Source organism: Afipia sp. GW821-FHT14H12 (genome assembly GCF_058803465.1).
The window spans coordinates 112,583-168,047 of record NZ_JBXAOZ010000004.1; the positions used below are offsets into that span (position 1 = coordinate 112,583).

Here is a 55,465-nt window from a genome sequence, read left to right on the forward strand (position 1 = left end):
GCGGTCGGCGAACTGCGCCGCGACCAGCGTCTCGCCGCGCCGCGCTTCGGTATATGCGGCGTAGACGCGTTGCAGCGCGTGGGTGACGCCGGGGCAAAGCTCGGCGAGGTCGCGCAGTTCCTGTTTCGGCAGGTCGATCTGGCGGAACAGGGGATCGGAAAAGATTTCGTTCAGTTCGGCGAAGAAGCGGTCCTCGTCGGAGGTCGCGAGGTCGCGCAGGTCGAGGTCGTAGGTTTCGGCGAGGCGCAGCAGCATCTGCGCGGTCACCGGGCGCTGGTTGCGCTCGATCAGGTTGATGTAGCTCGGGGAGAGGCCAAGGCCTTCTGCGATCTGGGTTTGCGACAGGTTGAGCTGTTTGCGCAGGCGGCGGAAGCGCGGCCCGACGAAAAGTTTCCTGCCCGTTTCGGTCGGGGTGCGCATGTCCGGCTCCTCTGCACTCGTCCCAATTGTTACAAGATTTACAAGTTAACCGGTAAGAACTTGTAAAACTCGCACAACCCATCACGAACGAGTTTCTGTATATCTAGACGATATTCGATCTATCGCGTTGGATGCAAGGGCTCTCTTTGGCAATGCGATGTAACAATTGTAGGTAATCAAATGAACTATCAGACGCGCAATATCACCGATTACGCAATCCCGGGCCCGTCGTCTTATCAAAGCGAGATCAAGGCGGCTGAGGCCTTGCTGAAGGACAAGCCCACCTGGAACGGCGTCACGGCGGAAGCCATTGCCCGCATGCGTCTGCAGAACCGGTTCAAGACGGGTCTCGATGTCGCGCGCTACACGGCGGCCCTGATGCGCGCGGACATGGCCGCGTACGACGCGGACCCCACCAAATACACCCAGTCGCTCGGCTGCTGGCATGGCTTCGTCGCGCAGCAGAAGCTGATCTCGATCAAGAAGCATTTCGGCGGGAGGACCGACCGTCGCTATCTGTACCTGTCGGGCTGGATGATCGCGGCATTGCGTTCGGAATTCGGCCCGCTGCCGGATCAGTCGATGCACGAGAAGACCTCGGTGCCCGCGCTGATCGAAGAGCTCTACACCTTCCTGCGTCAGGCCGACTCGCGCGAACTCAATGACATCTTCCGTGAACTCGATGCCGCGCGTAAGGCCGGCGACAAGAGTCGGGAGACGGCGGCGATCGCGAAGATCGACGACTTCCAGACCCATGTCGTGCCGGTTATTGCCGACATCGACGCCGGCTTCGGCAACGCGGAGGCGACCTACCTGCTCGCCAAGAAGATGATCGAGGCAGGCGCCTGCGCATTGCAGATCGAGAATCAGGTCTCGGACGAGAAGCAGTGCGGCCATCAGGACGGCAAGGTGACGGTGCCGCACGAGGTGTTCCTCGCCAAGATCCGTGCCTGCCGCCACGCGTTCCTCGAACTCGGCGTGGAGGACGGCATCATCGTCACCCGCACCGACTCGCTTGGCGCCGGTCTCACCCAGCAGATCGCGGTCAGCCACAAGCCGGGCGATCTCGGTGATCAGTACAACAGCTTCCTCGATTGCGAGGAAGTCGATGCCACCAAGATCGGTAATGGCGACGTCATCATCAGCCGCAACGGCAAGCTGATGCGCCCGAAGCGGCTGGCGAGCAACCTGTATCAGTTCCGTCCGGGCACGGGCGCGGACCGCTGCGTGCTGGATTGCATCACCTCGCTGCAGAACGGCGCCGATCTTTTGTGGATCGAAACCGAGAGGCCGAATATCGCGCAGGTCGCGAGCATGGTGGATCGTATCCGCGAGGTGATCCCGAACGCGAAGCTCGCCTACAATAACTCGCCGTCGTTCAACTGGACGCTGAACTTCCGCTGGCAGGTGTTCGACGAGTGGAAGGAAGCGGGCAAGGACGTCAGCAAGTACAACCGCGCCGAGTTGATGAAGGCGGAATACGACGATACGCCGCTGGCGATCGAAGCCGATCAGTTGATCCGCACCTTCCAGATGGATTCGGCGAAGCGGGCCGGTGTCTTCCACCACCTCATCACGCTGCCGACCTATCACACGGAGGCTCTGATGATGAACAATCTCGCCAAGGATTATTTCGGCGATCAGGGCATGCTCGGCTACGTGAAAAACGTTCAGCGCGCGGAAATCCGCCAGGGCGTCGCATGCGTCAAGCACCAGAACATGGCCGGCTCCGATATCGGCGACGACCACAAGGGATACTTCGCCGGTGAAGCGGCCCTCAAGGCGGGCGGCGTTCACAACACCATGAACCAGTTCTCATGATTGAATCGACTTCAAGCTAACCAACGGAGGCTCAGATGAGTGGCAGCAATTTTTGGGTGATCGGCGGCGAGTTCGGTTCGATGAACTTCCACAAGCTCGTCCAGGGCTCGGCTCAGGTGCAGGGCCCGTTCAAGACCCGCAAGGAAGCCGAAGATGCCTGGCGCGTGGTTTCGGAAGAAAATCGGCATCGCGGCAGCGTGCGCTTTTCCATCGTCGAGGAGCCGCTGCGCGAGAGCGCGTAACCTTCTTTCCCAGGGTGAGGCGCAATTCTGCGTCGAACTCGTACTGGCCCCGCCCCTTAAAAGGCGGGGTTTTTTTCTTGGGAGTGGGGGGACGGAAGCCCGGAGAGCCTTTCATCCCAGGACGGCTTTCCAAGGCTGTAGCGGGCGGTTTTGGTTACTGCTAGGTTAATCCCTCGGGTATAAGAGGGTGACCGCATGGCGGATCAGGGTCTCGACGGAGCGGCAAGGAATCCCGGGGTCGGGAGCCTGCGCGCTGCGCTGCACAAGGCACGAATCGAGGCGGCGGACCGCACCGGCGTCGTGGTCGATCTGCGCGATGCCGAGGCCGCAAGGCTCGAAATCCTCAACGAGGCGCTCGATCAGCTCTTTACTGAGATCCCGCCAGGCGTCGATCTGTTCGATCGCGGCATCAGCCAGGGCGACACCCCGCGCCTATGGATCGATTCCATCGCCCATGTCGCGATGGGGCGTGACAAGCGGATTTACCGTTTCGTGCAGGACACCCGATTCGGCCGCACCGTGCTCGCCGAATCGCATGACGTGCCGGTGATGGTCGATGCCATCACCGATTACATCGCGCGCCGGATCATCGAACGCGACCGCGCGCTGGTGTCGGCCCTGCCCGCAGAGATCGTGGCACCGGTCCGAAGCACGGTTGTCGTGGCGAAACCTGCCAGCAGGTTCTGGCCGTTCGTGCTCGGCGTCGTCATCGGCATGGCGGGGCTGTTCGGCATCGCGCTGATCGCGGCGCTGCGGAGCATGTGAGTCAGGCGAGCCGTTCGTTTTTCAATTCCACAACGCCATCGGTCGTGCCGCCGAAGCCCCGCACGCGGCGGCTGATATTCCATGTGCCGTCGTCTTTGCGCGTAATCGAAATCAACTGATAGGCTGCCGGCTGATGGTGCCCGCCGAATGAAGCCGACGCGGACGGCACGCCGATCGAGGCGAAGCGGCCGCGCTGGCCTTGAAGCCAGACGGTAGCATGGCGATGGTCGTGGCCGTGCAGCACAAGATCAACGCCGTGGCGTGTGAGGATATCGATCAGCGCGGGCGCGTCGGTGAGGCGCGCGCTCCATCGTCCGCGCGCTGAACGCAGCGGGTGATGGACGAGAACGACGCGGCACAGCGGCTCGTTTTTCAGTTTTATCAGCAATGAATCCAGCGCCGCGAGCTGCGCGCGGCCGATCCGTCCCGTCGCCATGAACGGCGCGCTCGGCACCGCCGTGGTCAGGCCGATCAGCGCGAGCGGACCGCGGCGGCGCAGATACGGAAAGCCAACTTCCGTCGCATCGTCGCCGCGCATGTAGTCCGCCCATGACAGGGCAAACTGGCCGCGTGCCACACGCGCATAGGCATCGTGATTGCCCGGTACCAGCGAGACATCATGCACCGAGCCGATACTCTCCAGCCATGCGCGTGCCTGCGTGAATTCGGCAGGCAGCGCGACATTGACGAGATCGCCCGTCACCGCGATGTGGTCAGGATTCTGCGCGTGAAGATCGGCCACGAGCTGCGCCAGCACATCGCGTCGATGAATCATGTGGCGGCGGCGCTTCCAGTTCGCGTAACCGATCGCGCGCTTGCCGAGCAGCTCGGTGAGCCGCGCCGGTGGCATCGGCCCGAGATGCGGATCAGAGAGATGGGCGAGGGTGAAACTGTTCACGTCAGGCGCTTCCGATCAGGATGCCGGCGAGGAACACAAGTGTGCCGCCGACTGCGATCTGGAATGTAGCCTGTAGCCATGGCGTGTCCATGAAGCGATGGCGGACCCACGAAATCAGCGCCAGCTCGATCACCACGACGATCACCGCAAGCGTGGTCGCAATGGTGAAGTCGGGAATGAGGTAGGGCAGCGTGTGGCCGAGGCCGCCGAGCGTGGTCATCAGGCCGCAGACCGTGCCGCGAATCCACGGCGAGCCGCGCCCGGTCAATGCTCCGTCGTCCGACAGCGCCTCGGCGAAGCCCATCGAGATGCCGGCACCGACCGAGGCTGCGAGGCCGACCAGAAACGTCGCGAACGGCTGGTGGGTGGCGAAGGCGGCGGCGAACAGAGGCGCCAGCGTCGAGACCGAACCGTCCATTAGTCCGACCAGACCCGGCTGGACATATTGCAGCAGGAAGGCGCGTCGTTGGGTCTCCGCCTCGGTGGCAATCGCTTCGGGGGTGAGATGCTGCTCGGCCAGTTCCTCGGCGCGTGCCTCGTGGCGGTCTTCCTCCTGGGCGAGACTAAGCAGCAGCGCGCGGATGGATTCATCGCGCGCGACGGCGGCTGCCTTGCGGTAGAATTCCGCCGCTTCGGTCTCCATCTGGGCGGCATAGTTGCGCACCACGCCGAGGCCGAGCGGGCGCATCAGCCACAATGGCTTGCGCCTGATGAAGCCGGAGACGTCCTCCCGCCGCACCAGCGGCAGATGCTCCCCGAACTTCTCCCGATAGAGTTGAAACAGGCGATCCCGGTGGCCGGTTTCTTCCTTGGCCATGTCCGAAAAGATCGCCGCGGAGGCGGGAAACTGTTCGGCGAGGGCGTCGGCGAATCCGTGGTAGATACGGCTATCGTCCTCTTCATTGGAGATGGCGAGCGCCAGCATCTCGCGCTCCGTCAGATCCGCAAATTTCTTCATCGCAAGGGCATCCCTGAGCCGGACAATGGGAACCGTTGTGACAAGCAGGCTGCCGGGGCGCAAGCCGCAAGACGTAAAGGTTGCCAGATGATCTCCAGTCTCGGGGCCGCCCGATGAACCTCCAGTCGCTGCGGCTGACATGCGAGCCGGTCATCCGCCGCGTGTTTCATGTCTATGCGCGGTTCGCGCGCGGCATGACTCTCGGCACCCGCGCTGTGGTGCTCGATGGCAAGGGGCACGTCTTTCTGGTCAAGCACAGCTATGTCGCCGGGTGGCATCTGCCGGGTGGCGGTGTCGAGACGGGGGAGACAATTCCCGACTCGCTGCGGCGCGAACTTCACGAGGAGGGCGGCATTGAGCTGACCGGCGAGCCGCGCCTGCATGGCATTTTTTTCAACCGTCATGTCTCGCGCCGCGATCATGTCGCAGTCTATGTCGTGCGCGATTTCCGCCAGGAGCGGATGCCGGCGCCGAACCATGAGATCGTCGCCTGCGGTTTCTTCGATCCGGCCGATCTGCCGCCCGATACGACCCGGGGCACGCGGTCAAGGATTGCCGAGGTGCTCGAACAACGGCCGATTCCAGCGGATTGGAGTTAACCGGAGAAGGTCAAGCTGCCTCCGATAGAAAACTGTCCGATGGACCGGCGGCGCGGCAAATGCTATTCGCGCGGGCGATGACCGATCTCTCCCTGACCATCCTGTCCGAGACACCGAACGACGCCCAGGCGATCGAGCGGCTGCACCAGCGCACCTTCGGCCCCGGCCGCTTCGTCCTCAGCGCCTATCGGCTGCGTGAGCATGTTGACCATCTGCTCGATCTGTCGTTCACCGCGCGCATTGGCACGCTGCTGGTCGGCTCGGTGCGGCAATTACCGATCTGCGTCGGCGAGACGCCCGCGCTGCTGCTCGGGCCTTTGACCGTGGAGCCGCCATTCCGGGGGCGCGGCATCGGGCGCGCGCTGATGGATCATGCGCTGAACCAGGCGAAGGCGAAGGGCCATCGTCTCGTGGTGCTGGTCGGGGATGAACCCTATTACGGCCGCATGGGCTTCAAGCGGATTCCGAACGGCGTCACCGCCATGCCCGGGCCGGTAGACCCGGCGCGGCTTCTCGTGCGCGAGCTGGCGGACGGCGCTTTTGACGGCGTATCCGGCGCGATCCGCCCGGATTGGAATTACGTCCGGGCCTGATCTTCGCGATGATTATTTTTTCCCTCTCCCCGCAAGCGGGGAGAGGGAAGGACAGATCAATATTTGATGTTCGCGAACAACCGCACGCCAAGGCCGGGCAGTAGCACCTCATCCTTGGTGTAGGACACCGCGTTGCGGATGTCCTCGTTCAGCAGATTGTCGCCGACGATGCCGACGCGAATTTCCTGCGCGCCCCACCAGTCCGTCTTGGCGAGCTTGGTGGTGTAGCTCAGTTCCGCCTTCAGGCGGTTGTAACCCGGCGTCGATGTCTCGATGCCGCCGATGTCGTTCTGCGCGAAGGCGTGGAGGAGATTGACGCGCGCGAGCCAGTTGGCATCACGATAATAAACGCCACCGCCGAGCCGTTGCGGCGGAATGCGCGGCACGTTGCTGCCGTCGTCGAAGGTCGCGCGGACAATGTCGTATTGTCCCTCGACGCCGAACTGGCCGAACCACAGCGGCATCACGTCGTACTGGAACTGGAATTCCGCGCCTCGGAAGTGGGCGTCGCGCTGCGAGTAGATCGCCTGATTGAGTTCGAGGCTGTTGTTGGCAACGCACGCAGTGCCGTCGCAAGTGTTGCCGGTGAGGTTGCGGTAGATGAAGCCGTCGAAGTGCGTGTCGTAGCCGGTCAGTTCAAAACGGAACGGGCCGGTGTTCTTGCGCAGGCCGATCTCGACCGATTTCGCGGTTTCGATCTTCAAATTTGGATTGCCGATGTCGAACGTCACGGTGGCATCATGTCCGCCGCGCGAGAACAGTTCGGCGGGCTTCGGCGCGCGCTCGGTGTATTGCCCGGTGAGGCTGGCGACGAGGCCATAAGGCAGGTTTTGAATCAACCCGACGCTGCCGCTCGCGGGGTTGAAGTTGAGATTGCGCGAAACCGCGGGGCCGATCGCCGACGTGTCGTTGAACAATTCAGGTATGAAGGAGGGCGACGAGCCGGACAGGTTGACGTGCTCGATGCGTCCCGCGATCTGTGCCTTGGTGGTGTTGCTGAAGGCGAATTCGTTGAACGAATAGCCCGCGACGCGGGTGTTACTGTTCGGGTCCCACAGTCCGTTGAACGGACTACCGATGTCGTCCGGGCTCGGCGCGGTCAGCTCTTGATGCGAAGCCTGTATGCCGAGTGCCGACGTCATCGCCGCGAATTTCACGTCCACCGGCGCGAACTGCACCTCCATGCGGCCTTCCTGCTCCTTGTTGGTGAAGGTCTGGCGCACGCCGTCGGTGCCATTGTCGTCGTTGAGGCCCAACTCGTTGTGTTTGTAGTCGGTCGCGCCGACCCAGAAGCGGATTGCCTCGATGGCAGCCGCGTCGGGGCGATACTCGCCCTTGGCGGTGAACTTGGTCTGCTTGGCGTCGATGCGGGTGTTGTGCTCCTCGCCGTCGATGCCAGGGATATGATAGAGCGAATTGTTCTGCTGGATCGCAGCGCCGATGTAGCCGCCGGTGAAGAAGTAGGTGCCGCCGACCGATCCGCCGTAGGAATGCGTGCCGGAATTCGCCTGTGTGCCGTTGAAGGGCCGCGCCGGATCGAACCGGTACGGCGAATTCGGAATGCCGTAGCTATCGGTTTTGCGATCGAAGCCGTCGGCATGGATCGCAAAATTGTTGCTCGCAGCATCCATCAGCACCGCGCCTTCGCGGCCATTATCGATGCTGGAATAGCCGGTGCGGGTTTCGAAATTGCTGCAATAGCCGGAGCTTGAGGGCGCTTTCACGTCGTAGCCCCAGGTCTGCGCGGGGGTCACCGGATTGCACGGCAGCGCATCGGGAATGCGGTTGTTGGTGGCGCTGACGACGCCGCCGATGGCGGTCGAGCCGTAGCGCAGCGTCGCGGGTCCGCGGATCACCTCGATCTGGTTGGTGGTGAGCGGATCGATCGGCACGAAATGATCTTCGCCGAGATCGGATGCGCCGTTGCTGCCGATGCCGTTCTCGACAATGCCGACGCGGTTCATGTCGAGGCCGCGAATGATCGGGCGGCTCGATGCGCCCGGCGCGAACGACGAGCCGGTGATGCCGGGCTTGTCGTTCAGAAGATCGCCGAAAGTCTGCGCGCCGCTGTGGCGGATTTCCTCGTTCGGCACCACGGTGACGGTCGCGAACTGGTCGGTGACGATCGGCAGCGTACCCTGTGACGGTGCGGGCGCCGGTGTGGTCTGTGCGACGGCAGGCGCGTCCGGTTTTTCTTTCGGCTTGCTGTGATTGCGCGCTGGACCGCTGCCATGTCTTGCCGCGATGACGGGGCGATGCCTGTGATGATCGATGGGGCTTGGCGCATGCACCATGATTTCCGGGAGGACCGTGCTGCCGGAAGCAGGAGCGGGCGTGGAAGCAGGCGCGGGCACCGGAGCCGGGGTGGCTGCAGGCGGCGTGGCCTGCTGCGCGTGGACGGACGGACTGAACACGGCAAGCGCAATTGCCGAAGCGCTGGCGAGCGAAGCGCGGAGAAGGGAACGGGACATTGTACGTTTGATCCTGACGCCGCAGGTTGCTCAGGGTGAGCAGCCGCGGATTGAACGGAGAGCCGGCCATTGGAGCGAATGGCCGAGACGGACGGTTCAGATCAGGAGGAGGGGCGGCCCGCGCGAATGAAATGCAGCCGTGCGGAGGCGTGGGGCATCCGTGGAGAGAGAGCTTGCGAAATCGATTGCCGCGAAGCGGACGGGCAGCGGCAGCACGGGCGCGACCGCATGCAGGCCGTTTGCCGCCATCGCCGTGGTGACGCAGATCGAACAGATCGCATCGGCATCATGATGGCCCGGGGTGCCGTCGGCGGAAGAATTGGTGGTGATCTGGGTACGGTCCGCCGACCAGGCAGCGACGTGGGTGTGGCCGAACGACAGCCCGATCTGCATCGCCAGCGCGAATAGCGCCAGCAACGACAGCCGTTTGGCTTTCGACCGCAACCACTCCATTGGACGTCAATTCCCCATGCCGGGGCTGAGGCCACCGGATGTTACAATGTAACATTGGAAGCTCCGGGGATGTCAATCCACCCCGGGAATACTGTCGTCAGAGCGCGGCGGAGTGTGGTTTTGCCGTCACCGACCCTCGCGCACCCAGGTCGCCGCGAAAGCGCCGAGCAGCAGCAGGAGCCCGATCAGGCCCGCGAACACCGGGAAGGCGCCGATGCCGCGCACCACGCTGGCGTCCCGCATCTTGAGGCCGAGCCAGCCCGAACCCTCGAACACGGTCGAGCCATGGATCGGCAGGATGCGCGGCAGTTCGACGGTGCCGGATTCCGAAATCCGCCGCGTGTCGCCGCCGGTTGCTTTCGTCAGCGGCGCGAGTGTTTGCGTCGTTGAAGTGACTTCCGAGAATTCCTTCGGGTTGGCGGGGCCGACGCTGATGAGCGCCTTGAGGTCGCCATCGGTCGCCTGCCACAGGCCGAGTTCGTCGGCGCCCAGGGTTGCACGCCACAGGCCGGGCTCACTCTGCGCAAGCGTGACTTCGCGGGTCTTGCCCGAGGGCGAAGTGACGGTCACGGGCTTCACCGTGTCCGCCATGGTTTGGCGCGTGACGACGAGATCGCGCCCTTGCGTCTTCAGCCGCAAAGCTTCCTCATCGAGTTCGGGTTGCTTCATCAGCCAGTGCGACAGCCGCCGCAGCAGATCGAGATGCGGGCCGCCGCCTTCATAGCCGCGCGCCCACAACCAGATCTGGTCGGAGAGCAGCAACGCGACGCGGCCCTCGCCCTGCCGCGACAGCAGCAAGAGCGGTTCGCCGTTCGCGCCTTCCATCACGGGCGGCACGGTGGGATTGCGTGTATCGACGATCCGGAAGAACCGGCCCCAATGCGGCGGGTTGCTCGCCGAACCTTCCAGTCCGCGAGTGACGGGGTGACGCTTGCCGGTCTCGGTCAGGCGGGCGTGAAACGCCTTCTCGGTGACGTCGACAGGCTCGGCGGGCAGCACTGCGTCGAGCGGGGTGCGCCAGATCGAGGTCTGGCTGGCATAGTCCGGTCCGGCCGCCACGAGGACCGCGCCGCCGTTCTTCACGTAACGGGTGATATTGTCGAAATAGGCAGTCGGCAGAACACCTTGCCGGGCATAGCGATCGAAAATGATGAGCTGAAACTCGTTGATCTTCTGCTGGAAGAGTTCGCGCGTGGGGAATGCGATCAGCGACAATTCGTTGATCGGCGTCCCGTCCTGCTTCTCCGGCGGGCGCAGAATGGTGAAGTGCACCAGATCGACGCTGGCGTCGGACTTCAGGAGGTTGCGCCAGGTGCGCTCGCCCGCATGCGGTTCGCCCGAGACCAGCAGCACGCGCAGCTTGTCGCGCACGCCGTCGATGGAGACCACGGCGCGGTTGTTCACCGGCGTCAGTTCACCGTCGAGCGGGGAAGCCTCGATCTCGACGATGTTCTGCCCGGCGTGCGGAATCTCGAGCCGGATGCGTCCGGTCTCGCCGCTCGTCAGCATGCGGCGGCTCAGGACTTCGCCGTCGCGCCGGATGGTGACTTCGGCGCGCTGGTTGGCCACGCCCTGATCGTCGAGCTTGAATGTGATGGTCTGTGTCTGTCCGACGATGCCGAAGCGCGGGGCCGAGACGATGGCGATACGGCGGTCGCGCTCGCCGGAGTGTCCGGTGATGAGCGCATGGACCGGAGCCTGAAACCCGAGCGTCGCGGCGCTGGCCGGGATGTCGTGCACGCGCCCGTCGGTGATGAAGAACGCTCCCGCGATGCGGTCGGTGGGAACATCGGAGAGGGTGGCCGAGAGCGCGGAGAACAATTTGGTGCCGTCGGTCTCGCCATCCGCCTGTCCGGCGTCGGCCACGCGAACGTCGAGGCCTTTGATGGCGCGCAGCTTCTCAAGCAGCGCGTCCCGCGCCTCGTCGGTCTGCTTCGCGCGCTCGCCGAAACTCTGGCTCGGGCTCTTGTCGACGATGACGGCGGCGACCGAGGGCAGCGGCTCACGGGATTCACGGGTGAAGGAGGGATTGGCGAGCGCCAGCAGAACCATGGCCAGCGCGGCCGCACGCCACAACGCACCGCGCGCACGCCGCAGCAGCGAGATGGCCGCGATCAGGAGCGTGGCCGCAAGCCCGAGCCACAGCACGACCGAGGGAACAAGCGGGGTGAAGGCGATGCCGTATTGCGTCATTGCCCGAGCCTTTCAATCAGAGCAGGGGCATGAACCTGGTCGGCCTTGTAGTTGCCGGTCAGCGTGTACATCACGATGTTGGCGCCGGCGCGGAAGGCGAATTCGCGCTGGCGCGGCTCGCCCGGCGTCAGCGGCAGCATCGGCTGGCCGTCGGGCCGCAGCGCCCATGCGCCTGCGAGATCGTTCGAGGTGATGATGATCGGGGAGACGCCGTCACCGCCTCGCGCCGGACGCTCCACGCCGTCATTGTCACCCTCGCGCGGCAGCGCCTCGACCCAGGTCTGGCCCGAGGTGAAGCGGCCCGGAAAGTCGCGCAGTAGATAGAAGGTCTTCGTCAGCACATGCTCGCGCGGCACTGGCTCCAGCTCGGGAATGTCGAGCGAGGACAGGATCTGCCGCAGCGCCAGCATACCGGGGGTCTGAGATTCCCCGTTCGAGGTCGGCGGCGCATCGATGGCGTCGCGGGTGTCGAACAGCACCGTGCCGCCATTCTTCATGTAGGCGTCGAGCTTGTTGATCGCCTCCTGCGAGGGCTTCGGCGCGTCCGCGATCACCGGCCAGTAGATCAGCGGGAAGAAGGACAACTCGTCCTTGGCGGGATCGACGCCGATCGGATCGCCGGCTTCAAGCGCGGTGCGCTGGGCGAGGAACAGCGACAGGCCGCTGAGCCCGGCCTTGACGATGTTGTCCACCTCCGCATTGCCAGTGATGACATAAGCGAGGTGCGTCTGCGACACGGCCTTGATGGCGAAGTCGTCCTTGGCGGTGTTCGTTGCCTGCGCTGATTTGGCGGACGGGGTTTGTGCGTCCAGAGCGTGCGGGCTGAACGCGCTCAACACGACAGCCAGAGCGAGTGCTGTGGCGACGGAGCGCCGCCGCAGCAATCCGGCCAACGTGCCGCCGAGGATGGCGATGATGATTGCGTCAATGACGAACAGCAGAAGTGCCAGCGAGAGCAGGGTGCCGCGCAGGTCGCGCGGCTCGGCGTTGGTGTAGCTGGCGCGTGTCGCGTTGAGTGATGACGTGTCGAGTGCGGTCAGGCGGTCGGTTGCGGCGAGCGTGTTGACGGCGACGGGGCCATCGACCGGGCCGTAGAATCCCGGCGGGTGATCGAGGCTGGCGCGGCCGCGATAATCGGCCTTCACCGGCTTGGCGGTAGACGGCGGCGCGGTGAAGGCGCCGAAGCCGTCGAGCACGCGGGTCGGCGCGACCGTCTCAACCTTGGTGTCGGGTGTCAGGTTGCTTCCGGCGGCATCGGCATAACCCGCCATGTCGACGATCCGGCGCAGCATCTCGACGAACGTGCCGGAGAGCGGCAGGTCGGACCAGCGCGTATCGCCGCTGACATGAAACAGTACGAGCACGCCCTTGCCGCGCCGTTCGCCGGTGACGAGCGGCGTGCCGTCGGCCAGCGAGGCCCATGTTTTCGAAGCGAGCGCGGGATCGGGATCGGCCAGCACCTGCCGCGTCACGGTGACATCGTCGGGCACCGGCAGACCGGCGAATGGCCCATCGGCTGCGAAGGCTGCGAGGTGTTGCGGCTTTTCCCATGTCAGCGTGCCGCCGAGGCTGCGGTTGCCGCGCCGCAGTTTCACCGGCACCAGATCGTCGTCGCCTGCGGCGAGACGTGGCCCTGCGAAGCGCACCAGTACGCCGCCCTGCGCGATCCAGTCGTCCAGCCGCTCGCGCAGTTCAGGCGACAGCGTTCCGACATCGGCGAGGATCAGCATCGGCAATTTCTGGTCAAGCAGTTGCTTGATCGCATCGTCAGGTGCGCTGCGCTCGGCGTTGCGCACGTCGGCGAACGGTGCGAGCGCCTTCGTCAGGTAAAAGGTGGTGGCGAGAAGGGGCTGTGAGATATCGGAGCTTGCACCGGACACGATGCCGATGGCGCGCCGCCGCCAGCGCTTGTCGAGCAACTGCACGGCGCCCGCGGAACGCTCGCCCGTGATCTCAAGCCGCGCGATGTCGTTGCGCAGTTCGACGGGAAGATCGAATGCCGCTTCCGTCTCGTGCGCGGTGGCGTCGAACGCGAAGCGCGTCTCACCGATCGGCGCGCCCTTCTGGTCGAGCGCGCGCACGATGCCGGACTCGATGCCGCCGGTGGCGCGCAGCACTTTCACGGTCATTTTCGCGGCGGCATTCTCGGCGGCTGCAAGCGCATGGGTTGGCGGCGTGCCGCCCTCATAGACCGTCAGCGCGCGGTTGCCGATGGCTTCGTGCAGGCCGCTCACGAAGTCCGCGCCGCGCCCGCTGTCGATGCCGTCATTGAGCCAGACGATGCTGGCGTCACCGATCTCGCCGAGAAAGCGTTTGATGAGCGGCAGCGTGGCGCTGCGGTCGATGCCGTAGGGTTTCGGCGCAAATTGGCGCAAGGCGACGCGGGCCGTGCCCGCCGGCATCAGGCTGATGTCGCGCGCGGGTTCGGACAGAGGCACCAGCGCCACCGCGCGGCGCGAGGCGTCGGCCTGCGAAATCAGTTCGTCGGCGGAACGGATGCGAACGTCCCAGCTTGCGGCCGCGCTCCAGCCGTCATCGAGCAGGATCACGAGAGGACCGGTGGATGCGCCCGCGCCGCCTTTCGGATTCCACACCGGGCCTGCGGCGGCGAAGATCACGAGCGCGGCGGCGAGCAGCCGTAACGCCGTCAGCCACCACGGCGTGCGCGACGGCGTCTCCTCGCGGGGCTTGATGTCGAGTAAGAGCCGCGTCGGCGGAAAGTCCACCTTCACCGGGCGCGGCGGGATCACGCGCAACAGCCACCACAGCGCCGGCAAGGCGATCAGCCCCGCGAGCAGCCATGGTTCGGTGAAGGAGAGCGGCAATCCGTTCATGCCGGCCATCCCGATCTGGCATTGCCTTCGCGCGACGCGGCGAGCGCCTGATGCAGATACAACAGCAGCTCTGCGGCGGAGCGGTCGGTGCGATGGGTGGAAAACAGCCAGCCGCGCCGCGCGGTTTCCGCGCGAATGCCGTCGCGGTGCTGCGCGAGCTTCGCGGTGTAATCGTCCTTCCAGTTCTGCGCGCGCCCGGCGACGATGGCGCCCGCGCCTTCTGGTTCGTTGAATTCGATGCGGCCGGAATAGGGGAAGGTTTCCTCAGCGGGATCGACGATCTGCAGCAATACGCCGCGCGCGCCCGACGCCGAGAGTCCTGCAATCATCGCCGCGATCTCGTCGAGCGGCGACCAGAAATCGGACAACACCACGATTTCGGCGAGCGAGGCGGGCACGAAACCGGGGGGCAGGCTGTCGCGCGTGGTCACATCGTGCAGCAGCGCCTGCGCCATCCGGTCGATGATGCCGCGGCTCGCGCTCGGACGCATCAGGCCGGGAATGCCGACGCGCTCGCCGCCCGCAACCAGAAGCTCGGCCAGTGCGAAGCCCAACACGATGGCGCGTTCGAGCTTGCTGTCGCGTGCCTCCTTGGAAGCGAAGGCCATCGATCTGGAGCGGTCAGGCCACAGCCAGACGGTGTGCGCCGCTTCCCATTCCTGCTCGCGCACGTACAAAAGATCGTCACGCGCCGAGCGCCGCCAGTCGACGCGCTGCGCGGCTTCGCCGGAGACGAAGCGGCGGTACTGCCAGAAATTCTCGCCGGTGCCGGCGCGCCGCCGCCCATGCAGGCCGTGGATCACGGTCGCGGCGATGCGCCGCGCTTCCAGTACGAGGCGCGGCATCGACGCGGCGAGCGAACGGCTTTCGCCATCGGCACGCCGGATCGCTTCGATTTCGGTGAGTGCCGGTTTGAGGGCCGCGGCCATCAACCTATCCGTGCCTTCAACCGCCCGATCACGCCCGTGACGGTTTCGCCTTCGGCGCGGGCGGAGAAGGTCAGTGCCATGCGATGCTTCAGCACCGGCTCGGCAAGTTCGAGCACGTCATCGATGGAGGGCGCGAGGCGGCCGTCGAGCAGCGCGCGGGCGCGCACCGCGAGCATCAGGGCCTGGCTCGCGCGTGGGCCTGGTCCCCATGCGATGGATTTTGCATCCTCGCCGCCGTCCTCACCGGGACGCGCGGAACGCACCAGCGTGAGGATCGCTTCCACCACGGAATCGCCGACCGGCAAACGGCGCACCAGCCGCTGCGCGGTGATGAGCGTATCAGCGGTCATCGCCGCTTTCGCCGTCGTCTGCTCGGCACCGGTGGTGTCGAACAGGATCTTGCGTTCGGCATCACGGTCGGGATAGCCGACATCGATTTCCATCAGGAAGCGGTCGAGCTGCGCTTCGGGCAGCGGATAGGTGCCTTCCTGCTCCAGCGGGTTTTGCGTCGCGAGCACATGGAACGGCACCGGCAGATCGTGCCGTGCGCCCGCGACGGTGATGTGCTGCTCCTGCATCGCCTGCAACAGCGCCGATTGCGTGCGCGGCGAGGCGCGGTTGATTTCGTCGGCCATCAGGAGTTGGGCGAATACCGGACCGGCGATGAAACGGAACGAGCGCTTGCCTGCCGTGCTCTCGTCGAGCACTTCCGCGCCGAGAATATCGGACGGCATCAAGTCGGGCGTGAATTGCACGCGCTTGGCGTCGAGCCCGAGCGTGATGCCGAGCGTTTCGACGAGTCTGGTTTTGGCGAGGCCCGGCACGCCGATCAGCAGCGCATGGCCGCCCGCGAGAATTGTCACCAGCGCGTTGTCCACCACGCGCTCCTGGCCGAAGATCACGGTCGAGACGGCCTGACGCGCGGCGCGGATGCTGCCCGCCAGTTGCTCGGCGGAGCGAACGATCACGTCTTCCAGTTTTTCGACATCTGCGCTGTTCATTCCTGCTCCTTGCCGCGTCAGTCGCGGATTGGACGATGTTAGCCCGGACCTGCGGGAAATAGTCTGTCCGCACGGCGCGATCCCCCATTTTAACGGTCCAATGGGGCGACATCCATCACGTTGCGTCGATTGGGCGTGAACGCCGCTTGGATATGGAAAATCGTGCCTAAATCGTGCCAGACTGCTCACGGTCAAGGAAAACCATGGCGAAGCAAGGGCAGCCGATAGCAGCAGAGGACATTGGTCAGCGCCTTGATACGCTGGCGTCGGCGGCGCAGCGTGTCAATGCGTCCGGTTTGCCGCCGGTGGAACGGTGGAATCCGCCGTTTTGCGGCGATCTCGACATCCGTATCGCTTCCGATGGCACCTGGTTCTATCTCGGCAGCCCGATCGGGCGTCCCGAATTGGTGCGACTCTTTTCCAGCGTGCTGAAACGCGAGGGCGACCGCTATTTTCTGGTCACCCCGGTGGAAAAAGTCGGCATCGTCGTGGACGATGCGCCGTTTCTCGCCGTTGAAATGAGGACAAGGGAACAGGACGGATTGGCCTTTTTGTCGTTTCGCACCAATGTGGGTGAGTGGGTCGATTGCGATGCCGCCCACGGGCTGCGCTTCGAGGATGCGCCGAGAGGGGGCCTTGCGCCCTACCTGCATGTTCGTGCAGGCCTGTGGGCAAAGCTGTCGCGGCCGCTATATTATGAACTGGTCGATCTCGGCGAGATTCGCCAGATCGGCGGCGAGGAGATTTTTGGCGTAGCTTCGGGCGGAGCGTTCTTCGCCATCGCCGATGCCGCGCAGTTGAAGGGCTTAGTTTGAACGACAGTTTTCTGAAAGACAAAGCGGGTGCCGACGCGCTTCCGGTTCCGCACCGCGCTTCGATTGATATGGGATCGGCGGAATTTTTCGAGCGCGCCCGCGCGCGGCTGAATTTCGACGTGCCAGCGGCGCTTGCCGACCCCAGCATCGTCGCCAAGACCGGCGATCGCGGCACCGACTGGATGCTGGAAATCGTCGCGCGCGAAAAGCCGATCCGGCAGGCGGCGGTGTTGATCGGCATTGTCGAGCGCGAGCAGCCGTCCGTCCTGCTCACCACGCGCGCGGGGCATCTTTCCGATCATCCGGGGCAAATCTCGTTTCCCGGCGGCAAGATCGATCCGCAGGATGTGTCTCCGATGGAAGCAGCCCTTCGCGAGGCGAGGGAAGAAGTCGGATTGACGCGCGATTTCATCGAGCCGGTCGGCTATCTTGATGTCTATTCCACGAGCTTCGGCTTTCGCATTCTGCCGACGCTGGCGCGGATTCGCCCCGGCTTTGACCTCACGCTCAACACCAGCGAGGTCGACGATGCGTTCGAGGTGCCGCTCGCATTCCTGATGGACCCGGCAAACCACAAGCAGGGCACCAAGGAATATCGCGGCAAGCTCCGCTATTTCTACGAGATGCCCTATGAGCAGCGCTATATCTGGGGCGCGACGGCTGGCATGCTGCGTGTGCTGTATGAGCGGATCTACACGCCATGATCCGACCGCTGCTGACCGAAATCGGGATTTTCCTGATTCCGTTTGTGGCTTATGCGCTGTTTGTTTTAGCAAGCCGCCGCGAGGTGCTGAGCCGCGCATCCTGGCCGGTGCGCACGGTTCTGGGATTGGGAATGGGCGCATGCATGCTGGTCATTCTCAGCCTCGTTCTGCTGGCGAATTTTTCCGGCGCGCCGCCGGGCGCCACCTATACGCCGGCGCGCGTCGAGAACGGCAAGTTCATTCCGGGGTCCGATAAATGACCGGGCACGCCGCCACTCCGACCGCGACGATCATTGCAGCGTGGCTGACATCCGGCCCTGCGGCGCGGGCGCTCTCGCTTCTGAATGCCAATGGAGAAGAAGCGCGCATCGTCGGTGGCGCGGTGCGCAACGCGCTTCTCAATCTGCCCGTCGGCGAGATCGATGTGGCCACCACGGCGCTGCCCGAAGAAGTCGTCCGTCGCGCGCGCGCGGCGCGCATCAAATGCGTGCCGACCGGACTAGAGCATGGCACCGTCACGCTGGTGATCGAAGGCACGCCGATTGAAGTCACGACGCTGCGCGAGGATATCGAGACCTTCGGCCGCAAGGCCAAGGTCGCGTTCGGCCGCGACTGGGTGAGGGATGCCGAGCGGCGCGATTTCACCATCAACGGCCTGTCGCTGTCCGCCGATGGCATCGTGCATGATCATGTCGGCGGTCTCGCCGACATCGAAGAGCGCCGCGTGCGGTTCATCGGCGACCCCGCGCGCCGCATCAGCGAGGATTTCCTGCGCATCCTGCGCTTCTTCCGCATCCACGCGGCTTACGGGCAGGGCGAGCCTGACCGCGCCGCGATGGAGGCCTGCATCGCGGCGCGCGACGGGCTCGCTTCGCTGTCGGCGGAGCGGTTGCGGATGGAAATGCTCAAGCTCGTGGTGGCGAAGGGCGCCGCCGACGCTCTGATCGAAATGGAAGATGGCGGCCTGCTTGGCCGCATCACCGCGGGCGTGAGTTATCATGGCCCGTTCGCGAACATGGTCGAGGCGGAGCGGATGCTCGGCTTCACCGCCGACGCTATCCGCCGCCTCGGCGCGCTGACGGTCGCGACGCCGGAAGACGCCAAGCGGTTGTCGGTGCGGCTGCGCCTCTCCAACGCCGAGACCAAGCGGCTGGACTCCATGGGGCATCGCTGGTGGCGGATGCGGGAGATGGATGAGGAGATCGCGCGCCGCCGCGTCTATCGTCTCGGTCCGGATCGCTACACCGAGCGCGTGATGCTCGCGTGGGCGCGCGCGGGACAGGATTTCGCAGCTCCGCGCTGGCGCGAGCTTGCGACGCTGACGCGGCGCTGGAGTGCGCCGGTATTCCCGCTGAAGGCGGCGGATTTCATCGCGCGTGGATTGAAGGAAGGCCCGGCGCTTGGCCATGTCCTGACGCTCGCGGAAGATGCGTGGCTGGCGGCGAATTTTCCTCTCGACGCCGCAAGCGTCGCCGCGATCGCCGAGCAGACGCTGGAACGCTTCCGGCACGATCACCGGCTTTGAGGTTTTGGTTGAGCCAACAAAAAACCCCGGAGCGATGCTCCGGGGTTTTGCGGTTCAGGTGAACCGGATTGGTCTTAGTACTTCGCGACGACCGGGCTGCCCCAGTTGAAGCGATAGACCAGCGAGGTCTGGATCGTCTGCACGTAAGGCTTGAAGGCGATGCCCGTGCCGGTGCTCAAACCGGTCGTCGGGTCGAGAATATCGCTGGTCTTGCGATTGTATTCGGCCACGCGGTACTCGGTCTTCATGAACCAGCCCGGCGAAGAAATGCCGAAGATGTTGAGCGAGTTCTCGACGCCGCCACCCAGGAACCAGCCATCACGATGGCTCTTGCCCGTGCTGCCAACCGCTGCGCCGGTCGCATTGGTCAGAGCGACGCCCTTGAAGTCGGCGTGGCTGTAGCCAACGTTGACGTAGGACAGCGCGTTCGGCGAGATCAGGTAGCCGAGGCGTGCACCGGCTGCGTAGTTGGTGTCGTTCTTCAGACGGCCAGTAACTCCGGCGCCAAGGCCGCCACCCGTTGCATCCGCCAGCGAACCGCGGATGTCGCCGAACTGGGCGTCGCCGAAGACGCCGACGACCCAGGTCGGGTTGATCTGCCAGTCGTAACCGCCGCCCACCGTGCCGAAGTAACCACGGCCACCTGCGCGGGTGTCGAGGCCGTTGGCGCCGGTCGCAAGGTCGACGGTGTGCTGATCGGAGGACATCAGGCCGTAGCCGCCGCCGCCCGCGAGATAGAAGCCGGTCCAGTTGTAAGCGGCCGTGCGGGCTGCCTTGGTGTAGAACGGCGTGCCGGCGTCGGCGCCCGGCGTCACATGCGAGTTGAAGCGATAGACCAGCGAGGTCGACACCGTCTGCACATAAGGCTTGAAGGCGATGCCGTTGCCGCTGCCATCGTTATACAGGCTGTTCTTCCGGTCATACTCGGTGACGCGGTATTCGGTCTTCATGAACCAGCCCGGCGCCTTGATGCCGAAGAAGTTCAGGTCGTTCTCGACGCCGCCGCCGATGAACCAGCCGTCGCGATGCGACTTGTCGATGGCGGTAACGCCGTCAGAGAAAGTCGAGCCCTTGAACTGGCCGTAGCTGTAACCGGCATTGACGTAGGACAGCACGTTCGGCGCAACCAGATAGCCGAGGCGCGCGCCGGCGGAGTAGGCGGCGTCGTTCTTCAGGCGGCCCGAAATGCCGTTGTTGAGGTCGATGAGATCGCCGCGAATGTCGCCCCACTGCGCATCGCCGAACACGCCGACCACCCAGGCCGGGGTGAGCTGGTAGTCATAGCCGAGACCGACGGTGCCGAAGTAGCCGCGGCCGCCCGTGCGGGTGTCGACCGAGGTGGCAGCGCCACCGGTCGTGGAATGCTGGTCGGATGAAATCAGACCGTAGCCGAAACCGCCGGTCACGTAGAAGCCGGTCCAGTTCGACACCGGCGCCACAACCGGCGCCTTGGTGTAGCGGGCCGCAAGATCGGCCGCGTTGGCGGCGCTGCCCAGAGCGATCAGGGCGACGGTACCCAACAGAAACTTTTTCATGAAAATCCCCAAACCCGGTCCAGAATTGGATTCTGTCCAAAAGCTAAAGGATTTTGTGCAAACGCGATGTAACCCGGCAGCCACAGTGGACAGTAAAGCCCTGCGGAACCGTGGTTTATGGCCACTTAACCTCGGGTGGCATGGAGGACAGGATCGACTCTACATTGCCCCCGGTCTTCAGCCCGAAGATGGTGCCGCGGTCGTAGAGCAGGTTGAACTCGACATAGCGCCCGCGGCGGATCAGCTGCTCCTCGCGGTCGGCGTCCTGCCATGGGGTCTCAAAATTGCGCCGCACCAGTTCGGGGTAGATCGCAGCAAAAGCGCGGCCGACATCCTGGGTAAAGGCGAAGTCGGCATTCCAGTCGCCGGATTCCAGCCAGTCGTAGAAGATGCCACCGATTCCTCGCGGCTCCTTGCGGTGGGCCAGGAAGAAGTAGTCGTCGCACCATTTCTTGAACTTGTCGTAAGGCGCGACCGCCGTATGGGCATGGCAGGCCTTGCGGAAAGCCTCGTGGAAAGAAACGGTATCAGGGTCTTCCTGAGTCCGCCGCCGGTCGAGCACGGGGGTCAGGTCCGCGCCGCCGCCGAACCAGCGCTTGGTGGTGACGACGAAGCGGGTGTTCATGTGCACCGCAGGCACGTTCGGATTCCACGGATGGGCGATCAGCGAGATGCCCGAGGCCCAGAACCGCGGATCGTCGGAAGCGCCGGGAATCTGGGCGCGGAATTCGGGAGCGAATTCGCCGAACACAGTCGAGCAGTGCACGCCGACCTTCTCGAACAGCCGTCCGCGCATCATCGACATCACGCCGCCGCCGCCCGGCGCGCCGGTGTGGTCGGTGCGCTCCCACGGCTTGCGCACGAAGCGTCCTGCCTGATCGCCGTAGAGCGAGGCGGGGACCTCGTCCTCCAACTGCTCGAATGAGGCGCAGATGTCGTCGCGCAGCTTTTCGAACCATGCGCGGGCGGAAGTCTTGCGGCTGTCGAGCAGGGAAGCGTCCATGTTCAATCCGTCATTTTGATTGGGGCCCGAAATAGGTGCAGCTCTCGCCGCAGCTGTCGCGATGGACACTGACGCGCGTGACGTCGCCCGCGCCCTGCACACTGTCCCAGATATAGCGCGACAGGTTCTCCAGCGTCGGCAGGCCGATCGCCTCGATCTTGTTGAGGAATTTGTGGTCGAGCGCCTTGCGCACGTCGGCGATCTTCCGCTCCAGAAGGCCGAGGTCCATCACCATGCCGGTCGCGGGATCGGGCGTGCCGCGAATCGTCACCTCGGCGCGAAACGAATGGCCGTGAATCTCCTCGCTGTTCTCGCCGAGCGTCGTGCCCTTGAGCGAGTGCGCGGCCTCGAAGTGAAAGGATTTGGTCAGTTCCCACATTACGAACGATTACTCCAACTCGTCTGTTCTATTACCTGATACCGATGGTCTTGTGGGTCTGCACGCTCAGCCGCCATTGTGGATGGCGCAGACAATAGTCGATTGCGCGTGCGGTATTTTGCTCCAGATCAGGCCCGTCCATCGGTTGCAGCAGGAAATGCTGGAAGGCGAGCGCGGTGTAATCCTCCGGCGCGTTCTGTCGCTGCGGATAGACCAGCTTCAATTCGTGGCCTTGCCGGATCGCAAGCTCGGTGTCGGCCTTGGGGCTGACGCAGATCCAGTCGAGGCCGGGCGGGGCAGGGAGCGTGCCGTTCGTCTCCACAGCGATCATGAAGCCGCGTGCATGAAGCGCTGCGATCAGTGCGTCATCGATCTGCAGCATCGGTTCGCCGCCGGTCAGCACCACGAAACGATGACGGCTGTCAGGCCCCCAGGTCGCGGCGATTCGCTCCGCGAGGTCGTCGGCGGTGGCATAGCGTCCACCGAGCGTGCCGTCGGTGCCGACGAAATCGGTATCGCAGAACTGACACACGGCATCCGCACGATCCTGCTCGCGGCCGCTCCACAGATTGCAGCCCCCGAAACGGCAGAACACGGCCGGACGTCCGGCCTGCATGCCTTCGCCTTGCAAAGTCAGGAAAATTTCCTTCACCGCGTAACTCACGGCGCATTGTCTCCATTTGTGACAGCATGTCGCGTCTGCCGCAGCGCCTCGCCGAGCGCCATTGCGGCGGTGACGGCGACATTGAGCGAACGCATGCCTTCCGCGATCGGGATCACCAGTCTCTCGTCCGCGCTTGCGGCAACTTCGTCCGGCACGCCCGCGCTTTCCCGCCCCAGCAGAAGAATATCAGTATCTTCATAGCGATGCGCCAGATAGGAGGTGGCGCCCTTGGTGGTCAACAGCAACAGCCGCCCGCCATCCGCCTGCTGCCAGGCCCGGAAGGCCGTCCATGACACATGCCGTGATATGGAAACCTGATCGAGATAATCCATTCCCGCGCGGCGAAAATGGCGGTCGCTCACCGGAAAGCCCGCGGGCTCTATAATATGCGCCTCGACCGCAAGACATGCGCAGAGTCGGAGAATCGTCCCGGTATTTTGGGGAATGTCCGGTTGATACAGGGCGATCCGCATGGGGTGATCGGGCTCGGAAAACGGGGGTAAAAACCGCTGCCATGCGCCGAATTTGCGCATCGCACGAGCGGGAGCCGATACCGGGCTTGCGCTCAATCGGCAAGGGTGCCAATAGATCGATTCTAGATCACCTGTTCTGCCCGGCTGAGTAGAACAAGTGAGTTCTGCCCCCGCGAGGCCCGCGGGCACCGACTGACGTTTCCGGCGCGTTCGTCCGCGCAATCCATGGGTTCGTCGGACGGCTGCAGTTCGGAAAGGGTTTGCAAACGTGACTGCTTCTTCTTCGGCACATCCGGCGACGCGCCGTGATTTCCTTTACGTCGCCACCGGTTCGGTTGCGGTCGTCGGCGCGGCCGCTGTGGCCTGGCCGCTGATCTCCCAGATGAATCCCGATGCCTCGACCATCGCGGCCGGCGCTCCGATCGAGGTCGATCTGTCGCCGATCGCCGAAGGGCAGGACATCAAGGTGTTCTGGCGCGGCAAGCCGATCTACATCATGAACCGCACCAAGAAGCAGATCGAGGAGGCGCGCTCGGTGAACGTGTCGAGCCTGCCCGATCCGCAGACCGACCAGTCCCGCGTCAAGGAAGGCCACGACAATTGGCTGGTCGTGATCGGCATCTGCACCCATCTCGGCTGCATCCCGATCGCGCATGAAGGCAATTACGACGGCTTCTTCTGCCCGTGCCACGGTTCGCAGTACGATTCCTCGGGCCGCATCCGCCAGGGGCCGGCGCCGCTCAATCTGTACGTCCCGCCGTACAATTTCGTTTCCGACACCAAGATCAAAATCGGCTGACGTCAGTCGCCTCCACTTTCCAGGATCGCAACTCATGAGCGGACCCTCTACCTATAACCCGCAAAATCCAGCCTTGAAGTGGATTGAGCAACGCCTGCCGATCGGCGGACTGATTCATTCGTCTTTCATTGCCTATCCGACGCCGCGCAACCTGAACTACTGGTGGACGTTCGGCGCCATCCTTTCGATGATGCTCGCGGTGCAGATCATCACCGGCGTCATCCTCGCGATGCACTACACGCCGCATGTCGATCTCGCCTTCAAGTCGGTCGAACTGATCGTCCGCGACGTCAATTACGGCTGGCTCCTGCGCTATATCCACTCCAACGGCGCGTCGATGTTCTTCATCGCCGTCTACATCCACATGTTCCGCGGCCTGTATTACGGGTCGTACAAGGCACCGCGCGAAATCCTCTGGATTCTCGGCGTCATCATCTACCTGTTGATGATGGCCACGGGCTTCATGGGCTACGTGCTGCCGTGGGGCCAGATGAGCTTCTGGGGCGCCACCGTCATCACCAACCTGTTCTCGGCGATCCCTTACGTCGGCGACAGCATCGTGACGCTGCTGTGGGGCGGCTACTCGGTCGGCAACCCGACGCTGAACCGCTTCTTCTCGCTGCACTACCTGCTGCCGTTCGTGATCGCGGGCGTCGTCGTCCTGCACGTCTGGGCGCTGCACGTCGCAGGCCAGAACAACCCGGCCGGCGTCGAAGCGAAGACCGAAAAGGACACCGTGCCGTTTACGCCGTACGCGACCATCAAGGACTCGTTCGGCATGGCGTGCTTCCTGCTGTTCTTCGCCTGGTTCATCTTCTACATCCCGAACTACCTCGGCGATCCCGACAACTACATTCAGGCCAACCCGGCCGTGACGCCCGCGCACATCGTGCCGGAATGGTACTACCTGCCGTTCTACGCGATCCTGCGTTCGATCCCGAGCAAGCTCGGCGGCGTCATCGCGATGTTCGGCGCGATCGTCGTGCTGGCGTTCCTGCCGTGGCTCGATAGCTGCAAGGTGCGCTCGTCGAAGTATCGCCCGCTCGCCAAGCAGTTCTTCTGGATCTTCGTCGCGACCTGCATCGGTCTCGGCTATCTCGGCGCGCAGCCGCCGGAAGGCATCTATGTCATCGCAGGCCGCGTGCTGACGGTGGTTTATTTCGCCTACTTCCTGATCGTGCTGCCGGTGCTGTCGCGGATCGAGACCACGCGGCCGCTGCCAAACTCGATCGCCGACGATGTGCTCGCCAAATCCGGCAAGCAGCCGATGGTGTCCGCCGCGATTGCGCTGGCGGTTGCCGGTTCGCTGATGATGGGCGGCATGGACAGCGCCAAGGCCGCCGATCATGGCGCCACGCCGCATTCGGAGAGCTGGTCGTTCGCCGGTCCGTTCGGCAAGTTCGATCAGGCCCAGTTGCAGCGCGGCCTCAAGGTCTACAAGGAAGTCTGCTCGAACTGCCATTCGCTGAACCTCGTGGCGTTCCGCAACCTCGCCGATCCGGGTGGTCCGGGTTATTCGGCGGCGCAGGCGGCAGCCTTTGCGTCCGAGTACAAGATCAAGGACGGCCCGAACGATGCGGGCGACATGTTCGAGCGTCCGGGCCGCCCGGCGGATTACTTCCCCGCGCCGTTCCCGAACGAGCAGGCTGCCCGTGCTTCCAACGGTGGTGCGGCTCCGCCGGATCTGTCGCTGATCGCGAAGGCTCGTGGCTACGAGCGCGGCTTCCCGCAGTTCGTGTTCGACGCCTTCACCCAGTTCCAGGAGAAGGGGCCGAACTACATCCACGCCATCCTGAACGGCTACAAGGAAAAGCCGGCGGACTTCGCGCTGCCCGAGGGCTCGTACTACAACACGTACTTCCCCGGTCATTCGATCAAGATGCCACCGCCGCTGTCTGACGGTCAGATCACCTATGACGACGGCTCGCCGGCGACCGTCGAGCAGTACTCGAGGGACGTCGCGGCCTTCCTGATGTGGACGGCGGAGCCGCACCTCGAGGACCGTAAGCGCCTCGGCATGCAGGTGATGCTGTTCCTGATCGTGCTGTCGGGTCTTCTGTACTTCACCAAGCGGAAGATCTGGGCGGACGCGCACTGACGCATCCCGACAGTCTCACAAGATTGAGGGCTCCTTCGGGAGCCCTTTTTCGTTGGCGGGACTGAACCAGTGCGGCTTTGCCTCGTTGCACTCTCGCGCCGCAGGCGGCATTGTCTGCTGCATTTCCATTGCCATTTCCCGAGGTTTTCATGGGCACCAGCATCAGCTTTTCGCGTCCCGACGGCAAAGAGGCCAAGGGCTATCTCGCCAACGCCGCGCGCGGCAATGCGCCGGGCGTCGTCGTCATTCAGGAATGGTGGGGCCTATCCGAGCAGATCAAGTCGATGACCGATCGCTTCGCTTTGGCGGGGTTCGATGCGCTGGCGCCGGACCTGTTCGAGGGCGTGGTGGTGCCGTATCACGATGCGGACGCCGCCGCGAAGGAGATGAACTCGCTGAACTTCATCGAGGCGACCGAGCAGAACGTGCGCGGCGCGGTGCAGTATCTCAAGCGCAATGGCGCCAAGGTCGGCATCAGCGGCTTCTGCATGGGCGGTGCGATCACGATTATCGGTGCCGCCAAAATTCCGGAACTGACGGCTGCGGTGTCGTTCTACGGCGTGCCGTCGCCGGAAGCGGTGAAGCCCGCCGACGTCAGGGTGCCGTTGCAGGGCCATTTTGCCAACAAGGACGATTTCTTCACGCCGCAGGCGGTGAGCGCCTTCGAGGACGGGCTGAAAAAGGCGCGCAAGCCCTGCGAGTTTTTCCGCTACGACGCCGACCATGCCTTCGCCAACGAGCAGCGCGCCTCGGTCCATGACCGGCAGGCTGCGGAGCTGGCGTGGGGCCGGGCGATCGACTTCCTCAAGAAGCATTTGGGGTGATGTGCAGCGGGCAGGGGTGGCATGGCGAGGGCATGGCTCCCCTTGACATCCGCCCGTCCGGGTGATGATTTGCCGCCCATGATCGCAGCAACCCGCACGACCCGTATCTGGTGGCGCACCTTGTAAAAGGTGGCCGGTGCGATTTTGCTTGAAATCACGTTGAGGCCGCCACGCATGGGCGGTCTTTTTATTTGTCCTGTGTGGCGTTCCTCGGCGAAGTCTCTTAAGAGGAACCCATGAACAGGACGGTTTTTTCCCTTCCCGCCACGGCGGACTACACCACGGCGCGGGGCCTCGAGGTCTCGCGGCGGGTCACGTCGTTTTCCGGCGGACAGAAGCTCGATGCGCTGATCGACCTTCTGGATCGCCGCCGTGGCGTCGTGCTGTCGTCCGGCACCACGGTGCCGGGGCGCTATGAGAGTTTCGATCTCGGTTTCGCCAATCCGCCGCTGCGGCTGGAATCGGTCGGCGAAAAATTCTTCATCGAGGCGCTGAATGCGCGCGGCAAGGTGCTGATCGCCTTTCTCGCAGCCACGCTGAACAACCCCGCCGTCGCGATCACGTCCAAGACCGCCGATCGCATCGAAGGCCACATCGTACGTGGCGATGCGCCGGTCGAGGAGGAGCAGCGCACGCGGCGCGCTTCCATCATGTCGCTGGTGCGCGAGATCATCGCCTCGATGAGCTACGCGGGCGATCCGCTGCTTGGCCTGTTCGGCGCGTTCGCCTACGACCTCGTGTTCCAGATCGAAGATCTGAAGCAGAAGCGCAAGCGCGACGCCGACCAGCGCGACATCGTGCTCTATATTCCCGACGAACTCTTGGCCTACGACCGCGCCACCGGGCGCGGCGTCGTGATCGATTACGAATTCAGCTATGGTGGCGTCAGCACGCGCGGCCAGGATCGCGACACGCCCGACAGTGTCTACACCAAGACCAAGCGTGAAGGCTTTGCCGACCATGCGCCCGGCGTCTATCAGGCGACGGTGGAACGCGCCCGCGCGGCGTTCGCCCGCGGTGATCTGTTCGAGGCGGTGCCGGGGCAGTTGTTCGCAGAGCCGTGCGATCGCACGCCGGCCGACGTGTTCAAGCGGCTGTGCATCATCAACCCGTCGCCTTACGGCGCGCTGCTCAATCTCGGCGATGGCGAGTTTCTCGTCTCCGCATCGCCGGAGATGTTCGTGCGCTCCGACGGCAAGCGTGTCGAGACCTGTCCGATTTCCGGCACCATCGCGCGCGGCGCGGACGCCATCGGCGACGCCAAGCAGATTCAGGAATTGCTGAACTCGCAGAAGGACGAGTTCGAGCTCAACATGTGCACCGATGTCGACCGTAACGACAAGGCTCGCGTCTGTGTGCCGGGCTCGATCAAGGTTTTGGCGCGCCGCCAAATTGAAACCTATTCAAAGCTGTTTCATACCGTCGATCACGTCGAAGGCATGCTGCGTCCCGGTTTCGACGCCATCGACGGCTTCCTCACCCATTGCTGGGCGGTGACGGTCACCGGCGCGCCGAAGCTGTGGGCGATGCAGTTTGTCGAGGACAACGAACGCTCCTCGCGCCGCTGGTATGCGGGCGCACTCGGCTTCCTCGGCTTCGATGGCGGCATCAACACCGGCCTCACCATCCGTACCATCCGCATGAAGGACGGCCTGGCCGAAGTGCGCGTCGGCGCGACGCTGCTGTTCGATTCCGATCCTGTCGCGGAAGAAAAGGAATGCCAGACCAAGGCGGCGGCGCTGTTCCAGGCGTTGCGTGGCGACGCGCCGAAAGCTCTCTCGAGCTTCGCGCCGGATGCCACCGGTTCGGGCAAGCGCGTTCTGCTGGTCGATTGCGATGACTCTTTCGTGCACATGCTGGCGGATTATTTCCGGCAGGTCGGCGCCAATGTCAGTGTGACGCGGCACCTGCACGCGATGCAGCGGCTCAAGAACGAAAAGTTCGACCTGCTGGTGCTGTCGCCGGGGCCGGGGCGGCCGGAGGATTTCGGCGTCTCGAAATTCATCGATGAGGCGCTTGCCAAGAAGATGCCGATCTTCGGCGTCTGCCTCGGCGTGCAGGCGATCGGCGAATATTTCGGCGGCGAACTTGGCCAGCTCGCGCAGCCCGCGCACGGACGGCCCTCGCGGATTCAAAATCGCGGCGGCACGTTGATGCGCAACCTGCCGAATGAACTCACCATCGGCCGCTATCATTCGCTGTTCGTCGGCCCCGCCACCATGCCGGACGTGCTCGTCGTTACCGCAACCACCGAGGACGGCATTCCGATGGCCATCGAACACAAGGAGCTGCCGGTCGGCGGCGTGCAATTCCATCCTGAATCGCTGATGTCGCTGGAAGGCGATGTCGGGCTGAAGATCGTGGAAAACGCTTTCCGGCTGGGGCAGAAATGAAATGGCAGAAGCATCCATGAGCGTCGCAGACGATTTGAAAGCCTCGGTTCGCGCGATCCCGGATTATCCGAAGCCCGGCATCATCTTCCGCGACATCACCACGCTGCTCGGCAATGCATGGGCGTTCCGCCGCGCGGTGGACGAACTGGTGCAGCCGTGGGCAGGCTCCAAGATCGACAAGGTCGCGGGCATGGAAGCACGCGGCTTCATCCTCGGCGGCGCGGTCGCGCATCAGGTTTCGGCTGGCTTCGTGCCGATCCGCAAGAAGGGCAAGCTGCCGCACACCACCGTGCGCATCGCTTACTCACTTGAATACGGCATCGACGAGATGGAGATGCACGTTGATGCGGTGAAGCCCGGCGAGCGCGTCATCTTGATCGACGATCTGATCGCGACTGGCGGTACGGCGGAAGGCGCGGTGAAACTCTTGCGCCAGATCGGCGCCGAGGTGGTGGCGGCTTGCTTTGTCGTCGATTTGCCCGAGCTGGGCGGTGCTGCGAAACTGCGCGCGATGAACGTGCCGGTGCGCACGCTGATGGAGTTCGACGGGCACTGACCGCCGGGCGGTCAGGTGTGCAGCTTCAGCCGCTTCTCCAGATTCCTGAACTTGGTGTAGTTCGCGCGCGTCCATTGATGCAGTTCGGACGATGAATCCTGCGCCGTGCGCAAGTAGTGCGTGAACGAGAAATTCGTCCGCTGCACGATGGAGCGCAGGAACGCGGGCAACGCCGCGATGTGAAGCGGCCGCACACCGGCAAAGTCCTTCGGTGTCTCTCCGTGCAGGACGTGCTCATTGTCGATTGCAATCAGCGGCGAGCCGGGGAAAGTCTTGCGCAGCATGGCCCAGGCGTTCGACGAGGCGCGGGTGGCATCCGGAATGAACAGCACGATCGGCTCGACGCCACGCCGGATCGCTTCCTTCATGAAGCCGATCTCATCGGCGAGCCTAAAGAAATCGTCGAACGCATGCAGCCCGAGGTCGATCACCTTAGCGACGCCGTCATTGACGATCAGGCGATCCATCAGCGCCATCTGCGCGTGGGTGTCGCTGATCGAGGCGGTCTCGGTGGTGCGCGGCAGGAAATCCAGCAGCGAGGGTTCGCGCAGATTGATGTCGAAGGCGAGCACGCTGCCGTTCTGCAGGATCAGGAACTCGCTCAGGACGCGCGAGAGCAGCGTCTTGCCGACATCGGGACGCGGCGAGCAGACGATGTAGACGGGCGTGCGCGGCATTGTTGAAACCAGCCGAAAGCCGTGGGTCTGGCGCGGCTGTCGTTCTTATTCGTCGGCGGAGGGGCGGGTAAAGCCCTTGTCCTTGCTGCCGACGATATCGGTGAGCTTGATGCGGTCGAACTCGCCCCAGACGTTGCCGAGCCAGTGCCGCACATAGCCGCGCAGCACGAAGGAATAGTTCGCGGTTTCGTCGGCGGGGCCTTTGTTGGCCACGAATTTCAGGAAGGGAACCGAGGAGACTTCGACCTGCTCATAGGCCATTTCGTTGAGCTTCGGAATCGTGATCTCGGTCGCGTTCTTGATGCGCTTGAAGTAGGAGTTGTAGGTAGCCTGATCCCACTCGAAGAAGCTCGTGTTGTTGATGAAGTTCTTCACGAGGAAGTACTTCGCACCGTCCATGAAGCTCGCGGTTTCCGCGATCTCGTCCAGCGAGGCGATCGACGGGCCGAGGATATGGAACACGGCGAAGGTGATCTGGCCGGAGCGGGCGGCATCGAGAAAGCCGATATCGCGCAAGGCGGCGAGGGTGGGCGACATCAGACCTGCGCGGACGTCGATCACGGTGACGTTCGCGGTCGCCGTGTTGAGCGTATCGAAGATCTTCATCTGGTCGGAGGTCGTCGTGACGTCGACGATCTCGGTCACCTGGGGGTGAAAACGCTTCAGCGTGCCGCGCGGCGATTCGGTGTCGAACGCTCGCGTCGGAATGTTGTTGGCGGTGAAATAGTCCAGAACGGTGCGCGATACCGTGGTCTTGCCGACCCCGCCCTTGTCCGCGCCCACCACAATAACTGCCGGCTTCGCCATCACGTCCCTTTATCGCGCAAGATAGACCGCCGATGTGACAGCTACCCAGCCATTTTTTTGGACCATGGCAGAAAATGCGGAGAATTCAATTCTTTACAGGCGTTCTTAACCGTATTCACACGGTTTCCTTAATGGACGGCCGGTTGCGGCTGCCTGTTGGCAGGCTGCCGCAACACCTTCTGGCGCTTGATAAAAAGGCTCCCGCCCCCTGGGGAAGAGAGCGGGAGACCGCGCTGTGCTCGCGGAGTAGAGGCCGAAATCGTTTATGGCTTGAATGGATTACGGCTTGAATGGATCAAGGCTTGGCGACGTGCCAGGCACCATTGAGGAAGCCATCGCCCTTCACATCGCCAGCGGCCATGTCCTGCTTGAAGGTGTAGAGCGGCTTGCCCTTGTAGGCCCACATCTTGCTGCCGTCGTCGCGGGTCACGACGGTCCAGTCGCCAGAGGCCTTGGCATCCGCGGAAGCGGCGAGGATCGGCCAGTTGGCGGCGCAGGGGCCGTTGCAGGCTGATTTGCCTGCGGAATCCTTGGCGAAGGTGTAGAGCGTCATGCCCTTGGCATCGACCAGAATCTTGCCCTTCGAGCTTTCGGCAGTCTTGGCCGGGGCCGGAGCCATGGTCTGCGCAAAAGCGAGCGAGCCGAAGGCGGTGGTCATGACAATGGCGGCGGCGAACTTGAGTGAGGTCTTCATACGTGTACTCCCTGTGAAATCCGAAACGCAGGCGCTTCACAGGGACAAACTCCGGCCCCTCCCGGTTTATTCCGCTGCCTTGTCCGGCACCGCGTCGCCCCAGTCCCACCGCCGTGCGGCGGCATAGGCCAATTTGTCGCGGCGGGGCACGGACATGAACGAAAGCCCCGCTTTCGTGCAGAGCTTGGCGTTGACCGCAACCTTATTGAGCGTCGGCTGCGCCAGCACGCGTGCGGTGTTTACCATGTGCGGTGAACGCGACAGCGCCACATAGATGAATCGCTCGTCCTCGAACGGCACCTCCGCGCCCTTGAGTTGCTTGTGTGCGCGGGAGCGCGACAACCGCTGCGAGAAATGGCACCAGTCAGGCGGCGTCAGCGGACAGGCGCGATTGTGCGGGCAGGGCGCGATGATATGCGCGCCTTGCGCGATGAGCCGCGCGCGAAGCGCGAGGATGCGTTCATAGCCTTTGGGCGTGCCGGGCTCGACCACCAGCAGCGTGTCGCGCGTCTTCTGCCACATCAGATCGGCGAGCGCATCGCGGTCTGCGTCGCCGAGTTCGTTGATGACATAGCTTGCGATCACGAGATCGGCGGCGTCCATCGCCGCGAGTCCGGCGAGAACGTCGCTTTCGACGTAGCGTATCGATGCGAGGCGGCTGTTCGCGACGATGTCGCAGGCCAGCGCGCGCAATGCCGCGTTGGCGTCGATGGCAGCAAAGCCTGTGAGGGAATCGAATGCCTGTGCCGCCGCCCAGCTTGCTGTTGCGGGCCCCGCGCCGATATCGAGCAGCGTTGCGGGTGCGAAGTCTGGATATTGCTCACACAACGCGTGGAGGCTCGCGGAAATCGCGGCGTAGGTGGCGGGCATCCGTGCGAGCGCGTAGGCAAGTGCATCCCGCTCGGTGCGGATCGGCGCGGAGGTGCCGCCGCCGCGATAATTCTCCGAGATCGCGCTTGCGCGCCTTGCTGCATCCGCGCGCGACAAGCCCTCGGCCTTGGCAGCGAGTGCGGCTTTCAGGTCGGGAGGGAGATCGAAGGCGGGCATTGCATCCTAGATCCCCGCGCCCGCGCGCTATGCCACGTTCTGGTCGAGCACCTTCATCGCGCCGTCAAGATCGACCGACACGAGCTGCGACACGCCGCGCTCGGCCATGGTGACGCCGAACAGCCGGTTCATGCGCGCCATCGTGATCGGGTTGTGCGTGATGATGATGAAGCGCGTCTCGGTCGAGCCGGTCATCTCATGCAGCAGGTTGCAGAACCGCTCGACATTGTGGTCGTCGAGTGGTGCGTCGACTTCGTCCAGCACGCAGATCGGCGACGGGTTGGTCAGGAACACCGCGAAGATCAGCGCCAGCGCCGTCAGCGCCTGCTCGCCGCCGGACAGGAGCGACAGCGATTGCGGCTTCTTGCCGGGCGGCTTGGCGATGATTTCGAGGCCCGCTTCCAGCGGGTCGTCGCTCTCGATCAGTTGGAGCTCGGCCTGGCCGCCGCCGAACAGTTCGGTGAACAGCCGCTTGAAGTGATTGTTCACTGTTTCGAACGAGGTCAGCAGGCGCTCGCGGGCTTCCTTGTTGAGGCTCTGGATGCCGGTGCGCAGCTTCTTGATGGCTTCCACGAGGTCGTCGCGCTCGGTGGTGAGGCCGGTGTGCTGCGTTTCGATCTCGCGCAGTTCCTGCTCGGCAAGCAGGTTGACGTTGCCGAGCCGGTCGCGGTCGCGGCGCAGCTTTTCGACATCGGTCTCGGCGGAAGCAATGTCCGGCAATTCGGTCTCGGGCGTCACTTCGGCCATCGCGGCAACAGCGTGCGGCTCGACCTCAAGAGTGTCGTGGATTTCGCGCTCGATGTCTTCGAGGCGGCGGCGGGTCGCCTCCATGCGCTCCTCGGCGCGGGCGGTGGCTTCGCGCGCGGCGGACAACGCTTCGAGCGTGGCGCGGGCGGCCTTGTCGGTTTCCGCCATCAGGCTTTCGGCGGCTGCAAGCGCATCGGCGGCTTCGCGGCGGGCGGCTTCGGCGGTCTCGATTTCGCTGATAATGCCGCGGCGCTTCTCGGCGAACTGCGCCGGCGCGTCCTCGAGCTGCGCGCGCTCGGTCTTCACCTCTGCGGTGCGCTCCTCGATGGTGGCGATCTGCGTAGTGGCGTTGGTCTTGCGGGACTGCCACTCGTTGCGCTCGGAGGCGATAGCCTGCACACGGCGGTCGGCCAGTTCAGCTTCGCGGGCGAGAGCCTGCGCCTCGGCGCGCACCTGCGCGGCACTCTGGCGCTTCTCGTCCATCCCGGCGCGCGCGGTGGCCAACTGAGCTTCGGTCTCGTCGCTTGCTGGCAGTTCGGCGACGGCCTGCGTCGCCACGCTATGGGCGCTGTCCGCCTCGGTGCGGTCGGCGGCAAGACGTGTCTGCGCTTCCGCGAGCGCGGAGCGGCGCGCGGCGTGGCGATTGAGTTCGCGCTCGGCGCTCGCGTGACGTTCGCGCGCGGCATCGGCGTCGCGTTGCGCGGCACGGGCGGATTCACGCGCGGCCGATTCGGCGGCGGCGGCAAACTTTAGTTCGGATTCGGCGGCTTCCAGCGCCTGCCGCTTGGCGGTGGCGTCGGCGCGGGCCTGCTCCAGTTCGTGTTCAATGTCGGCAAGACGCGCGCGTTCGGCGAGACGCCGCGCCGCGCCGGTCGGCGCATGTGCACCCGCGATGAAACCGTCCCAGCGCCACAGATCGCCTTCGGTGGAGACAAGCCGCTGGCCGGTCTTCAGCCGGCTGACAAGCTCCGCTCCACGCTCGCGGCTGACGACGCCGATTTGCGCGAGACGCCGCGCCAGTTCCGGCGGCGCGTTGACGTGGGTGGCGAGCGCCTCGACGCCATCCGGCAACGCAGGATCGTCCGCCATCACGCCGAGGTTCGACCAGCGCAGCGGCGCGGAGGCATCGGTCGGCGCATCGAGATCGTCACCGAGCGCGGCACCCAGCGCCTTCTCGTAGCCCTTGGCGACGCTGACGCCGTCAATGATCGACGGCCACAAATTCTTGGTTTCGCTGGTCACGAGCTTGGCGATGGTCTTGGCTTCGGTCTCAAGGCGCTGCACGCGCTTGTCGGCTTCCACCACGGGTGCGCGCGAGCCATCGAGCTTGGCGCGCGCCGCGACCTGCGCGGCTTCGCTCGTCTGCACCGTGCTGGCAGACTGCGCGAGGGTTTCCTGTGCGGCGCTCATCGCCTGCGCAAGCGTTTCGAGATTGGCGAGACTGCCGGTCTCGGCATCGAGCTTCTCGACATCGCGGTTGACGCTGGCGATTTCCTGATCGATGCGCGCGAGGCGTTCCGCGTGGGTGCGGACATTGTTTTCGAACTGGCGGCGGCGCGCGGTGAGATCGGCCAGCGCGGTGGTGAGTTCGGAGAAGGTGCGCTCGGCGGCAGCCAGCGCTTCATCGGCTTCCGACACCTTGGCGTCTGCGCCGCTGCGCTTCTCGACGCGCGACTTGATTTCTTCCTTGAGGATTGCTTCCTCGGAATCGAGTCGTTGCATGGCGACGTCGGCATCGGAGAGCTGGCGCTGTTCGCGCTCGATGTCGGCGGTAAACTGCGTCAGGCGGCGGTCAAGCTCGGCGGCGCGCTCCTTGGCGCGCTCCTCCTCGCGGTCGAGCATGTCGCGCGCGTTGGTGAGGCGTTGCAGACCGGCGGCGGCGCGGGCTTCGTTCTCGCGCAGCGCGGGTAGTTCGGAGGCGCGGATCGCCTGGATGCGCGCAGCTTCGGCCTGGTGCTGAACACGCTCGGCCTGCTCGCGCACGGCAAGATCATGGGTGCGGCCGGATTCGGCGACGTCCTCGTTGGCTTGCAGCCAGCGCAGATGAAACAGCAGCGCCTCGGCCTTGCGGACCTTGGCCTGCACTTCGCGATAGCGGATCGCCTGCCGCGCCTGCCGCTTCAGGCCGTCGATCTGGCTCGCGAGCTGGCCGATCACGTCCTCGACGCGGGTGAGGTTGGTTTCGGCAGCCTTCAGCCTCAGCTCCGCCTCGTGGCGGCGCGCGTGAAGTCCGGCGACACCGGCGGCGTCCTCCAGCACGCGGCGGCGCTGGTCGGGACGGGCCTGAATGATCTCGCCGATCTTGCCCTGATGGACGAGGGCAGGCGAACGCGCGCCGGTCGCGGCATCGGCGAACAGAATCTGCACGTCGCGCGCACGAACGTCCTTGCCGTTGATCCGGTAGACCGAGCCTGCTTCACGCTCGATGCGGCGCGACACTTCCAGCAGTTCGGAATCGTTCATCGACGAAGGCGCGGAACGATCCGAATTGTCGATCGTCATGACCACTTCGGCATGGTTGCGCGCGGGGCGGTTGCCGGAGCCGGAGAAGATCACCGCGTCCATGTCGGCGGCGCGCAACGACTTGTAGGACGTCTCGCCCATCGCCCAGCGCAGCGCTTCGACCAGATTGGATTTGCCGCAGCCGTTCGGGCCGACAACGCCGGTCAAGCCGGGCTCGATCAGGAAATCGGTCGCCTCGACGAACGATTTGAATCCATGCAGGCGAAGGCGCGTCAGTTTCATGCGAGACTTACTCTGTTGGCGGCCGCACAAACGGCCTGCCGTACCAAATCCATTGCGGATGTCATTCCCATCCGGCGACCGGGAGCAGGAGCGAATCGCCCAAACCCGCCGTTCAGGCCGGACAATGGCCAGTGGGCGGGGGCAGGGCAACGCCTGCGCGCCCGTTTCCGGGGGATTCTGGCCGATTTTCCAACGGTTTTACGGCGCTTTTCCGGGTTCCATGAGAAGGAAAAGCGAACAAAAGGGCTCAATACCGCCTGTCACGGGGACGCGGGTTCCAGAGCCGGGGTGGAAAGACCTCAGCTCTTGAGCAGCGGGTCGATCATGCCCTTGAAGCTGTCGAAGGAGGTTTCGCCCTTCACCAGCTTGCCGTTGATGAAGAAGCTCGGCGTGGAGTCGATCTTCAGCGTCTTGTTGGCGTATTCGCGGTCGGCGAGGATACCCTTCTGCACCGTGAGGTCGTCCTGCACGCAGGCCTTGATCATCGCCTCGCTGAAACCGGCCTGCTTGCCGACGCGGTTGATGGTCTCGAATGCCTGGGTCTGCAGGTCGGCCTGCTGGTTGAACAGGATGCTGATAATGGCGAAGTACTTGTTCGAATCGTCCTTGGCGACGCAGCGCGCCAGCGCGGAGGCGGCGAGCGCGACCTGATCGAGCGGGAATTCGCGGAAGATGAACTTTACTTTGCCGGTGTCGATATAGGCCGACTTGAGCTGCGGGAAGACTTCCTTCTCGAACGCCGCGCAATGCGGGCAGGTCATCGAGGCGTATTCGATGATCGTCACCGGTGCGTCCTTGGAGCCGAGCGCCATGTCGCCGAGCGTGCTCGGCTTGGCGATCTGCGCCGGCTCCTGTGCGACGGCCATCGAGATCAGTTTCCAGGGCGATACGCCGATCGCGGCCGCAGTGCCTGCGAAAGCCAGAGCGGTATTGAAGGTACGGCGCGTAATCATCGCTGGAAACTCCGGATTGGCGTTGCGCGGCAGCCGCGCGGATGAGGGTTGTCTGCTAGCTTGAAACCGCAATTGTGGCAATGCCGGGGGCATCACGCCCGCTTGGAAGGCGTCAATTTCGCTTGATCGAGGCGCCGAGCCGCGCGATCGCGGTGCGCAGATCGTCGTCGTCCACGGCCTCCAGATCGCGGGCCTCCTCGGCCACGGCTGCCTCGCTGGGCGGCTTTTTGGTCTTTCGCTTTTCCCGGTGGACGAGCGGCGCCTGCCGGAGCGCGATCTTGCCGACCGCATTCCAGCCGAAGAAGCGATTCACCCGTTCCAGAATGACGGTCGAGGAATGCTGGATTTCCAGCGCGCGCGGCCCTTCCACGCGCAGGATCAGCGTGGCCGGGATTTCCGGCTGGCCTTCGATGGGACGCTGCCACTGGATTTTCAAAGGCTCGGCATAGGCGGCGATGTCGCGGCCGACGATCTCGCTCCAGCGCGTCACCAACTCGCGCGAGGCAAAGCCCTGCCGCTTGAAGGCATCGTTGAAGATGCCCGCGAGAAGCGCGGATAACGGCTTGGAGGTGAGCGGGCCGGGCTTGCTCATGATTGCCTAGGGTGCCTAAGAAGTCTGATGACCTTATCAGGTGCGGCGCGGCGAAACAAAGTCACGGCATCCGGTCCGGAGAAATCCGTGCCGCGCGCGGAACTGCTGCTGCGTTGGTACGATCGTCATCGCCGGGTGCTGCCATGGCGTGCGCTGCCGGGAGAGACACCCGATCCCTACCGGGTGTGGCTGTCGGAGATCATGTTGCAGCAGACCACCGTGAAGGCGGTCGGCCCATACTTTCTGAAATTCATCGACCGCTGGCCAAACGTCACCCACATGGCGGCGGCGTCCCTTGATGATGTGCTGCGGATGTGGGCGGGGCTCGGCTACTATTCGCGGGCACGCAATCTTTACGCCTGTGCTGTGGCGGTGGCGCGCGAGCATGGCGGCGCATTTCCCGACAGCGAAGAAGGGCTGCGCGAACTGCCCGGCATCGGCCCCTATACGGCGGCAGCGATTGCGGCGATCGCGTTCGGGCGGCAGACCATGCCGGTCGACGGCAACATCGAGCGCGTGGTGTCGCGACTTTATGCAGTGGAAGATGAACTGCCAAAAGCTAAGCCCGAGATTCAGCGGCTGGCGACGACGCTGCTCGGCACCTCGCGCGCGGGCGATTCCGCGCAGGCGCTGATGGATCTCGGCGCCACGATCTGCACGCCGAAGAAGCCAGCCTGCGCGCTATGTCCGCTGAACGATAATTGTCTCGCGCGCATTCGCGGCGAGCAGGAGACATTTCCGCGCAAGGCGCCGAAGAAGACCGGCGCGTTGCGGCGAGGTGCTGCGTTTATCGTCATGCGTGGCGATGAGGTGCTGGTGCGCACGCGGCCCGAAAAAGGTCTGCTCGGCGGCATGACCGAAGTGCCGGGTTCGGACTGGCTTGTCGCACATGATGAGACGATTGCGCGTGCTCAGGCCCCCGCCGTGAAAGGTCTTGCGCGCTGGCACCGCAAGACCGGGACTGTGACGCATGTGTTCACGCACTTTCCATTGGAGTTGTCCGTTTATGTGGGCAAAGTAGCGTCGCGAACCAAAGCGCCGCATGGAATGCGCTGGGTGAAAATCGCGACGCTCAAAGACGAGGCGTTGCCGAACGTGATGCGCAAGGTGATTGCGCACGGACTGGGAGAGAAATGAAGATGCTCAAACTTTACTACGGGGTTGGAACGTGCGCGCTGGCCTCTCACATCGCCCTTGAAGAAGCTGGTGCGGATTACACGACCGACCGTATCGACATGAAGGCCAACCAGCAGAACTCACCGGACTATCTTGCGATCAATCCCAAGGGCCGGGTGCCCGCGCTGGTGACGGATCAGGGCGTGCTGACCGAGACGCCCGCCATTCTCGCTTTCATCGCGCAGAGCTTTCCCAAGGCGAATCTTGCACCCCTGAGCGATGCGTTCGCTTTCGCGCAGGTGCAGGCATTTAACAGCTATCTGTGCTCGGGCGTGCACATTTCCCACTCACACAAGATGCGCGGCGCGCGCTGGGCGAGCGAGGAGACGTCGTTCGAGGACATGAGACGCAAGGTGCCGGAGAACATGCGCGCCGGCATGGCCATGATCGAGAGCAAGATGCTGCGCGGGCCGTGGGTGATGGGCGAGAGCTACACCGTCTGCGACCCGTACCTGTTCACGGTCTCAAGCTGGGCGAAGAATGATGGCGTCGATCTTGCGGAATTTCCGAAGATCACGGCGCATCGCGAGCGCATGAAGGAGCGTCCGGCGGTGCAGAAGGTGCTGGCCGAGCAGAAGGCCTGAGGCCTCTGTCCACGAAGGCCAAATGAAAACGGACGCCGCGAGGCGTCCGTTTTTCGTTTTCACGATTGTTTGCGGCTTAGGCCGTCTGCATCTCGCGGCGGATTTCGGCGCGCAGTTCATCGATCAGGCGCAGGCCCTTCTTGGTCTCGACGTGCCAGAACGACCAGCCGTTGCAGGCTTCCGAGCCCTGCGCCACCGCGCCCATGCGATGGATCGAGCCGACCTTGTCGCCGAGCATGATGGCGCCGTCGGCGCGCACCAGAGCGGCATGTTTCTTCTTCGAGTCCACGAGCTTGGCGCCCGGCGAGATCATGCCGCGCTCGATCAATTCGGAGAAGGCCACGCGCGGGGCATCGCGCGCGGTCAGGAACGGGGCAAGCGTCGCTTCCGGTAGCGGCTCGACGGCGGCGATGCGTTTTTCGGCCGCCGCAGCGTAGGTCTTGTCGCGCTCGAAGCCGATATAGCTGCGGCCAAGGCGTTTTGCGACCGCGCCGGTGGTGCCGGTGCCGTTGAACGGATCGATCACGAGGTCGCCGGGTTTTGATGACGACAGCAGCACGCGCGCGAGCAGGCCTTCCGGCTTCTGCGTCGGATGCACTTTCTTGCCATCCTTGCCCTTGAGGCGCTCGTCACCGGTGCACAGCGGGATCAGCCAGTCGGAACGTGCCTGCACGTCCTCGTTGGCGGCCTTCAGTGCATCGTAGTTGAAGGTGTATTTCGTCGATTCATCGCGCGCCGCCCAGATCATGGTCTCGTGCGCGTTGGTGAAACGGCGGCCGCGGAAGTTCGGCATCGGGTTGGTCTTGCGCCACACGATGTCGTTGAGAATCCAGAAGCCCAGATCCTGCATGATCGCGCCGACGCGGAAGATGTTGTGATAGGAGCCGATCACCCAGATTGTTGCAGACGGCTTCATGGCGCGGCGCGCGGCCAGCAGCCATGCGCGCGTGAAATCGTCATAGGCTGCGAACGACGAGAACTTGTCCCAGTCGTTGTTCACGGCATCTACATGCGACTCGTCAGGGCGCTTCAATTCGCCCTTGAGCTGCAGATTGTAAGGAGGATCGGCGAACACCAAATCAACGGAGCTCGCAGGCAGTTTCGTCATCTCCGCGACGCAATCGCCGATGACGATGCGCGAGGATGGCGAGGTTTCAAAATTAGTGCGGGGCGCCTTTGCAGACGCCCCGCGACGCGACACAACCATGACTCAAAACCTGACTCAGGCGACGCAGTCGGCGACGCGGGACCAACAAATCCGACTTGTCATCACCATGAATGTCCAAGGTAAAAATCGACTTAACTGCGAACATCTTTCGTTGCCGCAAAAATCATTTCATTGTCGTGGGATCGAAATCGATTCCATCGTGTGCCGCGAACGAAAGAGAATGAACGACGCCACGCTGTGCGGGATGATCGCGCGCGAGCGGTGTATTCCAGTAGGCCAGTGCACGACTGACCTGTTTCGTTTGACTAGGCAAGAATTGCCGGGGGCGTTAAAATCCGCGCCCGAGCGCAGTCCCTGTTGCATCATGCAGCAGGCGATTCCCGCCGCCGGCCGTTATGAAGATGTAAGGCCCCGAGGAGAAACCGATGCGTTATGACGATTTCCGCCGCAGCGACGATATCGACGACCGGCGCGATGACAGCGGTGGCGGTTTTGGCGGCGGAGGCGGGGGCTTCGGGTTCCCGATGGGCGGAGGCGGCCGCCTTGGCATCGGCACGGTGGTTGTTCTCGGCCTGATCGGCTGGGCGGTCGGCATCGACCCGCGCATTCTGATCGGCGGCGCGGAAATCCTCACTGGCGGCGGAGGGGCGCCAAGCTATCAGAGCGACCGGCCGTCCTCGCAAGCCAAGCGTGGTGCACCGACCGACGAGATGGGCAGCATGATCGCCGGCGTGCTCGGCGAGGTCGACGATCGCTGGGACGAAATCTTCTCGGCCAGTGGCCGAACCTACAAGGGTCCGCGCATCGTCCTGTTCCGCAACGCCACCAATGGCGGCCGCTGCGGCATGGCGCAATCGGCGATGGGGCCGTTCTATTGTCCGCCCGACCGGCAGATTTTCCTCGATACCGGCTTCTTCCGCGAGATCGAGACGAAATTCGGTGGCTGTCAGGGGAGCGCCTGCAAGTTCACCGCTGCCTACATCATCGCGCATGAGGCGGGCCATCACATCCAGAACCTGCTCGGCATCCTCGACAAGGCGCACGCGCTGCAACAGCAGGCGGGCAGCAAGGCGGAGGCCAATGCGATCCAGGTCAAGGTCGAGTTGCAGGCGGATTGCCTTTCCGGCGTCTGGGTCAATCGCGAGGAGAAGAAGCGGCCGGGCTTCATCGAGCCGGGCGACATCGACGGCGCGCTGCGCACGGCGTCGGCGATCGGCGACGATACGCTGCAACGGAAGATGCAGGGCCGCGTGGTGCCGGATTCGTTCACGCATGGCTCGGCCGAACAGCGCAAGCGCTGGTTCATGACCGGCTACCAGCAAGGCAGCGTGGCGGCGTGCAATACTTTCGGCGCGGGCTCGCTTTGAGATGACGAGCCTTGATCAGTCGAAGCCATTCATTCCGCTCAACATCGCGGTGCTGACGATTTCGGATTCGCGTTCGCTTGCCGACGACAAGTCAGGCACGACGCTGGCGGACCGGATCCAGGCTGCGGGGCATCATCTCGCCGCGCGCGAGATCGTTACCGACGACGTTGAAAAGATTCAGGCGCAGTTGAAACGCTGGATCGCGGACGATGGCGTCGATGTGGTGGTGACGACGGGCGGCACCGGCTTCACCGGGCGCGACGTGACGCCGGAGGCGGTCGAACCACTGTTCGACAAGCGGATGGATGGATTCTCCATCGCCTTTCATATGCTCAGTCATGCCAAGATCGGAACGTCCACGATCCAGAGCCGTGCGACCGCCGGTGTTGCGGGCACGACATTCATCTTCGCGTTGCCAGGATCACCGGGCGCCTGCCGCGACGGCTGGGATGGCATCCTCGCGCATCAGCTCGATTACCGCACGCGGCCATGCAACTTTGTGGAGATCATGCCGCGTCTCGACGAGCATCTGAAGCGCGGCAAGGCGCAGGCGAAGTAACTCAAGCGGGCACGAAAATCCGCGTGCGCAAGATCGCGCGGCCCGAGCGGCCGATCTTCGACAGCAGTTTCGATTCCGCGCTGCGTGCGCCCGGCGCGTAACCGCCGAGCTGGTCGTAATGGTCACGCGCGATCAACAATCCCTGATTGGCGGAAGGGCCTGTGACTGCGCGGGCGATCTGCCGCATGGCATGCGTGACACCGCCTTCGGCATAGGGCGAGCGTGCGTAGCGGAAAACACCGGCACGGCGGCGACCGCTGACGCCGACGTTTTCGATGAACTGCGCGGTCTCGTCGATCCAGCCGGATTCGAGCACCGCGCCCGCATGCAGGAACATCAGCCAGGAGCCGCGTGTGAGTTTGACGCCCGCCGCGATTGCATCGGCGCGCGAGCCATCGAACGTGAGAAAGCGGCAGCCCGCGACATCGGCGACGCGCGCGATGTCGCCAGCGCCTCCGCGGTCGACCAGCACGACGTCGCGCACCATGCCCGCGGCCGAGCCCGGCACCAGCGCCGAGAGCGTGGCGACCGTCTCGGACTCATTGCCCTGTGTCGGGATCACGATGCTGATCATCGGGGCGCGGCTCCACCGTCAAAAGGAACGGCGATGCATTTAGCATTTTGTGTACAGCTAAAGAACCCCGTCCCATGCAGGGCTCATCGCGGGATAGATCATATGAGACAGGCGAAGCAGATATTCTGCTTCGTCTGCTTCTAATATCTCAAGGCCTACCAGCGGCCGGGTGTGTAGCCGCGGCGATAGATCGGACCGTTGTAGCGATTATAGGCCATGCCGAGCTCGGACGCCGGGCCTGCGATATAGCCGTAGCGGCCATCATCGCCGTACGGGTTGTTCATACAGGAGCCGCCAGCCCCGAGCGCGTACGCCTGGCAGGCGGCGTAGGAATAGAAGTCGCATGAGGCCACCGGGCTGTCGCTGTCTGTCACACAAACCGTGCCAGCCTTGGCAGGCGTACTGCCCAATGTGGTGACGCTCGCTGCCGCCAAGCCGAGGGCTGCTGCTGTCAGAAGATACGTCTTCATCGAATCCTCCTCGTGAAAAATACCCCGCCTGTAACGCGGCCGCTCTGTGAAAGCTCCGCTGGGAGAATACCCAAAACGGGTTACACAACCCGTGCGGATGCCTGGCTTCTCTTGCGTCAATAGGTGGGGCTACCGATTTCGCGGAGATAAACGCCACGATCGATATGCAGGCGTGAGGGGTGGCAGCACACGAAAAAGGGGCGGAACGATATATCGCTCCGCCCCTTCAAAAAGATCAGCCGGCTGAAAATTCACCAGCGATAGCCGGGTCCGTAATAGCCGCGATGATAGATCGGACCATCGTAGCGATTATAGGCCGAACCGAACTCCACCGATGGGCCTTCGATGTAGCCATACTCGCCGTCATCGCCGCGCGGGTTGCGCACGCACGAGCCGCCGACACCGCGAGACGACGCCCGGCAGGCGCGGAAGCTGTAAAACTCGCACGAACGATAGGTGCTGGGGCTGTCCTGATCGGTCAGGCAGACCGTGCCGGCCTTCGCGGGCGTGACGCCTGCCGAGGTGAGGCCCGCTGCCGCCAGGCCGATTGCCGCCGCCGCCAAGAAATATGTCTTCATCGAATCCTCCTTAATCAATGTCCCGCTGGGCCGACAACGCTGGGTGGGTGCGCGAGGTCCGCTGGGGATGCCATAAAAATGTTCTTGTTTTGTTCTGAAGGCAGCTTATCTTCGGGGCATGACCAGAACCTCGCAAGCTGCGCAGATTCCTTCCCCGTCACCCGTCCCGGCAGGGGCTGTCTCCGACTTCGCCGAGATCGGCGTTGCCATCGACGCCGCGCGCCGCCGCGGCCGGGGCGCGCAGACCAACGCCAGCGGACGATATGAAACCGAGGCGCGCGCCGCATTCGACGACGGCTGGCAGAGCCTCGACGAACTGCCGCCGTTCAAGACCAGCGTCGGGATCGACACCGCCCGCAAGGTGATCTCGCGCAACGACTCGCCTGACATCGGCTTCGACCGTTCGATCAATCCCTATCGCGGCTGCGAGCACGGCTGCGTGTACTGCTTCGCGCGGCCGACCCATGCCTATCTCGGCCTGTCGCCGGGCCTCGATTTCGAAAGCAAACTGTTCATGAAGCCGGATGCCCCCGCGCTTCTGGAAAAGGAGCTGACGGCCTCGGGCTACGAGCCGCGCACCATGGCGATCGGCACCAACACCGATCCCTACCAGCCGATCGAGCGTGAACACAAAATCATGCGCGGTATTCTTGAGGTGCTGGAAAGAACCGGTCATCCGGTCGGCATCGTCACCAAATCGGCGCTGGTGACGCGCGATATCGACATTCTTTCGCGGATGGCGGAGCGCAATCTCGCCAAGGTGGCGATCTCGGTGACCTCGCTCGATCCGAAACTCGCGCGCACCATGGAGCCGCGGGCCTCGACGCCGCCGAAGCGACTGGAAGCGTTGCGGCAACTCTCCGCCGCGGGCATTCCGACCGTGGTGATGACCGCGCCGCTTATTCCCGCGCTCAACGATTCCGAAATGGAGCGCATTCTCGATGCCGCCGCCCATGCCGGCGTGAAGGAGGCGAACTACACGCTGCTGCGCCTGCCGCTCGAGGTGCGCGACCTGTTCCGCGAGTGGCTGATTGCGAATTACCCGGACCGTTACCGTCACGTCTTCACGCTGATCCGCGACATGCGCGGCGGCAAGGATTATGATTCGCAATGGGGCACGCGGATGAAGGGCACCGGGCCGATGGCATGGATGATCGGCCGCCGCTTCGAGATCGCCTGCGAACGGCTGGGGCTCAACCGCAAGCGGGTGAAACTCTCCACCTCGCATTTCGTGCAGCCGCCGAAAGGCGGAGAGCAACTCGATCTGTTTTGAACGGGCAGCCTGGCGTTGAATAACGGGCACATCCGGAAGGTTCCGGCTTGCCGGAGTCGCCCGTTCGTTTCAGTGTCCGGCCATGAGTCGGACCAACCCCCCAGCAAATGAGAAAGCCGCCGCGAAGCCTGCGAAGGTCACGGCCGCAACGCGTCCGAGCTTCCGCCGCGAGCGCGCGCTCCTGAAGCAGGGCATCTGGCCGGTGGCGGGTTGCGACGAGGTCGGGCGGGGGCCGCTCGCGGGGCCGGTGGTCGCCGCCGCCGTGATCCTCGATCCCGACCGCATCCCGAAGGGCATCGACGATTCCAAGCGCCTCACCGTGGAAGCGCGCGAGGCGCTGTTCGAGGAAATCTGCGCGACCGCGATGGTATCGGTCGCCGCCGCGCCGCCATGGCGGATCGACCGCGACAATATCCTGCGCGCCTCGCTGTGGGCGCTGGCGCGCGCGGTGCAGGGGCTGCCGCAAGCGCCGCGTCATGTGTTCGTCGATGGCCGCGACAGGATCGATGTACCGTGCGGCTGTGAGCCGGTAATCGGCGGCGATGGACTGCTGCTGTCGATCGGTGCGGCCTCGATCGTGGCGAAGGTGACGCGCGACCGCCTGATGTGCCGGTTGGCTCGGGTGCATCCCGAATACGGCTTCGATTCGCACATGGGCTACGGCGTGCCCCAGCATCTGGCCGCGCTGGAGCTGCATGGTCCGACGCCGCACCACCGGCGGTATTTCGCGCCCGTGGCGGCGGCGCATGCCAGGCTCAATGGCGCGGCCGTTCCGCCCGACCTGTCCCAGCTTGAAGCGACGGAAGTCGTGATCGTGGCGGAGGAGGCGGCCGTTCAGGTTGCCTGATCGGACGCCGGCCTTTATCAAGCGCTGAACGGTCTTTTTGCCCTCCCGCCCCGGTTCGTCCGCGCGATGCGCTTTACCTCCCTGATCGTCGAACTCGTCCGCGCCAAGCCGCGATGGATTTTCTGGAGCGCCGTGCTCGCGCTCGCGCTGTTGTGGCTGATCGTGCCAACGGCTCTCTATCTCAGTCCCCCCGCCGATGTGCCCACCGTGCTGGCGTTCGGCCGCGAATATCAGGTCGGCACCACGCTCGGCCCGCCGTTGTCATTCTGGCTCGCGGACATCGCATTCCGTGCCGTCGGCGGTTACGCTTTCGGCGTGTATCTGCTGGCGCAGATTTGCTTCGTGGTGATGATGGGGGCGGTGTTCGCGCTCGCACGTGCGCTGGTCGGCGCGCAGCAGGGCGTGCTTGCGGCGCTGCTGACGCTGGCTATTGCGGCCTTCAGTTTTCCGGGGCTGGAATTCGGCCCCGATGTTTTGGCGCGGCCGCTCTGGGCACTGACGCTCCTGCATGCTTGGCGGGTGATCGGAGAGCGGCAACGCGGCGCGTGGTTTGCACTGTCGATCGAGATCGGGTTGTTGTTCCTCACCACCGCGATGGCTCCGGTGCTGTTGGCTCTGCTCGTGGTCTTTGCGCTCGCCACGGCGCGCGGCCGCGCGGCGTTGCGCTCGATCGATCCATTGTTCGGCGCACTGGTGATTGCCGTCATCGCGCTGCCCTACATGATCTGGCGGGCGCGCAGTGGCGCTCCCTTGCCGCATCCCAAATTCACGTCGATCGAAGTCTATGCGCGCCAGTCGGGTGAACTGTTCGGCGCGCTGCTGCTATCGGCGCTCGGTGTTGTCGCGCTGATCGTCGCGAACGCGCGCATCTTCGAGCCGAAAGGCGAGAATGCGCCCGCGATTTTCCGTCCGCCGGTCGAGCCATTGGCGCGTCAGTTCATCGTGTTCTTCGGCGCTCTGCCGCCCCTGCTGTTCGTACTCGCGTCGCCGGTGTTCGGCCTCGATCATGTCGCGGGGGGCGATGGCGTGGCCCTGATGCTGATCGGCCTTCTCGCCGTCATCCTGGGAGGCGACCTGATTTATCTGCGCCGCCAGCAGGTGCTGCGCACGATCTGGCTGTTGGCCATGGCCGTGCCCGTGATTGTGGTTCTGGTGGCGGTGTTCGTGCAGCCATGGACCGACGCAACAGAGACGCAGACCTCGCTGCCCGCGCGCGCAATGGGGAAATTCTTCGCCGACAATTACAAGCTGCGGACCAATCGCCCGCTCTCCGCTGTCGCCGGAGATCCGGAGATCGCATCGCTGATCGGACTCGGCGCGACCTCGCGGCCGCAGGTGTTGTTCTCGGGCCTTTACGGCAAGACGCCGTGGGTTGACGCAGCCACCATCAACACCGGCGGCGGTCTTGTCGTCTGGCGCGCACACGACACGGTCGGCGCGCCGCCGGAGGCGATCGCGAAAACGTTTCCCGGTCTTGTCGCTGAAGTGCCGCGAACGTTCGATCGTCTGATCGAGGGGCGGCTGGAGCCCTTGCGGATTGGCTGGGGCGTGGTGCGTCCGCGGGACACGAAATAGCAAATTGTCGTTGCGGGCGAAGCAATCCGGATGGGGTAGGAGACACCCGGATTGCTTCGCCGCGCGTTCGCAGGGCACAGCCGCGCGCTGCGCCCTGCGAATGAGCCTTGTCAGAAGCCTGCGACGCCGCCGTTGCTGCGCGGATCGCTGCCGCCTTCGAGCACGCCATTGGCGAAACGCGCGATGCCGCCGGCATGGCCGACGATCTCGTCGAAGTCCTCGACCATCTCGACCTCGTGGCCGAGCGCTTCGAGCTTGCGGCGGGTTTCTTCCGGAAAGCGGCCCTCCAGCTTCAGGCTGTCGGTGTCGTCGCCCCATGTGCGACCGAGCAGCCAGCGCGGCGCGGTGATCGCGGCCTGCATGGTCTGATTGTAGACGGCGTAGCGTGTGAACACGGCAGCCTGGGTCTGCGGCTGGCCGTCGCCGCCCATCGTGCCGTAGACCATGACGCGGCCATCGTTCAGACGCGCGAGCGCGGGGTTGAGCGTGTGGAACGGCTTCTTGTTCGGGGCGAGCGCGTTGATGTGCTGCGGATCGAGCGAGAACGAGCAGCCGCGGTTCTGCCAGTTGAGGCCGGTCTCCGACAGCACGATGCCGCTGCCGTATTCGTGATAGATGCTCTGGATGAAGGAGACCGCGCGGCCTTCGCCATCGATCACGCCCATCCATACGGTGTCGGCGGGGCCCTTACCCTGACCCCACGGCAGCGCCTTGTCCATCCGGATCGCGGTGGTCAGCTTGTCGAGATGATCCGGCGCGAGGAACGACTGCGGATCGGCGTCCATGAAGTCGAGGTCGGTGATGTGGCTATCGCGGATCATGAAGGCCTGCTTGGTCGCCTCCACCACGCAATGGATGTATTCCGCGCTTTCCGGCCCGAACCGGTTGATGTCGAGGCGGTCGAGCAGGCCGAGGATGATGAGCGAGACGAGGCCCTGCGTCGGCGGCGTCATGTTGTAGATCTGGCCGAGGCTGTGTTGGAGTTCGAGCGGCTTGCGGACGGTCGCACGATACTTTGCGAGATCCTCTGCCGACACCGGGCTGCCGAGTGCTTTCAGTTCCTTGGCGATGCTCGCGGCAAGGCGGCCACGATAGAAGCTGTCGAGGCCGTCATCGGCCAGTGCGCGCAGCGTCTTGCCGAGCTGGGCCAGCCGCATCCGATCGCCGGCCTGCGGGACCTTGCCATTGACGAGAAAGGTTTCGGCGAAACCTGGAATGGCCTGCAACTCGCCGAGCTTCTTGGTGGTGGTGACGCTTTGCGAGCGCGTCACGGCGATGCCGTCCTCGGCGTAGAAGATCGCGTTTTCCAGGAGGCGCCCGAGCGGCAGGCGGCCACCCCATTCCTTGCTGATGTCGAGTGCAGCCTGCCAGCCGCCGATGGTGCCGGCGACCGTGTTGGCTGAGTCAGGTCCGCGCGATGGAATCTTCGCGAAGCCTTTCGCGGTGTAGTAGTCGCTGGAAATGCTGCCAGCCGCCGCGCCGCAGGCCTCAATGGCAACCACGGGCTTGCCGGGGCACGAAATCGTCCAGAAACCGTCGCCGCCGATGCTGTTCATGTGGGGATAGACCACCGCGATGGTGGAGGCTGCCGCGATCATCGCCTCGATGGCGTTGCCGCCTGCGCGCAGGATATCGACGGCGGCCTGCGCTGCCAGTGCGTGAGGAGCCACGGCCATGCCGCGGGTGGAGCGAACAGTCTGGAGCATCTTTGAACTCGATATTCTTCGGGTGAAAGAAGGGCCGGGGCGCATTGAGCGCCCCGGCGGATACTTGTTAGGCCGCGCTACCCCGCGCCGCCAGTGCGGCATTTGTCGCATTCTGCTTGCGATGGTTGGCGCGCATCGGCTTGAGAACGGCGATGGCCAGGAACGCGGTGAGGAAGTTCATCGCGATTACGACGCCGAACACCACATTCCACGATGCGGTGATCTCGTGCAGTTCGGCCGCCAGCGGGCCGCCGAGCACCGAACCGACACCCTGCGCGATGTACAGGAAGCCGTAATTGGTGGTGGCGTTCTTGGTGCCGAACGTGTCGGTGAGGGTCGAGGGGAACAGCGAGAAGATTTCGCCCCAGCCGAAGAACACCACGCCCGACAACAGCACGAAGGTCAGCGGATGATGGGCAAAGAGCAGCCAGATCGTCATCGCGATACCTTCGATGCCGAACGCGATCAGCATGGTGTTCTCGCGGCCGATCTTGTCCGACACCCAGCCGAAGAACGGACGGGTCAGGCCGTTGGTGAAACGGTCGATCGTCAGCGCCAGCGGCAGCGCCGCGAGGCCGAACACCAGTGCGTCCTTGACGCCGAAATCCTTGGCGAAGGCGCCCATCTGCGAGATCACCATGAGGCCCGAGGTGGACATCATCGTCATCATGACGAACATCAGCCAGAAGATCGGAGTCCGCAGCATTTCGCGCGGCTCATAGTCGCGGGTTTCCTGCACGAGCCCGTGCGCTGTCGCATCGGCGGCGACGTGCGGCATGTTCTTGTCGGGACGGCGCATGCCGAGTGCGGCAAGAATGCCGACGATGCCGAAGATGATGCCGTACAGGGTCAGCGTGTGCGACAGGCCGCTCGCGTTGAGGCTGTTGGAGATCGGGAAGGTGGTCAGGATCGCGCCGAAGCCGTAGCCCGCCGCGACGAGGCCCGCAGCCAGGCCGCGCTTGTCAGGAAACCACTGCACCATCATGCCGACGACGCCGACATAGATGATGCCGGTGCCGATGCCGCCGAGTACGCCATAGGTGATGTAAAGCGCGAACACGCTGGTGGCATTGGCGGCGAGAACCCAGCTCAGGCCGGTGAGGGCGGCGCCGAGCGACAGCAGCACGCGCGGGCCGAAGCGGTCGACGAGGTAACCCTGTGCAGGCGACAGGAAGGTCTGCAGCATGATGAGCAGCGAAAACGTGACCTGGATTTCCGCCAGCGGCGCGTTGAATTTTTCCCGAAGCGGGCCTGTGAACAGCGCCCAGACATATTGAGGGCTGGAGATCGCCATCATCGCGATCAGGCCGAGGATCAACTGATACCATCGCGAGGATGGTGACGTTGCAGCCGATGCATTCGTAGTCGTCATTTTACCGCTCCCTTTGTTGTGAATAGGTCGTTTCCGCCGGCGTCTTGTTTGTTGTTATGTTTCTGGTATGTCAGTTGTATACGATCTTAACCGACATCCGCAACAGCAAACAAGGCTCCTTTGGGCCGGGTCTTGGGGAGACCCGGCAGACGTCCACAGGCTTTCAAGCAGGAAGCAGGCCAGTGCGGCGTGACGCGGCGTTGAACGTTGGTCGGAGAAGTCCTAATCGTGCACCCGGAGACGGGCTGAAACCGGCGGCCGCGATTCCTGCCGGGGCCGATATAGTTCGCCCGGCGGGATTCGCGCCCGCGATGTCCCGTCGATCTTTTTCACCAGCGGTGAGCGTGCGCACTTATGATGCAGCCCATGAATCGTCCCAGCAGTCTTCCCGATGTCTCCGACAACGACGACGAGCCGCAGTCGCGTATCGCCTATCGCCTGATCGAGGCGATGATCGTCACGCACGAACTGCCGCCCGGTTCACGCATTTCCGAGGCATCGTTGAGCGCCAAGCTCGGCATCGGCCGCACGCCGATCCGCGAGGCGCTGCAGCGGCTGTCGTTCGAGGGCACGGTGAAGATCGTGCCGCGCTCCGGTGCGTTTGTGTCGGAGATCGATCTGGTCGATCAGCTTGCGATGATCGAGGTCCGCAAGGGCATCGAGAACGTGCTGGCGGGCCGTGCGGCGCGTTTCGCGGGCGATGCCGAGCGCAAGCGGTTCCGTGAGCTGGCTTTGATGTTCGAGAAATCAGCCGCCACCAATGACGGCCACATCTTTGTGGAGGCCGACCGCGAATTCAATTCGCTGGTCGTGGCGACCGCGCGCAATAAATATGCAGCCCAGGCGATCACGCCGATCGAGGCGCAGACCCGGCGGTTCTGGTACGTGCATTTCAAGCAGTTCGGCGATTTGCAGCGCGTCTGCACGCTGCATGCCTTCGTGGCGCGCCGGATCGCGGAGAATGACGAAGCCGGCGCGCGCGAGGGCTCCGACAAGATCGTGGATTACGCCGAGGAATACACCCGCAAGACGCTGATGTTCTTCGGGATGGGCTAAGTCTGCTTAAAGCGCAGGCGTGCGGCGGCGCATGAAATGAGCAACGGCGAGGCAGATCAGCGCCACCGCGACTGGCGGAAACACCACTGCATTGACGACGGTCCAGCCGAAATCGGCAAGCAGTTGGCCCGAGGCGAACGAGCCGATCGCCATCATCCCGAACACCAGAAAGTCGTTGAACGCCTGCACCTTGTTGCGTTCCTCGGGCCGGTGGGTCTGCACCACCAGCGCGGATGCACCGATGAAGCCGAAATTCCACCCCAGCCCGAGCACGATCAGCATCGCCCAGAAATGCATCGGCGTAATGCCTGACATGCCGATGGCGGCCGCTGTCGCCTCAAGTGCGAGTCCAATCGCCACGATCACTGGCGCGCCGAAACGCGCGATCAGGGAACCTGTGAAGAAGCTCGGCCCGTACATCGCCACGATGTGCCACTGAATGCCGAAGTTTGAATCGCTGATCGGCAATCCGCACAGCCGCATCGCCAGTGGCGCCGAGGTCATCACCAGATTCATCATGGTGTAGGCGACGGTGCCGCACAGCGCCGCGGCGATGAAGTCGCGCTGGCCGATGATGGCAGACAGCGGCCGCCCGCGATGAAGATCGGCAGCGTGCGGGCGCGGCGCATGCACGGTGGAGAGCACTGCCATTGCCACCAGCGCGACGACGGCCTGCACCACGAAACTCGCCGCGAACAGATGCGGTGCCCAGAAATCCATCGTCCATTGCACAAGCTGCGGGCCGAGCACGCCCGCGAAGATGCCGCCCGCGAGCACCCATGAGATCGCCTTCGGACGGAAAGCTTCGCGCGCGCCGTCGGCGGCCGCGAAGCGATAGGAAAGCGCAACGGAGGCATAAAGACCGCCGCAGAAAGTGGCGATGCAGAACAGCGGGAATGATTTCAGAATGATGGCGATCGCCGCCAGCGCACCGCAGAGCGCGCCGAAACCTGCGCCAATCAGAAAGGCGATGCGGCGGCCATAGGTGCGCGATATCCATCCGGTCGGCAGCGTGCCCACCGCCATGCCAACCACGTAGATCGACAGCGGTAGTGTCGCCAGCGACATATTGGGTGCGATCGCGGCCCCGACGATCGAGCCGGTGGCGAAGATCACGGCAGTGTTCGCACCGGTCAGCGCCTGGGCGACGGCCAGCCGCGCCACATTGGAGCGGACTCTATGGTCGTCGTGAGCTTCGCTAGTGATCGCTGTCATGGCTGTTCCGGCGTGACATGGAGAACAATTTTCTCGCATGTTCGGCCGGAACAGAACAGGCATAGCGCCCGGAAGACCCCCTATGCATTTTTGCCGAGCGCCCGCCGCTCGCGATCAGACGAAGATGCCGCCGGAGACTTCGATACGCTGGCCGTTGATCCAGCGATTATCGTCTGACAGCAGCGCAGCGATCATCGGGCCGATATCGTCGGGCAGGCCTGCGCGGCCGAGGGGCGTCGCGCTCGCGACTTGGCGGTTGGCTTCGGCGTTGTCTCGCACATGACCGCCGCCGAAATCGGTTTCGATGGCGCCGGGCGCAACCGTATTGGCGGTAATGCGGCGCGGACCGAGTTCCTTGGCGAGGTAGTGCGTCAGCACTTCGATTGCGCCCTTGGTCGCGCCATAGGCGGAAAAGCCGGGCAGGCTGAAGCGGGCAAGGCCGCTGGAGAGATTGATAATGCGTCCGCCATCGGCGATCAGCGGCAGCAGCGTCTGGGTCAGGAAATAGACGCCCTTCAGGTTGATGTTCATCAGCCGGTCGAAATCGGCCTCGGTGGTGTCCGCGAACGGCTTGTTGATGCCGATGCCGGCGTTGTTCACGAGGTAATCAAACTGCGCCGCGCCCCAATTGTCCTTGAGGCTGGTTTTCAGCCGCGCGGCGAAATCCGGGAAGGTCTTGATCGCGCCGGTGTCGAGCTGAAGTGCTGCGGCGTTGCGGCCGAGTGCCTTGATGGCGGCAACGGTGGCGTCGGCCTCTGCCTGATTTGAGTGATAGGTGATGGCGACGTCCACGCCCTTGCGGGCGAGGCTCAACGCGGTGTTGTGGCCAAGCCCGCGGCTGCCGCCGGTGATCAGGGCGATCTTTGCCATTGAATTATTTGTATTTTCCGTAGCCATGGAGGCCTCCTGAAGCATCATCTGATGGGCCCTTGTGTAATCCCACGGGTGACCCGCAGGAATGCCGGTGTCTCCGAGTTTATTGCCTGATCCTCCAAATCCGCTTTCCCCGTCGCAGCGGACCGCCTATCTTGGCGGCCCGGTCCGGAGGCCGCCGTGCAGATGTCGTTGAAGCAAAGTATCGCCCGCCACATTGATGCGATCAGCCGCGAGGACGGCTTTTTCGACACCGCGATTGGGGGGCTGACCCTGACGCGTTCGTCCACCGAGACGCTGCCGCATCCCATTCTCTACAAGCCCGCGCTGTGCATCGTCGCGCAGGGCGCCAAGCGCAGCCTGCTGGACGAGGACGCCATCGCCTACGCGGAGATGCAGGCGCTGGTGGTGACGGTGGAGATGCCGGTACGCGGCGGCGTGACCCGCGCCAGCAAGGCCACGCCCTATCTGGGGCTCATCCTCGAATTCGATCTGCGGCTGCTGCGCGAGGTGCTCGAGAAATTCGACGATCCGCCGAAACCAGCGAGGGAGGGTCCGGCGTTGCTCGTTCACGATATCGGAGGCTCGCTTGCCGACAGCGTGCTGCGGCTCGTCAATCTGCTCGATATGCCTGCGGCGATTCCGGTGCTGGCCAAATCCGTGATGCGCGAGATTTATTTCTGGCTGCTGAGCGGGCCGCATGGCGCGAGCATCAGCCGGCTGGCTTCGCCCGATGGCCACACCGAGCGTCTGAGCAGGGCGATCCATCTGCTGCGTGACGATCTCGCGCGCGCGATCTCTGTTGAGGAACTGGCCGCCGCCGCAAAGATGAGCCCGTCCTCGTTCCACCAGCATTTCAAGGCCC

At 64.0% G+C, this 55,465-nt stretch carries 53 protein-coding genes (2 of these 53 cut by a window edge); 24 read left to right on the top strand and 29 right to left on the bottom strand.

Features of this window, described 5'->3' with window-relative positions; all coding sequences use genetic code 11:
- Nucleotides 1-420, bottom strand: partial view of a helix-turn-helix domain-containing protein gene (locus tag AC1RNA_RS16170; RefSeq protein WP_009340314.1) — the beginning only. It extends 1,038 nt beyond the left edge of the window; only the first 420 of its 1,458 coding nucleotides appear in the window; the start codon lies at nt 418-420; the stop codon falls past the left edge of the window.
- Nucleotides 421-600: 180 nt separating this feature from the next.
- On the opposite strand from AC1RNA_RS16170, the gene AC1RNA_RS16175 reads away from it, so the two are divergent.
- From AC1RNA_RS16175 to AC1RNA_RS16185, 3 genes are all read left to right on the top strand, one after another.
- The gene (locus tag AC1RNA_RS16175; RefSeq protein WP_492951750.1) at nt 601-2,241 is read left to right on the top strand and encodes an isocitrate lyase; all 1,641 of its coding nucleotides are present in this window, start codon (nt 601-603) and stop codon (nt 2,239-2,241) included.
- Between the two features lie 35 nt (nt 2,242-2,276).
- On the top strand, nt 2,277-2,483 hold the full coding sequence (locus tag AC1RNA_RS16180) for a DUF4170 domain-containing protein (RefSeq protein WP_009340316.1): 207 nt from the start codon (nt 2,277-2,279) through the stop codon (nt 2,481-2,483).
- 195 nt (nt 2,484-2,678) lie between these two features.
- Nucleotides 2,679-3,248 carry a hypothetical protein gene (locus AC1RNA_RS16185; protein WP_009340317.1) on the top strand — a complete coding sequence of 190 codons (570 nt, stop codon included), beginning with the start codon at nt 2,679-2,681 and terminating at the stop codon, nt 3,246-3,248.
- 1 nt (nt 3,249) lies between these two features.
- Here AC1RNA_RS16185 and AC1RNA_RS16190 read toward each other — a convergent pair whose 3' ends face one another.
- Together AC1RNA_RS16190 and mbfA are read right to left on the bottom strand one after the other, a co-directional pair.
- Nucleotides 3,250-4,146 carry a metallophosphoesterase family protein gene (locus tag AC1RNA_RS16190; RefSeq protein ID WP_492951751.1) on the bottom strand — a complete coding sequence of 299 codons (897 nt, stop codon included), beginning with the start codon at nt 4,144-4,146 and terminating at the stop codon, nt 3,250-3,252.
- A gap of 1 nt (nt 4,147) precedes the next feature.
- Nucleotides 4,148-5,104 (bottom strand): iron exporter MbfA, encoded by a 957-nt coding sequence (mbfA, locus tag AC1RNA_RS16195; RefSeq protein WP_492951752.1) that lies wholly within the window; start codon nt 5,102-5,104, stop codon nt 4,148-4,150.
- A 113-nt stretch (nt 5,105-5,217) separates the two neighbouring features.
- Here mbfA and AC1RNA_RS16200 point away from each other — a divergent pair, with 113 nt between their 5' ends.
- On the top strand, nt 5,218-5,703 hold the full coding sequence (locus AC1RNA_RS16200; protein ID WP_492951753.1) for an NUDIX domain-containing protein: 486 nt from the start codon (nt 5,218-5,220) through the stop codon (nt 5,701-5,703).
- Between the two features lie 77 nt (nt 5,704-5,780).
- Nucleotides 5,781-6,296 (top strand): GNAT family N-acetyltransferase, encoded by a 516-nt coding sequence (locus tag AC1RNA_RS16205; RefSeq protein ID WP_040298525.1) that lies wholly within the window; start codon nt 5,781-5,783, stop codon nt 6,294-6,296.
- 56 nt (nt 6,297-6,352) lie between these two features.
- On the opposite strand, the gene AC1RNA_RS16210 is transcribed toward AC1RNA_RS16205, so the two are convergent.
- The 6 genes from AC1RNA_RS16210 to AC1RNA_RS16235 form a co-directional block, all read right to left on the bottom strand.
- On the bottom strand, nt 6,353-8,767 hold the full coding sequence (locus tag AC1RNA_RS16210) for a TonB-dependent receptor (protein WP_492951754.1): 2,415 nt from the start codon (nt 8,765-8,767) through the stop codon (nt 6,353-6,355).
- Between the two features lie 96 nt (nt 8,768-8,863).
- A complete protein-coding gene (locus AC1RNA_RS16215; protein WP_492951755.1) occupies nt 8,864-9,220 on the bottom strand; it encodes a hypothetical protein in 357 nt (118 codons plus the stop codon).
- Nucleotides 9,221-9,346: 126 nt separating this feature from the next.
- The gene (locus AC1RNA_RS16220) at nt 9,347-11,413 is read right to left on the bottom strand and encodes a hypothetical protein (protein WP_492951756.1); all 2,067 of its coding nucleotides are present in this window, start codon (nt 11,411-11,413) and stop codon (nt 9,347-9,349) included.
- Nucleotides 11,410-14,247, bottom strand: coding sequence for a DUF4159 domain-containing protein (locus AC1RNA_RS16225; protein ID WP_492951757.1), 2,838 nt, complete (start codon nt 14,245-14,247; stop codon nt 11,410-11,412). Before AC1RNA_RS16225 ends, AC1RNA_RS16220 begins: the two co-directional genes overlap by 4 nt.
- Nucleotides 14,244-15,176, bottom strand: coding sequence for a DUF58 domain-containing protein (locus AC1RNA_RS16230; protein ID WP_009340326.1), 933 nt, complete (start codon nt 15,174-15,176; stop codon nt 14,244-14,246). The genes AC1RNA_RS16225 and AC1RNA_RS16230 overlap by 4 nt, the downstream gene beginning before the upstream one ends.
- On the bottom strand, nt 15,176-16,177 hold the full coding sequence (locus AC1RNA_RS16235) for an AAA family ATPase (RefSeq protein WP_009340327.1): 1,002 nt from the start codon (nt 16,175-16,177) through the stop codon (nt 15,176-15,178). Before AC1RNA_RS16235 ends, AC1RNA_RS16230 begins: the two co-directional genes overlap by 1 nt.
- A gap of 203 nt (nt 16,178-16,380) precedes the next feature.
- Here AC1RNA_RS16235 and AC1RNA_RS16240 point away from each other — a divergent pair, with 203 nt between their 5' ends.
- From AC1RNA_RS16240 to AC1RNA_RS16255, 4 genes are read left to right on the top strand one after another with little or no spacing between them, the layout of a single operon-like run.
- Nucleotides 16,381-16,992, top strand: a complete 612-nt coding sequence (locus AC1RNA_RS16240) for a DUF1285 domain-containing protein (RefSeq protein WP_009340328.1) — start codon at nt 16,381-16,383, stop codon at nt 16,990-16,992.
- Complete coding sequence (locus AC1RNA_RS16245) at nt 16,989-17,696, top strand: CoA pyrophosphatase (RefSeq protein WP_492951758.1); 708 nt, start codon at nt 16,989-16,991, stop codon at nt 17,694-17,696. Before AC1RNA_RS16240 ends, AC1RNA_RS16245 begins: the two co-directional genes overlap by 4 nt.
- Complete coding sequence (locus tag AC1RNA_RS16250; protein ID WP_492951759.1) at nt 17,693-17,956, top strand: DUF6111 family protein; 264 nt, start codon at nt 17,693-17,695, stop codon at nt 17,954-17,956. Before AC1RNA_RS16245 ends, AC1RNA_RS16250 begins: the two co-directional genes overlap by 4 nt.
- Complete coding sequence (locus tag AC1RNA_RS16255) at nt 17,953-19,221, top strand: CCA tRNA nucleotidyltransferase (protein ID WP_492951760.1); 1,269 nt, start codon at nt 17,953-17,955, stop codon at nt 19,219-19,221. Before AC1RNA_RS16250 ends, AC1RNA_RS16255 begins: the two co-directional genes overlap by 4 nt.
- A 74-nt stretch (nt 19,222-19,295) precedes the next feature.
- Here AC1RNA_RS16255 and AC1RNA_RS16260 read toward each other — a convergent pair whose 3' ends face one another.
- From AC1RNA_RS16260 to AC1RNA_RS16280, 5 genes are all read right to left on the bottom strand, one after another.
- Nucleotides 19,296-20,756 (bottom strand): outer membrane protein, encoded by a 1,461-nt coding sequence (locus AC1RNA_RS16260; protein ID WP_492951761.1) that lies wholly within the window; start codon nt 20,754-20,756, stop codon nt 19,296-19,298.
- Nucleotides 20,757-20,871: 115 nt separating this feature from the next.
- Complete coding sequence (gene hemF, locus AC1RNA_RS16265) at nt 20,872-21,759, bottom strand: oxygen-dependent coproporphyrinogen oxidase (RefSeq protein WP_009340333.1); 888 nt, start codon at nt 21,757-21,759, stop codon at nt 20,872-20,874.
- Nucleotides 21,760-21,769: 10 nt separating this feature from the next.
- Entirely contained in the window at nt 21,770-22,138 is a 369-nt protein-coding gene (locus AC1RNA_RS16270; RefSeq protein ID WP_009340334.1) for a 6-pyruvoyl trahydropterin synthase family protein, read from the bottom strand.
- A 31-nt stretch (nt 22,139-22,169) separates the two neighbouring features.
- Nucleotides 22,170-22,802 carry a 7-carboxy-7-deazaguanine synthase gene (gene queE, locus AC1RNA_RS16275; protein ID WP_492951762.1) on the bottom strand — a complete coding sequence of 211 codons (633 nt, stop codon included), beginning with the start codon at nt 22,800-22,802 and terminating at the stop codon, nt 22,170-22,172.
- Nucleotides 22,799-23,275: a tRNA (cytidine(34)-2'-O)-methyltransferase gene (locus AC1RNA_RS16280; protein WP_009340336.1), complete on the bottom strand. Its 477-nt coding sequence runs from the start codon at nt 23,273-23,275 to the stop codon at nt 22,799-22,801. The genes queE and AC1RNA_RS16280 overlap by 4 nt, the downstream gene beginning before the upstream one ends.
- Nucleotides 23,276-23,543: 268 nt before the next feature.
- Here AC1RNA_RS16280 and petA point away from each other — a divergent pair, with 268 nt between their 5' ends.
- The 5 genes from petA to AC1RNA_RS16305 all read left to right on the top strand — a co-directional run bounded on the left by petA (nt 23,544) and on the right by AC1RNA_RS16305 (nt 29,945).
- Nucleotides 23,544-24,074: a ubiquinol-cytochrome c reductase iron-sulfur subunit gene (gene petA / locus AC1RNA_RS16285; protein WP_009340337.1), complete on the top strand. Its 531-nt coding sequence runs from the start codon at nt 23,544-23,546 to the stop codon at nt 24,072-24,074.
- Nucleotides 24,075-24,108: 34 nt separating this feature from the next.
- Complete coding sequence (locus tag AC1RNA_RS16290) at nt 24,109-26,172, top strand: cytochrome c1 (protein ID WP_492951763.1); 2,064 nt, start codon at nt 24,109-24,111, stop codon at nt 26,170-26,172.
- A gap of 149 nt (nt 26,173-26,321) precedes the next feature.
- A complete protein-coding gene (locus AC1RNA_RS16295; protein ID WP_009340339.1) occupies nt 26,322-26,996 on the top strand; it encodes a dienelactone hydrolase family protein in 675 nt (224 codons plus the stop codon).
- Between the two features lie 236 nt (nt 26,997-27,232).
- Nucleotides 27,233-29,389 carry an anthranilate synthase component I gene (locus AC1RNA_RS16300; RefSeq protein ID WP_492951764.1) on the top strand — a complete coding sequence of 719 codons (2,157 nt, stop codon included), beginning with the start codon at nt 27,233-27,235 and terminating at the stop codon, nt 29,387-29,389.
- Nucleotides 29,390-29,405: 16 nt separating this feature from the next.
- Nucleotides 29,406-29,945, top strand: a complete 540-nt coding sequence (locus AC1RNA_RS16305; RefSeq protein WP_009340341.1) for an adenine phosphoribosyltransferase — start codon at nt 29,406-29,408, stop codon at nt 29,943-29,945.
- Nucleotides 29,946-29,956: 11 nt separating this feature from the next.
- Here AC1RNA_RS16305 and AC1RNA_RS16310 read toward each other — a convergent pair whose 3' ends face one another.
- The 7 genes from AC1RNA_RS16310 to AC1RNA_RS16340 all read right to left on the bottom strand — a co-directional run bounded on the left by AC1RNA_RS16310 (nt 29,957) and on the right by AC1RNA_RS16340 (nt 38,207).
- Complete coding sequence (locus tag AC1RNA_RS16310) at nt 29,957-30,622, bottom strand: hypothetical protein (protein WP_009340342.1); 666 nt, start codon at nt 30,620-30,622, stop codon at nt 29,957-29,959.
- Between the two features lie 45 nt (nt 30,623-30,667).
- Nucleotides 30,668-31,429 carry a P-loop NTPase family protein gene (locus AC1RNA_RS16315; protein WP_009340344.1) on the bottom strand — a complete coding sequence of 254 codons (762 nt, stop codon included), beginning with the start codon at nt 31,427-31,429 and terminating at the stop codon, nt 30,668-30,670.
- A 295-nt stretch (nt 31,430-31,724) separates the two neighbouring features.
- Complete coding sequence (locus AC1RNA_RS16320; RefSeq protein ID WP_009340346.1) at nt 31,725-32,123, bottom strand: COG4315 family predicted lipoprotein; 399 nt, start codon at nt 32,121-32,123, stop codon at nt 31,725-31,727.
- A 66-nt stretch (nt 32,124-32,189) separates the two neighbouring features.
- The gene (locus AC1RNA_RS16325) at nt 32,190-33,170 is read right to left on the bottom strand and encodes a small ribosomal subunit Rsm22 family protein (protein WP_492951765.1); all 981 of its coding nucleotides are present in this window, start codon (nt 33,168-33,170) and stop codon (nt 32,190-32,192) included.
- Between the two features lie 27 nt (nt 33,171-33,197).
- The gene (gene smc / locus AC1RNA_RS16330; RefSeq protein ID WP_492951766.1) at nt 33,198-36,662 is read right to left on the bottom strand and encodes a chromosome segregation protein SMC; all 3,465 of its coding nucleotides are present in this window, start codon (nt 36,660-36,662) and stop codon (nt 33,198-33,200) included.
- A 299-nt stretch (nt 36,663-36,961) separates the two neighbouring features.
- Nucleotides 36,962-37,615 carry a DsbA family protein gene (locus AC1RNA_RS16335; protein ID WP_009340351.1) on the bottom strand — a complete coding sequence of 218 codons (654 nt, stop codon included), beginning with the start codon at nt 37,613-37,615 and terminating at the stop codon, nt 36,962-36,964.
- Between the two features lie 112 nt (nt 37,616-37,727).
- Nucleotides 37,728-38,207 carry a DUF721 domain-containing protein gene (locus AC1RNA_RS16340; protein WP_048756731.1) on the bottom strand — a complete coding sequence of 160 codons (480 nt, stop codon included), beginning with the start codon at nt 38,205-38,207 and terminating at the stop codon, nt 37,728-37,730.
- Between the two features lie 27 nt (nt 38,208-38,234).
- On the opposite strand from AC1RNA_RS16340, the gene mutY reads away from it, so the two are divergent.
- Complete coding sequence (mutY, locus tag AC1RNA_RS16345; protein WP_048756730.1) at nt 38,235-39,344, top strand: A/G-specific adenine glycosylase; 1,110 nt, start codon at nt 38,235-38,237, stop codon at nt 39,342-39,344.
- 2 nt (nt 39,345-39,346) lie between these two features.
- Nucleotides 39,347-39,967: a glutathione S-transferase family protein gene (locus AC1RNA_RS16350; RefSeq protein ID WP_009340356.1), complete on the top strand. Its 621-nt coding sequence runs from the start codon at nt 39,347-39,349 to the stop codon at nt 39,965-39,967.
- Nucleotides 39,968-40,043: 76 nt separating this feature from the next.
- Here AC1RNA_RS16350 and AC1RNA_RS16355 read toward each other — a convergent pair whose 3' ends face one another.
- Nucleotides 40,044-41,174, bottom strand: coding sequence for a site-specific DNA-methyltransferase (locus AC1RNA_RS16355; RefSeq protein WP_009340357.1), 1,131 nt, complete (start codon nt 41,172-41,174; stop codon nt 40,044-40,046).
- On the opposite strand from AC1RNA_RS16355, the gene AC1RNA_RS16360 reads away from it, so the two are divergent.
- The 3 genes from AC1RNA_RS16360 to moaB are packed head-to-tail and all read left to right on the top strand — an operon-like array spanning nt 41,173 to nt 43,061.
- Nucleotides 41,173-41,571 (top strand): hypothetical protein, encoded by a 399-nt coding sequence (locus AC1RNA_RS16360; RefSeq protein ID WP_492951767.1) that lies wholly within the window; start codon nt 41,173-41,175, stop codon nt 41,569-41,571. The genes AC1RNA_RS16355 and AC1RNA_RS16360 overlap by 2 nt on opposite strands.
- Nucleotides 41,561-42,502 (top strand): KPN_02809 family neutral zinc metallopeptidase, encoded by a 942-nt coding sequence (gene ypfJ, locus AC1RNA_RS16365; protein ID WP_009340358.1) that lies wholly within the window; start codon nt 41,561-41,563, stop codon nt 42,500-42,502. Before AC1RNA_RS16360 ends, ypfJ begins: the two co-directional genes overlap by 11 nt.
- 1 nt (nt 42,503) lies before the next feature.
- A complete protein-coding gene (gene moaB, locus AC1RNA_RS16370) occupies nt 42,504-43,061 on the top strand; it encodes a molybdenum cofactor biosynthesis protein B (RefSeq protein WP_009340359.1) in 558 nt (185 codons plus the stop codon).
- A gap of 1 nt (nt 43,062) precedes the next feature.
- On the opposite strand, the gene AC1RNA_RS16375 is transcribed toward moaB, so the two are convergent.
- The 3 genes from AC1RNA_RS16375 to AC1RNA_RS16385 all read right to left on the bottom strand — a co-directional run bounded on the left by AC1RNA_RS16375 (nt 43,063) and on the right by AC1RNA_RS16385 (nt 44,683).
- Nucleotides 43,063-43,635 (bottom strand): glycosyltransferase family protein, encoded by a 573-nt coding sequence (locus tag AC1RNA_RS16375; protein ID WP_492951768.1) that lies wholly within the window; start codon nt 43,633-43,635, stop codon nt 43,063-43,065.
- A 155-nt stretch (nt 43,636-43,790) separates the two neighbouring features.
- Nucleotides 43,791-44,105 (bottom strand): DUF3551 domain-containing protein, encoded by a 315-nt coding sequence (locus AC1RNA_RS16380; protein WP_492951769.1) that lies wholly within the window; start codon nt 44,103-44,105, stop codon nt 43,791-43,793.
- Between the two features lie 251 nt (nt 44,106-44,356).
- Nucleotides 44,357-44,683 carry a DUF3551 domain-containing protein gene (locus AC1RNA_RS16385; protein ID WP_009340362.1) on the bottom strand — a complete coding sequence of 109 codons (327 nt, stop codon included), beginning with the start codon at nt 44,681-44,683 and terminating at the stop codon, nt 44,357-44,359.
- Between the two features lie 118 nt (nt 44,684-44,801).
- Here AC1RNA_RS16385 and AC1RNA_RS16390 point away from each other — a divergent pair, with 118 nt between their 5' ends.
- From AC1RNA_RS16390 to AC1RNA_RS16400, 3 genes are all read left to right on the top strand, one after another.
- Nucleotides 44,802-45,956 (top strand): PA0069 family radical SAM protein, encoded by a 1,155-nt coding sequence (locus AC1RNA_RS16390; RefSeq protein WP_009340363.1) that lies wholly within the window; start codon nt 44,802-44,804, stop codon nt 45,954-45,956.
- Between the two features lie 82 nt (nt 45,957-46,038).
- Entirely contained in the window at nt 46,039-46,803 is a 765-nt protein-coding gene (gene rnhB, locus AC1RNA_RS16395) for a ribonuclease HII (RefSeq protein ID WP_492951770.1), read from the top strand.
- Between the two features lie 66 nt (nt 46,804-46,869).
- Nucleotides 46,870-48,378 carry a glycosyltransferase family 39 protein gene (locus AC1RNA_RS16400; RefSeq protein WP_492951771.1) on the top strand — a complete coding sequence of 503 codons (1,509 nt, stop codon included), beginning with the start codon at nt 46,870-46,872 and terminating at the stop codon, nt 48,376-48,378.
- 110 nt (nt 48,379-48,488) lie between these two features.
- Here AC1RNA_RS16400 and AC1RNA_RS16405 read toward each other — a convergent pair whose 3' ends face one another.
- Both AC1RNA_RS16405 and oxlT read right to left on the bottom strand, forming a co-directional pair.
- Nucleotides 48,489-50,084 (bottom strand): gamma-glutamyltransferase family protein, encoded by a 1,596-nt coding sequence (locus tag AC1RNA_RS16405; protein WP_048756721.1) that lies wholly within the window; start codon nt 50,082-50,084, stop codon nt 48,489-48,491.
- Between the two features lie 67 nt (nt 50,085-50,151).
- Nucleotides 50,152-51,456: an oxalate/formate MFS antiporter gene (gene oxlT / locus AC1RNA_RS16410; RefSeq protein ID WP_492951772.1), complete on the bottom strand. Its 1,305-nt coding sequence runs from the start codon at nt 51,454-51,456 to the stop codon at nt 50,152-50,154.
- Between the two features lie 366 nt (nt 51,457-51,822).
- On the opposite strand from oxlT, the gene AC1RNA_RS16415 reads away from it, so the two are divergent.
- Entirely contained in the window at nt 51,823-52,512 is a 690-nt protein-coding gene (locus AC1RNA_RS16415) for a GntR family transcriptional regulator (RefSeq protein WP_492951773.1), read from the top strand.
- Between the two features lie 6 nt (nt 52,513-52,518).
- Here the strand turns inward: AC1RNA_RS16415 and AC1RNA_RS16420 are convergent, their stop codons facing one another.
- Together AC1RNA_RS16420 and AC1RNA_RS16425 are read right to left on the bottom strand one after the other, a co-directional pair.
- On the bottom strand, nt 52,519-53,727 hold the full coding sequence (locus AC1RNA_RS16420) for an MFS transporter (protein WP_009340374.1): 1,209 nt from the start codon (nt 53,725-53,727) through the stop codon (nt 52,519-52,521).
- Nucleotides 53,728-53,841: 114 nt separating this feature from the next.
- On the bottom strand, nt 53,842-54,624 hold the full coding sequence (locus AC1RNA_RS16425) for an SDR family NAD(P)-dependent oxidoreductase (RefSeq protein WP_492951774.1): 783 nt from the start codon (nt 54,622-54,624) through the stop codon (nt 53,842-53,844).
- 156 nt (nt 54,625-54,780) lie between these two features.
- Between AC1RNA_RS16425 and AC1RNA_RS16430 the strand changes: the two genes are divergently transcribed.
- Nucleotides 54,781-55,465, top strand: the 5' portion of a protein-coding gene (locus tag AC1RNA_RS16430; RefSeq protein WP_492951775.1) for an AraC family transcriptional regulator. It continues 203 nt past the right edge of the window; only the first 685 of its 888 coding nucleotides appear in the window; it begins with the start codon at nt 54,781-54,783; its stop codon lies off the right edge, out of view.

Bases quoted from the DNA above. Each gene is read 5' to 3' on its own strand.
- AC1RNA_RS16175 (WP_492951750.1), top strand. From the start codon at position 601: ATGAACTATCAGACGCGCAATATCACCGATTACGCAATCCCGGGCCCG.
- AC1RNA_RS16180 (WP_009340316.1), top strand. From the start codon at position 2,277: ATGAGTGGCAGCAATTTTTGGGTGATCGGCGGCGAGTTCGGTTCGATG.
- AC1RNA_RS16185 (WP_009340317.1), top strand. From the start codon at position 2,679: ATGGCGGATCAGGGTCTCGACGGAGCGGCAAGGAATCCCGGGGTCGGG.
- mbfA (WP_492951752.1), bottom strand. From the start codon at position 5,104: ATGAAGAAATTTGCGGATCTGACGGAGCGCGAGATGCTGGCGCTCGCC.
- AC1RNA_RS16200 (WP_492951753.1), top strand. From the start codon at position 5,218: ATGAACCTCCAGTCGCTGCGGCTGACATGCGAGCCGGTCATCCGCCGC.
- AC1RNA_RS16205 (WP_040298525.1), top strand. From the start codon at position 5,781: ATGACCGATCTCTCCCTGACCATCCTGTCCGAGACACCGAACGACGCC.
- AC1RNA_RS16210 (WP_492951754.1), bottom strand. From the start codon at position 8,767: ATGTCCCGTTCCCTTCTCCGCGCTTCGCTCGCCAGCGCTTCGGCAATT.
- AC1RNA_RS16215 (WP_492951755.1), bottom strand. From the start codon at position 9,220: ATGGAGTGGTTGCGGTCGAAAGCCAAACGGCTGTCGTTGCTGGCGCTA.
- AC1RNA_RS16220 (WP_492951756.1), bottom strand. From the start codon at position 11,413: ATGACGCAATACGGCATCGCCTTCACCCCGCTTGTTCCCTCGGTCGTG.
- AC1RNA_RS16225 (WP_492951757.1), bottom strand. From the start codon at position 14,247: ATGAACGGATTGCCGCTCTCCTTCACCGAACCATGGCTGCTCGCGGGG.
- AC1RNA_RS16230 (WP_009340326.1), bottom strand. From the start codon at position 15,176: ATGGCCGCGGCCCTCAAACCGGCACTCACCGAAATCGAAGCGATCCGG.
- AC1RNA_RS16235 (WP_009340327.1), bottom strand. From the start codon at position 16,177: ATGAACAGCGCAGATGTCGAAAAACTGGAAGACGTGATCGTTCGCTCC.
- AC1RNA_RS16240 (WP_009340328.1), top strand. From the start codon at position 16,381: ATGGCGAAGCAAGGGCAGCCGATAGCAGCAGAGGACATTGGTCAGCGC.
- AC1RNA_RS16250 (WP_492951759.1), top strand. From the start codon at position 17,693: ATGATCCGACCGCTGCTGACCGAAATCGGGATTTTCCTGATTCCGTTT.
- AC1RNA_RS16255 (WP_492951760.1), top strand. From the start codon at position 17,953: ATGACCGGGCACGCCGCCACTCCGACCGCGACGATCATTGCAGCGTGG.
- AC1RNA_RS16260 (WP_492951761.1), bottom strand. From the start codon at position 20,756: ATGAAAAAGTTTCTGTTGGGTACCGTCGCCCTGATCGCTCTGGGCAGC.
- hemF (WP_009340333.1), bottom strand. From the start codon at position 21,759: ATGGACGCTTCCCTGCTCGACAGCCGCAAGACTTCCGCCCGCGCATGG.
- AC1RNA_RS16270 (WP_009340334.1), bottom strand. From the start codon at position 22,138: ATGTGGGAACTGACCAAATCCTTTCACTTCGAGGCCGCGCACTCGCTC.
- AC1RNA_RS16280 (WP_009340336.1), bottom strand. From the start codon at position 23,275: ATGCGGATCGCCCTGTATCAACCGGACATTCCCCAAAATACCGGGACG.
- AC1RNA_RS16290 (WP_492951763.1), top strand. From the start codon at position 24,109: ATGAGCGGACCCTCTACCTATAACCCGCAAAATCCAGCCTTGAAGTGG.
- AC1RNA_RS16295 (WP_009340339.1), top strand. From the start codon at position 26,322: ATGGGCACCAGCATCAGCTTTTCGCGTCCCGACGGCAAAGAGGCCAAG.
- AC1RNA_RS16300 (WP_492951764.1), top strand. From the start codon at position 27,233: ATGAACAGGACGGTTTTTTCCCTTCCCGCCACGGCGGACTACACCACG.
- AC1RNA_RS16305 (WP_009340341.1), top strand. From the start codon at position 29,406: ATGAGCGTCGCAGACGATTTGAAAGCCTCGGTTCGCGCGATCCCGGAT.
- AC1RNA_RS16310 (WP_009340342.1), bottom strand. From the start codon at position 30,622: ATGCCGCGCACGCCCGTCTACATCGTCTGCTCGCCGCGTCCCGATGTC.
- AC1RNA_RS16315 (WP_009340344.1), bottom strand. From the start codon at position 31,429: ATGGCGAAGCCGGCAGTTATTGTGGTGGGCGCGGACAAGGGCGGGGTC.
- AC1RNA_RS16320 (WP_009340346.1), bottom strand. From the start codon at position 32,123: ATGAAGACCTCACTCAAGTTCGCCGCCGCCATTGTCATGACCACCGCC.
- AC1RNA_RS16325 (WP_492951765.1), bottom strand. From the start codon at position 33,170: ATGCCCGCCTTCGATCTCCCTCCCGACCTGAAAGCCGCACTCGCTGCC.
- smc (WP_492951766.1), bottom strand. From the start codon at position 36,662: ATGAAACTGACGCGCCTTCGCCTGCATGGATTCAAATCGTTCGTCGAG.
- AC1RNA_RS16335 (WP_009340351.1), bottom strand. From the start codon at position 37,615: ATGATTACGCGCCGTACCTTCAATACCGCTCTGGCTTTCGCAGGCACT.
- AC1RNA_RS16340 (WP_048756731.1), bottom strand. From the start codon at position 38,207: ATGAGCAAGCCCGGCCCGCTCACCTCCAAGCCGTTATCCGCGCTTCTC.
- mutY (WP_048756730.1), top strand. From the start codon at position 38,235: ATGACCTTATCAGGTGCGGCGCGGCGAAACAAAGTCACGGCATCCGGT.
- AC1RNA_RS16350 (WP_009340356.1), top strand. From the start codon at position 39,347: ATGCTCAAACTTTACTACGGGGTTGGAACGTGCGCGCTGGCCTCTCAC.
- AC1RNA_RS16360 (WP_492951767.1), top strand. From the start codon at position 41,173: ATGACTCAAAACCTGACTCAGGCGACGCAGTCGGCGACGCGGGACCAA.
- AC1RNA_RS16355 (WP_009340357.1), bottom strand. From the start codon at position 41,174: ATGGTTGTGTCGCGTCGCGGGGCGTCTGCAAAGGCGCCCCGCACTAAT.
- ypfJ (WP_009340358.1), top strand. From the start codon at position 41,561: ATGCGTTATGACGATTTCCGCCGCAGCGACGATATCGACGACCGGCGC.
- moaB (WP_009340359.1), top strand. From the start codon at position 42,504: ATGACGAGCCTTGATCAGTCGAAGCCATTCATTCCGCTCAACATCGCG.
- AC1RNA_RS16375 (WP_492951768.1), bottom strand. From the start codon at position 43,635: ATGATCAGCATCGTGATCCCGACACAGGGCAATGAGTCCGAGACGGTC.
- AC1RNA_RS16380 (WP_492951769.1), bottom strand. From the start codon at position 44,105: ATGAAGACGTATCTTCTGACAGCAGCAGCCCTCGGCTTGGCGGCAGCG.
- AC1RNA_RS16385 (WP_009340362.1), bottom strand. From the start codon at position 44,683: ATGAAGACATATTTCTTGGCGGCGGCGGCAATCGGCCTGGCGGCAGCG.
- AC1RNA_RS16390 (WP_009340363.1), top strand. From the start codon at position 44,802: ATGACCAGAACCTCGCAAGCTGCGCAGATTCCTTCCCCGTCACCCGTC.
- rnhB (WP_492951770.1), top strand. From the start codon at position 46,039: ATGAGTCGGACCAACCCCCCAGCAAATGAGAAAGCCGCCGCGAAGCCT.
- AC1RNA_RS16400 (WP_492951771.1), top strand. From the start codon at position 46,870: ATGCGCTTTACCTCCCTGATCGTCGAACTCGTCCGCGCCAAGCCGCGA.
- AC1RNA_RS16405 (WP_048756721.1), bottom strand. From the start codon at position 50,084: ATGCTCCAGACTGTTCGCTCCACCCGCGGCATGGCCGTGGCTCCTCAC.
- oxlT (WP_492951772.1), bottom strand. From the start codon at position 51,456: ATGACGACTACGAATGCATCGGCTGCAACGTCACCATCCTCGCGATGG.
- AC1RNA_RS16415 (WP_492951773.1), top strand. From the start codon at position 51,823: ATGAATCGTCCCAGCAGTCTTCCCGATGTCTCCGACAACGACGACGAG.
- AC1RNA_RS16420 (WP_009340374.1), bottom strand. From the start codon at position 53,727: ATGACAGCGATCACTAGCGAAGCTCACGACGACCATAGAGTCCGCTCC.
- AC1RNA_RS16425 (WP_492951774.1), bottom strand. From the start codon at position 54,624: ATGGCTACGGAAAATACAAATAATTCAATGGCAAAGATCGCCCTGATC.